This window comes from Alkalihalophilus marmarensis DSM 21297, assembly GCF_000474275.2.
Taxonomy (GTDB): Bacteria; Bacillota; Bacilli; order Bacillales; family Bacillaceae_D; genus Alkalihalophilus; species Alkalihalophilus marmarensis.
The window spans coordinates 1-57671 of record NZ_ATAE01000023.1 but is presented as its reverse complement, the minus strand read 5'-3'; the positions used below and the strand labels follow the sequence as shown (position 1 = coordinate 57671).

General features: G+C 40.9%; 58 protein-coding genes, 2 tRNA genes, 1 other RNA gene and 2 other annotated features (1 of these 63 running past the window's edge). Of the genes, 6 read left to right on the top strand and 55 right to left on the bottom strand.

Features of this window, described 5'->3' with window-relative positions; all coding sequences use genetic code 11:
- The 31 genes from A33I_RS08075 to A33I_RS07925 form a co-directional block, all read right to left on the bottom strand.
- On the bottom strand, positions 1 to 651 hold the 5' portion of the coding sequence (locus tag A33I_RS08075) for a vWA domain-containing protein (protein WP_012957086.1). Its footprint begins 90 nt before the window's first position; only the first 651 of its 741 coding nucleotides appear in the window; it begins with the start codon at positions 649 to 651; its stop codon lies beyond the left edge, outside the window.
- A gap of 107 nt (positions 652 to 758) precedes the next feature.
- On the bottom strand, positions 759 to 3251 hold the full coding sequence (spoIIE, locus tag A33I_RS08070) for a stage II sporulation protein E (protein ID WP_022627970.1): 2493 nt from the start codon (positions 3249 to 3251) through the stop codon (positions 759 to 761).
- Between the two features lie 301 nt (positions 3252 to 3552).
- Positions 3553 to 3629, bottom strand: a tRNA-Met gene (locus tag A33I_RS08065).
- 186 nt (positions 3630 to 3815) lie between these two features.
- Positions 3816 to 4295: a S1 domain-containing RNA-binding protein gene (locus tag A33I_RS08060; protein WP_012957084.1), complete on the bottom strand. Its 480-nt coding sequence runs from the start codon at positions 4293 to 4295 to the stop codon at positions 3816 to 3818.
- Positions 4296 to 4368: 73 nt separating this feature from the next.
- The gene (locus A33I_RS08055) at positions 4369 to 4749 is read right to left on the bottom strand and encodes an FtsB family cell division protein (protein ID WP_012957083.1); all 381 of its coding nucleotides are present in this window, start codon (positions 4747 to 4749) and stop codon (positions 4369 to 4371) included.
- A gap of 13 nt (positions 4750 to 4762) precedes the next feature.
- Positions 4763 to 5344, bottom strand: coding sequence for a spore cortex biosynthesis protein YabQ (gene yabQ / locus A33I_RS08050; protein ID WP_022627969.1), 582 nt, complete (start codon positions 5342 to 5344; stop codon positions 4763 to 4765).
- Positions 5341 to 5652 (bottom strand): sporulation protein YabP, encoded by a 312-nt coding sequence (gene yabP / locus A33I_RS08045; protein WP_012957081.1) that lies wholly within the window; start codon positions 5650 to 5652, stop codon positions 5341 to 5343. Before yabP ends, yabQ begins: the two co-directional genes overlap by 4 nt.
- Positions 5653 to 5751: 99 nt before the next feature.
- The gene (locus tag A33I_RS08040; RefSeq protein ID WP_022627968.1) at positions 5752 to 6018 is read right to left on the bottom strand and encodes an RNA-binding S4 domain-containing protein; all 267 of its coding nucleotides are present in this window, start codon (positions 6016 to 6018) and stop codon (positions 5752 to 5754) included.
- A gap of 13 nt (positions 6019 to 6031) precedes the next feature.
- The gene (gene yabN / locus A33I_RS08035) at positions 6032 to 7489 is read right to left on the bottom strand and encodes a bifunctional methyltransferase/pyrophosphohydrolase YabN (RefSeq protein WP_022627967.1); all 1458 of its coding nucleotides are present in this window, start codon (positions 7487 to 7489) and stop codon (positions 6032 to 6034) included.
- A 12-nt stretch (positions 7490 to 7501) separates the two neighbouring features.
- Positions 7502 to 9097 carry a putative polysaccharide biosynthesis protein gene (locus A33I_RS08030; protein ID WP_022627966.1) on the bottom strand — a complete coding sequence of 532 codons (1596 nt, stop codon included), beginning with the start codon at positions 9095 to 9097 and terminating at the stop codon, positions 7502 to 7504.
- Positions 9098 to 9276: 179 nt separating this feature from the next.
- Positions 9277 to 9816: a stage V sporulation protein T gene (gene spoVT, locus A33I_RS08025; protein WP_012957077.1), complete on the bottom strand. Its 540-nt coding sequence runs from the start codon at positions 9814 to 9816 to the stop codon at positions 9277 to 9279.
- 177 nt (positions 9817 to 9993) lie between these two features.
- Complete coding sequence (gene mfd / locus A33I_RS08020) at positions 9994 to 13536, bottom strand: transcription-repair coupling factor (protein WP_022627965.1); 3543 nt, start codon at positions 13534 to 13536, stop codon at positions 9994 to 9996.
- A 283-nt stretch (positions 13537 to 13819) separates the two neighbouring features.
- Positions 13820 to 14047, bottom strand: coding sequence for an anti-sigma-F factor Fin (locus A33I_RS08015; RefSeq protein ID WP_012957075.1), 228 nt, complete (start codon positions 14045 to 14047; stop codon positions 13820 to 13822).
- Positions 14048 to 14140: 93 nt separating this feature from the next.
- Positions 14141 to 14698 carry an aminoacyl-tRNA hydrolase gene (pth, locus tag A33I_RS08010; RefSeq protein WP_031311514.1) on the bottom strand — a complete coding sequence of 186 codons (558 nt, stop codon included), beginning with the start codon at positions 14696 to 14698 and terminating at the stop codon, positions 14141 to 14143.
- A gap of 89 nt (positions 14699 to 14787) precedes the next feature.
- Entirely contained in the window at positions 14788 to 15423 is a 636-nt protein-coding gene (locus A33I_RS08005) for a 50S ribosomal protein L25/general stress protein Ctc (protein WP_022627963.1), read from the bottom strand.
- A gap of 139 nt (positions 15424 to 15562) precedes the next feature.
- Entirely contained in the window at positions 15563 to 16513 is a 951-nt protein-coding gene (locus tag A33I_RS08000; RefSeq protein WP_012957072.1) for a ribose-phosphate diphosphokinase, read from the bottom strand.
- 70 nt (positions 16514 to 16583) lie between these two features.
- Positions 16584 to 17942: a bifunctional UDP-N-acetylglucosamine diphosphorylase/glucosamine-1-phosphate N-acetyltransferase GlmU gene (gene glmU / locus A33I_RS07995; protein WP_022627962.1), complete on the bottom strand. Its 1359-nt coding sequence runs from the start codon at positions 17940 to 17942 to the stop codon at positions 16584 to 16586.
- 241 nt (positions 17943 to 18183) lie between these two features.
- The gene (gene spoVG, locus A33I_RS07990; protein ID WP_012957070.1) at positions 18184 to 18477 is read right to left on the bottom strand and encodes a septation regulator SpoVG; all 294 of its coding nucleotides are present in this window, start codon (positions 18475 to 18477) and stop codon (positions 18184 to 18186) included.
- A 176-nt stretch (positions 18478 to 18653) separates the two neighbouring features.
- A complete protein-coding gene (locus tag A33I_RS07985; RefSeq protein ID WP_022627961.1) occupies positions 18654 to 19028 on the bottom strand; it encodes a RidA family protein in 375 nt (124 codons plus the stop codon).
- A complete protein-coding gene (gene purR, locus A33I_RS07980) occupies positions 19025 to 19876 on the bottom strand; it encodes a pur operon repressor (protein WP_022627960.1) in 852 nt (283 codons plus the stop codon). Before purR ends, A33I_RS07985 begins: the two co-directional genes overlap by 4 nt.
- A gap of 67 nt (positions 19877 to 19943) precedes the next feature.
- Positions 19944 to 20798, bottom strand: coding sequence for a 4-(cytidine 5'-diphospho)-2-C-methyl-D-erythritol kinase (gene ispE, locus A33I_RS07975; RefSeq protein ID WP_031311513.1), 855 nt, complete (start codon positions 20796 to 20798; stop codon positions 19944 to 19946).
- A gap of 148 nt (positions 20799 to 20946) precedes the next feature.
- Positions 20947 to 21132, bottom strand: a complete 186-nt coding sequence (locus tag A33I_RS07970) for a small, acid-soluble spore protein, alpha/beta type (protein WP_022627958.1) — start codon at positions 21130 to 21132, stop codon at positions 20947 to 20949.
- 171 nt (positions 21133 to 21303) lie between these two features.
- Positions 21304 to 21567, bottom strand: coding sequence for a biofilm formation stimulator Veg (veg, locus tag A33I_RS07965; protein WP_012957064.1), 264 nt, complete (start codon positions 21565 to 21567; stop codon positions 21304 to 21306).
- Positions 21568 to 21773: 206 nt separating this feature from the next.
- A complete protein-coding gene (gene yabG, locus A33I_RS07960) occupies positions 21774 to 22649 on the bottom strand; it encodes a sporulation peptidase YabG (protein ID WP_022627957.1) in 876 nt (291 codons plus the stop codon).
- A gap of 49 nt (positions 22650 to 22698) precedes the next feature.
- Positions 22699 to 23607: a 16S rRNA (adenine(1518)-N(6)/adenine(1519)-N(6))-dimethyltransferase RsmA gene (rsmA, locus tag A33I_RS07955; RefSeq protein WP_022627956.1), complete on the bottom strand. Its 909-nt coding sequence runs from the start codon at positions 23605 to 23607 to the stop codon at positions 22699 to 22701.
- Positions 23600 to 24160 (bottom strand): ribonuclease M5, encoded by a 561-nt coding sequence (gene rnmV / locus A33I_RS07950; RefSeq protein WP_022627955.1) that lies wholly within the window; start codon positions 24158 to 24160, stop codon positions 23600 to 23602. Before rnmV ends, rsmA begins: the two co-directional genes overlap by 8 nt.
- A 116-nt stretch (positions 24161 to 24276) precedes the next feature.
- On the bottom strand, positions 24277 to 25521 hold the full coding sequence (locus A33I_RS07945; protein ID WP_022627954.1) for a G5 and 3D domain-containing protein: 1245 nt from the start codon (positions 25519 to 25521) through the stop codon (positions 24277 to 24279).
- Positions 25522 to 25749: 228 nt separating this feature from the next.
- Positions 25750 to 26520 (bottom strand): TatD family hydrolase, encoded by a 771-nt coding sequence (locus A33I_RS07940; protein WP_022627953.1) that lies wholly within the window; start codon positions 26518 to 26520, stop codon positions 25750 to 25752.
- An 85-nt stretch (positions 26521 to 26605) separates the two neighbouring features.
- Positions 26606 to 28606: a methionine--tRNA ligase gene (metG, locus tag A33I_RS07935; RefSeq protein WP_022627952.1), complete on the bottom strand. Its 2001-nt coding sequence runs from the start codon at positions 28604 to 28606 to the stop codon at positions 26606 to 26608.
- A gap of 66 nt (positions 28607 to 28672) precedes the next feature.
- Positions 28673 to 28914, bottom strand: a binding site (T-box leader).
- A gap of 70 nt (positions 28915 to 28984) precedes the next feature.
- Positions 28985 to 30817 (bottom strand): ATP-binding protein, encoded by a 1833-nt coding sequence (locus A33I_RS07930; RefSeq protein ID WP_022627951.1) that lies wholly within the window; start codon positions 30815 to 30817, stop codon positions 28985 to 28987.
- A gap of 12 nt (positions 30818 to 30829) precedes the next feature.
- Positions 30830 to 31792 (bottom strand): DNA double-strand break repair nuclease NurA, encoded by a 963-nt coding sequence (locus tag A33I_RS07925; protein WP_022627950.1) that lies wholly within the window; start codon positions 31790 to 31792, stop codon positions 30830 to 30832.
- A gap of 202 nt (positions 31793 to 31994) precedes the next feature.
- Here A33I_RS07925 and A33I_RS07920 point away from each other — a divergent pair, with 202 nt between their 5' ends.
- Complete coding sequence (locus tag A33I_RS07920; protein ID WP_012957055.1) at positions 31995 to 32285, top strand: AbrB/MazE/SpoVT family DNA-binding domain-containing protein; 291 nt, start codon at positions 31995 to 31997, stop codon at positions 32283 to 32285.
- 48 nt (positions 32286 to 32333) lie between these two features.
- Here A33I_RS07920 and rsmI read toward each other — a convergent pair whose 3' ends face one another.
- The 19 genes from rsmI to A33I_RS07830 form a co-directional block, all read right to left on the bottom strand.
- Positions 32334 to 33197: a 16S rRNA (cytidine(1402)-2'-O)-methyltransferase gene (gene rsmI, locus A33I_RS07915; protein WP_022627949.1), complete on the bottom strand. Its 864-nt coding sequence runs from the start codon at positions 33195 to 33197 to the stop codon at positions 32334 to 32336.
- Positions 33181 to 33450 (bottom strand): GIY-YIG nuclease family protein, encoded by a 270-nt coding sequence (locus A33I_RS07910; RefSeq protein WP_022627948.1) that lies wholly within the window; start codon positions 33448 to 33450, stop codon positions 33181 to 33183. Before A33I_RS07910 ends, rsmI begins: the two co-directional genes overlap by 17 nt.
- On the bottom strand, positions 33447 to 34187 hold the full coding sequence (locus tag A33I_RS07905; RefSeq protein WP_022627947.1) for a tRNA1(Val) (adenine(37)-N6)-methyltransferase: 741 nt from the start codon (positions 34185 to 34187) through the stop codon (positions 33447 to 33449). The genes A33I_RS07910 and A33I_RS07905 overlap by 4 nt, the downstream gene beginning before the upstream one ends.
- 109 nt (positions 34188 to 34296) lie before the next feature.
- On the bottom strand, positions 34297 to 34647 hold the full coding sequence (gene yabA / locus A33I_RS07900) for a DNA replication initiation control protein YabA (protein WP_012957051.1): 351 nt from the start codon (positions 34645 to 34647) through the stop codon (positions 34297 to 34299).
- Between the two features lie 15 nt (positions 34648 to 34662).
- Positions 34663 to 35493, bottom strand: coding sequence for a PSP1 domain-containing protein (locus A33I_RS07895; protein WP_012957050.1), 831 nt, complete (start codon positions 35491 to 35493; stop codon positions 34663 to 34665).
- Positions 35494 to 35497: 4 nt separating this feature from the next.
- Entirely contained in the window at positions 35498 to 36487 is a 990-nt protein-coding gene (gene holB, locus A33I_RS07890) for a DNA polymerase III subunit delta' (protein WP_022627946.1), read from the bottom strand.
- Positions 36488 to 36502: 15 nt separating this feature from the next.
- Positions 36503 to 36832: a cyclic-di-AMP receptor gene (locus A33I_RS07885; RefSeq protein WP_012957048.1), complete on the bottom strand. Its 330-nt coding sequence runs from the start codon at positions 36830 to 36832 to the stop codon at positions 36503 to 36505.
- A gap of 34 nt (positions 36833 to 36866) precedes the next feature.
- Positions 36867 to 37508, bottom strand: coding sequence for a dTMP kinase (gene tmk / locus A33I_RS07880; RefSeq protein ID WP_022627945.1), 642 nt, complete (start codon positions 37506 to 37508; stop codon positions 36867 to 36869).
- On the bottom strand, positions 37505 to 38956 hold the full coding sequence (locus tag A33I_RS07875; RefSeq protein WP_022627944.1) for an aminotransferase class I/II-fold pyridoxal phosphate-dependent enzyme: 1452 nt from the start codon (positions 38954 to 38956) through the stop codon (positions 37505 to 37507). Before A33I_RS07875 ends, tmk begins: the two co-directional genes overlap by 4 nt.
- A 138-nt stretch (positions 38957 to 39094) precedes the next feature.
- The gene (locus tag A33I_RS07870) at positions 39095 to 39301 is read right to left on the bottom strand and encodes a sigma factor G inhibitor Gin (RefSeq protein ID WP_022627943.1); all 207 of its coding nucleotides are present in this window, start codon (positions 39299 to 39301) and stop codon (positions 39095 to 39097) included.
- Positions 39302 to 39849: 548 nt separating this feature from the next.
- Positions 39850 to 40113, bottom strand: coding sequence for a pro-sigmaK processing inhibitor BofA family protein (locus A33I_RS07865; RefSeq protein ID WP_012957042.1), 264 nt, complete (start codon positions 40111 to 40113; stop codon positions 39850 to 39852).
- Between the two features lie 64 nt (positions 40114 to 40177).
- The gene (locus A33I_RS07860; protein ID WP_022627942.1) at positions 40178 to 40405 is read right to left on the bottom strand and encodes a YaaL family protein; all 228 of its coding nucleotides are present in this window, start codon (positions 40403 to 40405) and stop codon (positions 40178 to 40180) included.
- A gap of 16 nt (positions 40406 to 40421) precedes the next feature.
- A complete protein-coding gene (gene recR, locus A33I_RS07855; RefSeq protein WP_012957040.1) occupies positions 40422 to 41018 on the bottom strand; it encodes a recombination mediator RecR in 597 nt (198 codons plus the stop codon).
- Between the two features lie 11 nt (positions 41019 to 41029).
- Positions 41030 to 41341, bottom strand: a complete 312-nt coding sequence (locus A33I_RS07850; RefSeq protein WP_012957039.1) for a YbaB/EbfC family nucleoid-associated protein — start codon at positions 41339 to 41341, stop codon at positions 41030 to 41032.
- An 18-nt stretch (positions 41342 to 41359) separates the two neighbouring features.
- On the bottom strand, positions 41360 to 43045 hold the full coding sequence (gene dnaX, locus A33I_RS07845) for a DNA polymerase III subunit gamma/tau (RefSeq protein WP_022627941.1): 1686 nt from the start codon (positions 43043 to 43045) through the stop codon (positions 41360 to 41362).
- A gap of 141 nt (positions 43046 to 43186) precedes the next feature.
- Positions 43187 to 43452: signal recognition particle sRNA large type (ffs, locus tag A33I_RS20240), an RNA gene on the bottom strand.
- A gap of 81 nt (positions 43453 to 43533) precedes the next feature.
- Positions 43534 to 44022 (bottom strand): tRNA adenosine(34) deaminase TadA, encoded by a 489-nt coding sequence (tadA, locus tag A33I_RS07840; protein WP_022627940.1) that lies wholly within the window; start codon positions 44020 to 44022, stop codon positions 43534 to 43536.
- A 75-nt stretch (positions 44023 to 44097) separates the two neighbouring features.
- Positions 44098 to 44208: transfer RNA gene (locus A33I_RS07835), tRNA-Ser, on the bottom strand.
- 115 nt (positions 44209 to 44323) lie between these two features.
- Entirely contained in the window at positions 44324 to 45940 is a 1617-nt protein-coding gene (locus A33I_RS07830) for a glutathione ABC transporter substrate-binding protein (protein WP_022627939.1), read from the bottom strand.
- A gap of 324 nt (positions 45941 to 46264) precedes the next feature.
- Between A33I_RS07830 and opp1C the strand changes: the two genes are divergently transcribed.
- Genes opp1C through A33I_RS07810 form a run of 4 tightly spaced genes read left to right on the top strand, consistent with a single transcriptional unit; the run spans position 46265 to position 50154 of the window.
- Positions 46265 to 47161, top strand: coding sequence for a nickel/cobalt ABC transporter permease (opp1C, locus tag A33I_RS07825; protein WP_012957035.1), 897 nt, complete (start codon positions 46265 to 46267; stop codon positions 47159 to 47161).
- Positions 47162 to 47178: 17 nt separating this feature from the next.
- Positions 47179 to 48099 carry a nickel ABC transporter permease gene (gene nikB, locus A33I_RS07820; RefSeq protein WP_012957034.1) on the top strand — a complete coding sequence of 307 codons (921 nt, stop codon included), beginning with the start codon at positions 47179 to 47181 and terminating at the stop codon, positions 48097 to 48099.
- A gap of 32 nt (positions 48100 to 48131) precedes the next feature.
- Entirely contained in the window at positions 48132 to 49160 is a 1029-nt protein-coding gene (locus tag A33I_RS07815; protein WP_012957033.1) for an ABC transporter ATP-binding protein, read from the top strand.
- Positions 49141 to 50154 (top strand): ABC transporter ATP-binding protein, encoded by a 1014-nt coding sequence (locus A33I_RS07810; RefSeq protein WP_022627938.1) that lies wholly within the window; start codon positions 49141 to 49143, stop codon positions 50152 to 50154. The genes A33I_RS07815 and A33I_RS07810 overlap by 20 nt, the downstream gene beginning before the upstream one ends.
- A gap of 45 nt (positions 50155 to 50199) precedes the next feature.
- Here A33I_RS07810 and serS read toward each other — a convergent pair whose 3' ends face one another.
- From serS to guaB, 5 genes are all read right to left on the bottom strand, one after another.
- Entirely contained in the window at positions 50200 to 51474 is a 1275-nt protein-coding gene (gene serS, locus A33I_RS07805; RefSeq protein ID WP_022627937.1) for a serine--tRNA ligase, read from the bottom strand.
- 80 nt (positions 51475 to 51554) lie between these two features.
- Positions 51555 to 51768, bottom strand: a binding site (T-box leader).
- A gap of 2 nt (positions 51769 to 51770) precedes the next feature.
- Positions 51771 to 52367 (bottom strand): pyridoxal 5'-phosphate synthase glutaminase subunit PdxT, encoded by a 597-nt coding sequence (pdxT, locus tag A33I_RS07800; RefSeq protein WP_022627936.1) that lies wholly within the window; start codon positions 52365 to 52367, stop codon positions 51771 to 51773.
- Positions 52368 to 52403: 36 nt separating this feature from the next.
- The gene (pdxS, locus tag A33I_RS07795) at positions 52404 to 53288 is read right to left on the bottom strand and encodes a pyridoxal 5'-phosphate synthase lyase subunit PdxS (RefSeq protein WP_012957029.1); all 885 of its coding nucleotides are present in this window, start codon (positions 53286 to 53288) and stop codon (positions 52404 to 52406) included.
- A 165-nt stretch (positions 53289 to 53453) separates the two neighbouring features.
- Positions 53454 to 54749 carry a D-alanyl-D-alanine carboxypeptidase family protein gene (locus A33I_RS07790; protein WP_139314765.1) on the bottom strand — a complete coding sequence of 432 codons (1296 nt, stop codon included), beginning with the start codon at positions 54747 to 54749 and terminating at the stop codon, positions 53454 to 53456.
- A gap of 163 nt (positions 54750 to 54912) precedes the next feature.
- Positions 54913 to 56370, bottom strand: coding sequence for an IMP dehydrogenase (guaB, locus tag A33I_RS07785; protein WP_022627935.1), 1458 nt, complete (start codon positions 56368 to 56370; stop codon positions 54913 to 54915).
- A 159-nt stretch (positions 56371 to 56529) separates the two neighbouring features.
- Between guaB and A33I_RS07780 the strand changes: the two genes are divergently transcribed.
- Positions 56530 to 57492 (top strand): YaaC family protein, encoded by a 963-nt coding sequence (locus tag A33I_RS07780; RefSeq protein ID WP_022627934.1) that lies wholly within the window; start codon positions 56530 to 56532, stop codon positions 57490 to 57492.
- Positions 57493 to 57671: the final 179 nt, after the last annotated feature.

Here is a 57671-nt window from a genome sequence, read left to right as displayed (position 1 = left end):
TTGCAATGCTGGACCTGTAGGCGTAATACCGCCTGATGACAGCTTATGGAATACACCAGTAAGAGACTGAAGCTGAGGTGTCCAATCTAGTAAACGGTCAACCTCACGTCTTTTCCCGGGAAATGCATAAAGTGCAAATCGATTTTCACCCATACGTGATGTGAGGCTGATAGAAAGATCTGTTAAAGCCTCTTGAACCATTGGCAGTTTATTATTCATACTTGCACTCGTATCTACTAAAATAAGAACATCCAGATGAATGGTTTCTCCTAATTCATCTACCACTTCCATTACTTGACCTCTTTTTTCAGGAGAGAGATCTTCCATTTCTTGGTCTTTACCTAAAATCTGCTGCAGCTCTTTATTTACTACCCCGTGTAAGGTTTGAGTCATCGCTTTTCTAGTCACCATCTGAACGGTTTTTGCTAGCTGCTTTGCATAGACAATTTGGCTGACCCCGCCACCCGCCAGGGCAATTGCTTCAATTTCATCAATTCCTTGTTTATTTAAATGATTCTCATCTACTACCCCAATTACATTCACCGTAATACCTTGCTCTTTAGCAAGCGCCGCAATAGCAACTGGATCTTCTCCTTGATTTGAGTGACCATCTGTTAACAATAAAATTTGCTTTAACGTACCTCTACTCAAAACTGATCCCCTCCAAGTAAACTGAATGTTACCATCATTCACCACCTGAAGAGGATTTATACGTTTAGTATTTATTAAATTGGGGAATATTACCTCTACCTGAGATGTTATGCTCTCTTTCTTAATAATTTAGGAGACTTATAGAGCGGAATGGCTGCCCACTTCGGTGTATTGCGCTTCACCTCCGCTACAATAATAGTCATATCATCTTCAATCATCCCTCGGCCAGATCGTATGACTTTTTCTAACATGACATCAGCTACTTGCTGAGGATCCGATGTATCAAGCTCATTGATCATGCGTCGAACCCACATTTCTTTGTTTTCTACATGCTTTGGCGCTTCAAATATTCCATCACTCATCATAATTAATAGATCTCCTGGCTTTAACTGCTCACTTACGACATCCACATCAAATTCTTGAATAATACCCATCGGCAGATTGCTTGCCTCAATTTTAATAACTTTATCTCCTCTCTTAATAAAGCTTGGAATGGATCCTATTTTCAAGAACCGTGCGGTAGCATCTTGTAAGTCAATCATAGCTAAGTCGAGGGTGGAAAAGATCTCATCTGTTGTTCGCAGTGATAAAACTGAGTTCACTGACTTTATCGCAACGGTCTCTTCAATCCCTGATTGCAGGACCTTCTGCAGCAACTGAAGCGTTTCATTACTCTCTAGGTGAGCACGCTCTCCATTTCCCATTCCGTCACTAATAGCTATCGCGTATTTTCCGGCTCCAAGCTCAATTGTAGAATAACTGTCTCCAGAGACGTATGCCCCCCCTTTAGCTACATTTGCAATTCCTGTTTCTATGACAAATTTTTTCGCTGAACTAAATGAAATATGACTATAACCATTCGGGTAATAGGACGCCTGCTCTGCTTTTACGACAATCGTTTCTTTTAATAAATCAGAAAGCATTGGGGCAATAATCTTTTCTGCTTGTCCATGTCCCTGATCAAAAGAAATACTCATTTCAATCTCAATATTCCCTTTCTCTAGATTATAGATATCAATATGGCCAACTTCGAGGCCGACCCCTCTTAGTGCTTCTAGCATTTGCTCTTCTTGATGATGATGGGCCTGCTTCTCTTTTTGAATTTCTTTTGCAAAATCACCCATGACTCTCGAGACGCCTAACAATTGGTCCGCTACTAGCTTACGGCTCTCAAGCACTTGTCTTTTTAACTTTTGATTCGCTTGGAAGTGACCATGTTCATGTTCAATGGCTTGAATGACCTTCTCTGGTTTAATGCACTGCTTTTTCCATTCTGATAAAAGCAGCTGACTTGTCACTTCACCACGCTCCTCGGTTTCTTTCATAAGCTTTTGCATAGACTCATAAGTGGAAGAGAAGTTCTGCACCCAGCACTTTTCTTTTTTGAAGCATGTTTGACATGTTTTTTCTGTTACATTACTTAAGAAATAGTCAACCTCCCTCTCTGCATCTTCTGGAATATCGGTATCAGGTGAAGCTTGGAAGCTTTGTGATAGCGTTTGAAAAAGCGTAGAGAACTGTTCCACTCTGCCTGCTGTTACATCTCTAATTTTTCGCAAATATTGCTGCTGCTCTTTCGAATACTCAGTTGTACCTGGAATATATCTCGCTAGCTTCCCGATAAGATCTCTAGGTGTCAGCATAAATATTGCAATTGCGGCAAGAGATTCGAGCAAAGTGACTCCTAGATTCGTACCCCCTTCTCCGTATAATCCAATTAATAAGGTACCAACTAATAAACCTATACCGACTCCAATCTTTTTGCCGTCTTTTAATAACCCGCCAAGCAAACCAGAAAATGCGAGTAAGCTCATTTGATACAAGCTTGCCACACTAGCGAGGCTTAATATTAAACCTGTTACGACACCAACAGTCGACCCAATTGCTGCACCACCTACAAAAGCAAAAATTAATACAAGATAGCGAGCTAATACATGTTCCACTGTTACATCATAAATGACCCAGCCAACCGTCCCTGTCATAACAGATGCTAATAAGATAATTAAACAGACAATCTCTTCATTTCGAAGCGGCTGCTTCACTTTTCTTGATGTGACTAGAGGTACACTTTGCAAAAAAATCATAGTAAGAATAAAACTGAGCCCAGCTTCTACGGTTGCCATCATAAGAGCATAGTTAGTAATCGTTCCTTCTAAGATAAACACTAAACCCAGCCTCGCTGTCATACTTGCTGCAAACACCGTATACGGCAAAGCTTTTGTCGATTTATCTACATACTTTCCAACCACTTTTTGCATCAGAACATATAAGAAGATCGCTACGACGACAAAGGCAATGCTGCCATGGTAGCTCGTTAGCGCCCCAGCCATTAATGCTAATGCAGCGATTCCCGCCTTCTCTCGTTTCAACATATATACAGCAGCTAAAAACGGAAGAACAAACGGTGTCAGTTCAGATAATATCATGGCTCGTCCAAGTAAAAAACCTACAACCGCAACGAGCAGGCCCCATTGGTAAAAAATCGCTTGCGTCGTTTTGCCGGCTTTTGTGAGCATTCCACTCGTAAAACTGATTAATCTTTCGTGAACCATTACACTGCGAGCAGGTTCAATCATTTCTTTAGCCGCCTTCCTTATCATCATACCCACCACCCATATTAGAATCGTGGTTTCATTATAAACAGAATAGTCTTTCAATTTTTGTCATATTAAGGTTTGGCAAGAAAAGAATCGTTCGACTTAATTCGGCTAAAAGAGGATTAAATACAACAGGTTTAAGCAAAATGAACAGGATAAATCACTCATTTGCTAGGAGATGGGGGGATATGCTGAAGAAAGATGAGGAAAAGTTCTTGTTTAAAATGGTTCTATCGGCAAACTGCCCACTTACAAGAGCACAAAAAAACTTGAATCTGAATAGATCCAAGTTTGAATATGTATATGGTAGCGGCGGAGGGAGTCGAACCCACGACCTCACGGGTATGAACCGTACGCTCTAGCCAGCTGAGCTACACCGCCATATATTGTGTGTCATCAACGTGTCATTAACGACAAGTATTACTATACACCCTTCTTTTAAAAGAGTCAACCCATTTAAATCATTTTTTTATATTCTTTTTAGACCAATCTATACAAAGTTCTATGAAAAGTAAAAGACAAGCATTTCTGCTTGTCTTTTATTTGTATAAAGAAGCTGACAGCAAGTTAACCACGGCGAGCGCCACGACCGCCACGCTTAGACTCCGTTTGACGCTTAATAGTTGAAAGACGCTCCTCACTATCTTTTAAGAAACGACTCATTTTATCTTCAAATGATGGTGCTGGTCTGCTGTTTGTCCGAGGACCGCGATTTCCACCTTGTGGACCTCTCCCGCCGCCTTGCGGACGCGGCGGACGTCCTGATGGACTTGGACGACTAGGACGTGCAGGTCTTTCGGAACCTTCCGGACGGTCTTTTGCTTTACGAATGGATAAACCGATCTTTCCATCCTTCTCCACATTTACAACCTTAACTGTAACTTCTTCTCCAACCTTTAAAAACTCATTAATATCCTTAACGTAATTATCAGCAACTTCACTGATGTGTACAAGGCCGGTAGAACCACCCGGTAACTCAACAAACGCTCCAAAATTTGTAATTCCAGTAACCTTACCCTGCAACTTGCTGCCTACTTCAATTGACATGAAAAAATAGATCCTCCTTAAGAAATCTGTAAATATTCGTTTCCTACATTATACCCGAATGAAAAAAAAGGTGTCAATCAGCTGAAGAATCTGGAAGTTTAAACAATGTTTCCCCAGGCTTGGACAAATAATAATCCCTTCTCGCAATCTCTGCTATATAGTCCAGATCATTATAGTTAATGATTTCTTGTTCAAGTCTCTTTTCCTCTGCTTTCAATAACTCAAGCTCTTGTTCAAGAGCCTGCTTTTCTTCTTGTTTTTCATTTATGGTTGATGCTTGGGCATAAAATGTCACAGATGCAATTCCAGCGAGTATAAATCCGAAAATACCCAGCACACTTAATCTACGAATCAACCCTCTGCGTTTCTTTGCTTGAAACTCAAGTTCCTGCTCCCGCTTTTCAATGTACTGTGAATCCATTTCTCGCACGGTTGACGAACGCTTTGTGACCATTTTTATCCCCTCCTTACTCTTTCTTTTTCCGCATCGCCTTTATATATTCCTTTATTTTCAAAAAATAAGGCGAAAGTTTTTTATAAGCTCTATCTATTCGTGTGGCTTTTCCGATTAAACGCAAGGCCCATCTTAACGGCCTCCAGATGATTCTGAAGATAAATAAAAAGATAGCCACAATAGCAGTTACTACCATCATACCTAACGTATAAAGCAGTTTCAATACGTACTTTACAGGAACAATAAGTAGGATATTGAACAAATTTGTGACAAAGCGGTAAAAAGCAATAGATAATCGAATAATTCCTTCTAATGAGCGCTGATAAGTGTTCTGAAGCAGCGCTTTATAGCAGGCGTAGCCGCATAAGATAGCTAAAAATACATAAAACCTGACTTCACCATGATTTGATTCAAGGAGTACATAAAAAACGATCAGCCCTTGAATCAACCAAAATAATACATCTTTTAAGGCCGTCAACCAGTGGAAGGAGCGTCGTTTTCGAAGGAAGCGTCCATACGTATCAATCGCTGCACCGAGCCAAATGCCCATCGCAGCCATTGATACCATTGTGTAAAATTGAACCGTCAGACTCACTTGAATAGTTTCCCAAAGAACCCTTTGGATTTATCTTGCTGGCTCTGATCAAGATAGACAAAGTCATCAATTTTCCCTTCGATGGACACAAGACCGAGTTCAACATTAAGGTTTTTCATATGAAGATTACGCCCTCTGACTGATAAAAAACCCATTACTGTTTCCAACAGAAACTCTTCATTATCAAAGCTCTCTACTTGTTTTACACCAGTAATATCTAATTGTTTTCTCCCACGCAGGGTAATATCATGATCATTATTCTTTCTTTCCCGCCCCATTGGAGTTCCAAACTCATATTGATCCGTCATTTTTATCTTCCCCTCTCTGTTCTTTACCACATGTGTATGAACAGAGCAAAAAAAATAGAACAAGCTCCCATTATGAAGCTTGTTCCTACTTTCTTACAGTCAGTGATTATCTTTTAAAGATTCTTCTTTTACTATCGTATACATGGAGCCGGCCTCTTCTTTACGGCTCGTTTCTTTCACTTCATTAATTTCTACCGTTACAAGCTTCTGACCGAACCTAACTACCAGTTCATCTCCAGCTTTGACATTTGACCCTGCTTTCGCTTTCTGGCCATTTATGCTGATTCGGCCTTGGTCACATACTTCTTTAGCAAGTGTGCGTCGTTTAATTAAACGAGATACTTTCAAAAATTTATCTAGTCTCATATGTGTCTCTCCCCTATTTATAAGTAGATTTAGATTCGTCCCACAGCTGATCAAGCTCTTCTAACGTGCAATCTGTCATTTCTTTGTTCGTATTCTTCACCTGCTGTTCAATGTAAGTAAAACGATTTTTAAATTTTTGATTCGTTAAGCGCAGTGCTTCTTCTGAATTTATTTTATAAAAGCGCGCGATATTAACAATCACAAACAAAATATCACCAAGCTCTTTTTCCATATTTTCTTTATGGCCGACACCCACTTCTTCACGGAATTCGGCAAGCTCTTCAGTAAGCTTATCCCACATCGGCTGGACATCATCCCAATCAAAACCTACGCGGGCTGCTTTTTTCTGAAGCTGATCTGCTGTCATCAGGGAAGGCAGACCTTTTGGAATTCCATCTAGCATGCTCTCTTCTTTGTTCCCTTTTTCAGCCTTCTTAATCTCTTCCCAATTTGCAAGCACTGCTTCTGCATCTTCTGCACACTCATTTCCAAATACATGCGGATGGCGGCGAATCATTTTCTCCGTTGTTGATTCGATGATATCACCGATAGAGAACCAGCCTTCATCTTCTCCAATTTGAGCATGAAGCATGACTTGCAAAAGGATATCCCCAAGCTCTTCAATGACATGATCATCATCCTCTTCATCAATCGCTTCTAGCACCTCGTACGCTTCTTCAATGAGGTATTTCTTTAATGATTGATGCGTCTGTTTTTTATCCCACGGGCACCCATCCGGTCCTCTGAGTGCCGCTATGACTTCACGTAATCTTGTAAACTCCGCAGCTAGTAAGGCTTCATCTTTAACAGGGGGCACGTAGACCGCAGTTAAATTATTTAATGTGGTTGCATGATCTAGTTCATATAAAGGAACCTTAGTCAGTTGTTCTTTAGCTGATCCGACCGCTGTTGCAATAACGACTTCATAATCATCAGGCAGTCGCTCCATTAATGTTAGTTTCACATCAGATGCAATCATCGCATCATATACTTGGACAATAATGATGTGGTGAGTCAGTTCAAGCTCATCTCGATTTAGTGCCGTTCCGTCAACGATCTGACACCCTTCAATCGGATCAATCTTAAGAGCATTATACATCGGGTCAAGAAAGCTTTGCCCGCCTAAAAATTCAAGATGGATCTCTTTATCCTTCGTTTCATCGAGTAATAGTTGGATCGTCCTCTCAGCGACAAAGGGATGCCCCGGCACCGCATAAGTAATAGCTCCTTCTGATGCGGCCTCTATAAGCTGTGCAGTAATGCTTCGGTATACATCTTCAAATTGATCAAATTGCTCATATACGTGATCAAACGACTGAAACGTAACACCTTCATGACGCAGCTCGTCTAAAACAGGATGGTCTTCTGTGCGGACATACAGCACTTCTGCTTGCTTCAAGTGCCGATACACCCCAAGCGGCATCTGCTCTATATCTCCCGCTCCGAGCCCTATAATATTAATTGTACTCATGTCTTATCCCTCTTATCTTCTGCGCACCTTTAAGCGCAGCTTATTTAATTTCGGTACAGCCTGCCATTCTTCCTCCTTAAGAATCGGTAAAAAGAAGAAGTACCACCCGATCACTGCACCTCCAGCCATCACGGTTGATAAGGCGACTGCAGCTGCTTGGATTCTGCTTCCTTCCATATCAAACAGGTAAGATACCAATCCACCCCATGTAAACGTTATGACAATAAGCAAAATCATTGCGCCAAAAAGCAGCCAGTAGTACTGATTCGATCTTATGACAAAGCCTTCAAGCTTTCTAATTATTACTAAATGAACAAGCGCCATGCATGCAATAGCTGCAACCGTTGACACGGCACTTCCTAGCGTCCCTATAACAGGGACTAATAGAACATTAAGCCCAAGCTTCACGAGAATACCAAGACCCATAACCCAAGCTGGTATATGAACATAACCATATCCTTGCAAGATGGCAGCCGTTGTTAAATAAATCGAGCTAAAGAATATAGCGAAGGCTAAAACAGCCAAAACCTCAGAACCACGGGAATTACCATATAACATAATATTAGCCGGTTCAATAATCATAAAAAGTCCGATAGAAGCCGCTCCGCCGATAAATAACGTTAACCGCATAGCTAAATCACGATAAAGACCTGCTTTTTCTCTTTCCTTTGCGGCGATTGCTTGTGCGATCAGCGGTACGAGAGCCAATGAGAATGTGGTTGTTACAATGGTCCCAAGCTGTAATAACGGCTGCCCTCGATCATACACTCCTTTAGCGGCATAGGTATGCTCACCTATTAATCCATAGTTTTGAAGGAGTGGAATCATCGTAAATGCATCAATAAATTGAATAAAAATAAATAATAGCGCACTGATACAAATGAAAATACCTTGTTTAAAAAGCAAGGAGTGGATGGATAACACTTCCTTGAGTGATGCCCCACTCACCTTCAGCCACTCCGTCCAAGCGATAGATTTTGATAAGGAAATAATTACAATCACACCAACAACTCCCCCGATTAAGGACCCATATACTGCCCCCATGCCTGCCTCATACGGGTTAGCCGTTTGACTCATAATCACGACAACAAAAATAATAATCATCGCAACTCGCACAAACTGTTCGCTGATGTGAGAGATCGCTGTCGGAAGCAGTTCACGCCTTGCTTGGTGAAGGCCTCTTCCTACACTTAAAAAGGGAATAAACCAAAATGTTAAACTCACTGCACGCAGCGGTGCAGTTAATTGCGTATCTCCCATAACTTGCGCTAACAGTGGTGCACTAAAGTACATAGCAGCCCACGCTGCTGCAGCTAGAACGAGTAAGCCATAAAAGGAAACCGCCACTGTCAGCCTCGCCCTCTGTACTTGTCCTGCCGCTTCTAGTTCAGCAACTCTTTTTGAGATGACCACCGGAAATCCATACATAGACAAAAGCATGACCAAACCATAAAAAGGATAAAGCTGCTGATACACATAAAATCCAATATCTCCCGCTATATTTTGATAGGGGATTCTATATCCTGCGCTCAATATTTTCGCAAACAAAGCAGCAGCAGATAACGCCATCGCACCTTTAATCAGCTGATGGCTTTGTTCTTGTTGCAAATGGTGTCCTCCTCCACTTATATACCTTTCCTTATCATAATAAAATTGAGGAATGAAACCAAGTATTACCCTGCATATTTTACGGTTAGTGAATTAAGGTTAATGGTTTAGGTTAATGCATTTAAGATTAATAAAAAGGAAAAAGCTTGTCCTCCCAGACAGGAGACAAGCTTTGACTTTTAATGTTCCATTTGACGAGCTAAAAAGCTAGCTGCAGTCTCTGCAAGCTTTTGTTCTAACGATCCATTCAAGCTTTGTTCTTTATTGAAAATAACAACAGCCCCAATAGGATCTCCATTTGCAATAATCGGAGCCACGACAAACCCTTTAAGACTGTCAGTATGATCTCCAACTAAGTTGTACTCACCAGAGTTAGCTTCAAGCTTAGACTTTCGGTCATCCATTGCCATCTCGACAATTTCTCCGATTGCTTTATTAGAGAACTCTTTTTTCGATGCGCCTGCCACCGCGATATATGTATCACGATCAGCAATCAACACATGGTGATTTAGGCTGTCATACAACGCCTCTGCGTACTCTTTTGCAAAATCGCCAAGCTCTGAGATCGGAGAATACTTTTTCAAGATGACTTCTCCGTCACGATCAACAAAGATCTCAAGAGGGTCTCCTTCACGGATGCGAAGGGTTCTGCGGATTTCTTTCGGGATTACGACACGACCTAAATCATCAATACGTCGTACTATGCCAGTTGCTTTCATGCTGCTGTGCCCCACTTTCTGAAGATGTAATAGTCTTGATGTGTCTACGTTTAAAAGTGTGAAATCATCGCTTCATACTACTATTATCCGTTTAATAAAAAGAACTATTCACCAATTCAAGAATTTGTTTACCTCTATTGCTTACATCTTCATCGAAAGTAAGGGCACATCCATTTTTTAAACCGTATGACTTGTTGTTTGCTTTCTGCTCTTTGGAATACTTTGCAGGATTGATTCAACTTTACTGATTAGCTCTTCATCGTCGATATTTTTTGTTTTAATGACAAATTTAATTTTTTCACCAGACGTACCAAGAGTCACCTCTCTGCCTAATGAATGAGCCATTTCAAATAACATCGCCCCATCCATCTCTTTTGATGTTTCGGGCGAGAATAAAATATCGATTTGATTTTTCGCTTCTACAATCGATTCGACTCGCTCCTTATTGGCACGCAGCTTGATTTCTGTGAGACGCAGAAGATACTCAACCTGCTTTGGATATTCGCCGAAACGATCAAACATTTCATCTTTTAAATCAGCGAGATCTTCTATTGTCTCACAGCCTTTAAATCGTTTATACATTTCAATTTTCTGCTTAGCATCTTGAATATAACTCTCTGGTATATAGGCATCCACTTTAATGTCCATCTCAACTTGGAATGGAGGCTCTTTCGGTTTATCACCTTTACGCTCTTCAATCGCCTCTTTAAGCATTTGAGAGTACAAATCAAACCCGACCGATTCAATAAAGCCATGCTGCTGTGCACCAAGCAGGTTACCAGCTCCTCGGATCGTCAAATCGCGCATGGCAATTTTAAATCCTGACCCAAGTTCTGTGAACTCTTTAATGGCTTGGAGTCTTTTTTCAGCGACCTCAGTCAGCACTTTGTCACGCTGATACGTAAAGTACGCATAAGCAACTCGGTTAGAACGTCCAACCCGGCCTCTAATTTGATAAAGCTGTGAAAGCCCCATTTTATCTGCATCATTGATGATCAGTGTATTTACATTAGGGATATCTACTCCCGTTTCAATAATTGTGGTTGTGACAAGAACATCGCTGTTTCCTTCCAAGAAATCAAGCATAATAGACTCAAGTTCCCTTTCATTCATCTGACCGTGGGCAAATGACACTTTTGCATCAGGAACAAGCATCGAGATCTGTTCTGTCATCCGCTCAATATCTTCAACTCTGTTGTAGAGGAAATACACTTGACCGCCTCGCGTTAATTCACGCTCAATGGCTTCCCTGATAAGTGAGGCATTATATTCGACCACATACGTTTGAACCGGAAAGCGGTTCTCAGGCGGCGTCTCAATAACGGATAAATCACGAACTCCAAGCATGGACATATGAAGCGTTCGCGGTATAGGTGTCGCTGTTAATGTAAGAACATCAATATTCGCCTTCAATTGTTTAATCTTCTCTTTATGAGTGACCCCAAAGCGCTGTTCTTCATCAACAATTAGAAGACCGAGATCTTTAAACACAATATCTTTTGAAAGCAGACGGTGTGTACCAACGATTAAATCAACAGAACCTGCTTTCAAGCCTTTTAGCGTCTCTGTTTGTTCTTTTCTTGAGCGGAAACGGCTAAGGACTCCAATATTAATCGGAAAATCAGCAAATCGTTCTTTAATCGTTTCGTAATGCTGCTGAGCTAAAATGGTGGTAGGAACTAATATAGCTACCTGTTTGCCGTCCATAATAGCTTTAAAAGCAGCTCGTATAGCAACTTCAGTCTTCCCATACCCTACATCCCCGCACAGCAGGCGGTCCATCGGTCTTTCTTTTTCCATATCTTCTTTAATTTCTTCAACTGCCCTGATTTGATCTTCCGTTTCTTGATATGGAAAGGTCCCTTCAAAATCAGCTTGTTCAGCCCCGTCTTTTGAGTAGGCATGGCCCTTGCTTGCTTCACGTTCGGCATACAATTTAATTAAATCATCCGCTATGTCTTCAACTGAAGATTGAACGCGCTTCTTCACTTTCTTCCAGTCATTTCCGCCCAGTGCATAAATTTTAGGATCTTTTTCTTCTGACCCTACATACTTTTGCACTTGATCAATTTGTTCAACAGGTACGTAAAGTTTATCATCACCAGCGTAACGTAAGTGCAGATAGTCTTTGTGCAGTCCGTTGATTTCAAGGGTTTCAACACCCAAATATTTACCGATCCCGTGGTTCGTATGAACGACTAAATCTCCGACCTTTAATTCGGAGTAGCTTTTAATACGCTCTGCATTTGATAACTTTTGCTTATTACGCTGTACACGCTTTTGCTGCTTGGCGTATACTTCTTCCTCAGTAATGACGACAAGCTTATGAGACGGCAGCTCAAAACCACTGTTTAACTGACCAACCATCAAGTGAACCGTATTTTCAGTAAGCTCCGTCGCCCTCTCTACTAAATGAGCGTCTATGCCTTCTTCATCTAAGTTCAATGCTAGTCGTTGCGCACGCTCTTTAGAACCCGCTAAAAATACAATCGCATAGCCGGATTTTTGCCAGCGCTTTACTTCTGATTGCAGAAGCTGCATTTGCCCGTGGAAGTTTTGCATCGATTTACACGTAAAGTTCACCACATTTTCTGGGCTCGTTGATGGAATGTGCTTTAAGAATAACGATAAATAAATAATCGAATGAGAAGACTTTTTCATACCCTCGAGTGCATCTAGTGACATCGTTGCCTCATGTACCGTCTCTCCCTGCGCTAGGAGGGCCGTGCTCCATTCTGCTTCTTCTTTCTCTAAGTTGTCTGCCATCTCTTTAACCCGGCTCATCTCATCTATAATAATCAATGCATCATCTGGAAGATAAGAGAGCAACGTACTCTTTACTTCATAGTAAAAAGACATGTATTTATACATACCTTGGAAGCTCGAACGCTGTTTGAGCTGTCCTATTTCATAAGAAATATTTTGAGACAGCTTTTCTTTTGTTTGTTTAGCTTTCACTTTTTTTAATGTAGCTGACAGCTGTTCTTGTAGCTTGTTAGCGGCGTGTTGATAATGTTGGTCTTGTAAAATAACCTCTTCGGCTGGTCCAATGGTAATTTCCTTTAGTTCTTTTTCAGAGCGCTGTGTCTCAATGAGAAACGTTCTGATTGAATCGATTTCAGTATCAAATAATTCGACACGTATAGGGTTTGATTCCGTTAAAGGATAAATATCAATAATGCCTCCTCGCACACTGAACTCTCCTGGAGATGACACCATATCCACACGCTCAAAGCCCATCATAACCAATTTTGTTATCACATTATGGATCTCGCCGATATCCCGGCCAACAGAGATATTTAATTGACTGTCCTTCCATAAGTAAGTTGGAGGCAGTAATCTTCTTATCCCTGCTAAAGGAACAATGATAATCCCTTCAAAGCCAGCTATTAACTTATTTAATACGTCTATACGCTGTGACTTCATCTCAGGACTAGCAATGGCAATTTCCGAGGAAATAAGCTCATTAACTGGATAAAGATGAACGTCCTCTTCCCCTACTAAGTCAATTAAATCCTCATACACCTTCTGTGCTTGAAAAAGATTATGAGTAATGACTACTTGCATCTTTTTCGTTTCCTTGTATAAAGCAGCCATTAACAGCGTCCGGCTAGAACCTGTTAAGCCTGAGAGCAGCTGCTCTTTCATTCCAGCTTCAACACTAGATGAAACCGCTTTAACCTCATCATTTACTAGAAAATACTTTTGCAATCCTAACATGTTGTTCCCCCTGTTATTCAACACCTATTCTACTTTGTTTATTGCTACTCTGCCTTTTTAAGTAGTATGACAAAACAAGTTAACTTTTTGTCTTAAGCAGACGTTCATTTTTCATTTAAGCATACCAATTCATATAATCGTTTTATTTATAACTATGTTCGACTTATAATAGCACTTACCTGCCACTTATTAAAATTTCAAAACAGAAAAACGCTTTGGCATATTGCCAAAGCACTTCCTGAAGCTTATAACAGTCCTTATTAACTGCTATTATGAATTGCTATTATTGAATAAATGTATCTAATTCATAAAAATCAGGATTTCTCGTTAATGCTTCTTCGCAATCATCACACACTACGTTCACATAGAGATCTCCATTTGTTTGATATGATAACATATCTTGTCTTTCATTAGACGTTAAATGGTCAAAACCAAGTGATCTAGCATCTGTGTGGCTTTCTAGCTGACCAATATTCGTTTTGCAATGTCTGCAATAATAATGAATAGCCATAGAATGCCCCTCCTCACTTCACATACTCTTATACCTTCAGTATGATCATGTCATAAGGAGCCTATGCACCAACATTCATGCATAATGGGACAATTAATTAAATTGGTTCATTACTTCTAGAAAAGGTTTCTCAGTCCAAGCTTCTACAGCTTTAGCTGCTTGTACGATCGATTCATTCACTGCTTCTCGTTCATCAGGATGATACGTTCCTAAAACGTAATTAACAATAGGTTCGCCGTTTTTAGGTCGATCGATCCCAACTCGAATTCGTTTAAATTTATCGGTTCCTAGATGTTGGATAAGCGATTTAATACCGTTATGACCACCAGCGCTGCCTTTTTGACGCAGACGGATCTTTCCAGCCGGCAAATCCAAATCATCGTAAATGACGACTAAATCCTCAATATCGATATTAAAATAATCAAGGAGAGGCCTTACCGACTCTCCAGATAAGTTCATGTAAGTAAGGGGTTTTAAGAAGAATACTTTTTCCCCATTGATTACCTTTGTGCCATATACTCCCTTGAACTTAGCTTGATCTAGTTCTATCCCAAGCTCTTTTGCACAGTAATCAATAATATCAAAACCAATATTATGACGAGTCCCTGCATACTTTGTGCCAGGGTTACCAAGCCCCACGACTACTTTCACCTTGTCACAACCTTTCAGTTGCAACGCCCTAAAAAGGTATAACCTCGCGGCTATACCTTTTTAAACGTAAACAACATCTTATTCGATTATTATTCTTCTTTCTCTGAATCAGAATCGTCTTGATTAATTACTTCTGGCTCTTCATCTGAATCAGCTTCTTCATCCGTCTCTTCTACTACTGTAGGAGGCTGAACTGTCACAACTGTTTCTTCGTCTTCATTTGTAATATCAACAGAGACTTTATCACGTAAGTCTGTAATCTGAATTGAATCACCAATATTCAACCCAGATACATCAACTTCGATTTCCTCTGGAATATCATTAGGAAGACATTTCACTGAAATATCATAAAGCAAATGAGACAGCACGCCGCCTTCTTTTGTTCCCGGGGCTTCACCTTTTAAGCGTACAGGTACATCAGCATCAATCTCTGATTTCATATCGACTTCAAAGAAATCAACGTGTACATACTCATTTTTAAGCGGATCGATTTGTACATCGTGGATCATGACTTGATGTTTGCTTCCATCAACATTTAAAGAAAACAATCCATTCTTTCCTACCTCACGAACCGTCTTTAAAAATTCTACACTTTCTACATATACAGGCTTACTCTCAATCTTATTACCATATAATATAGCTGGAACATGTCCATCTTTTCGAATCTGTCTTGTTGCAGAACCTGTTAAGTCTGTACGTGGATTAGCTTGTAATGTTGTTGCCATTATTATCACCTCTAATTAGATTCCATTGCGTCTATATACTTTGTTCCCTAATTACATCGATTTAAAACGGCTTTTTATGAAATTAACTCATTTAAACAGCATTACACTTGCAAAAAAATTCCGCTGTACAATCTTACTATTAATCAAATAGCTTACTTACTGATGCGTGCTCATGAACACGGATAATTGCCTCACCCATTAATGCAGCAACTGAAAGCGGAGTAACCTTTTCAATCTTCTTATCTTCATCTAACGGAATCGTATTTGTAACTACTAATTCCTTAATCTTAGAGTTATCAATACGCTCCATAGCAGGGCCTGATAATACAGGGTGGGTACAACATGCATACACTTCTTTTGCACCGTGTTCTACTAAGGCATTAGCAGCTAATGTAATTGTGCCTGCTGTATCAATAATATCGTCAATAATAATCGCTGTTTTTCCTTCAATGTTACCGACAATATTCATCACTTCGGCTACATTCGGCTTAGGACGGCGTTTATCAATAATAGCAATTGGTGCTTTTAAGCGGTCAGCCATTTTACGTGCACGAACAACTCCGCCATGGTCTGGAGAAACGACAACAATATCATCAAGCTGCTTTTCTTGGAAATAGTCGGCTAAAATAGGTACACCCATTAACTGATCAACTGGAATATCGAAGAAGCCTTGAATTTGAGTAGCATGTAAATCAAGAGTTAATACTCGCGTAGCACCAGCTGTTTCAATAAGGTTCGCTACAAGCTTTGCAGTGATCGGCTCACGCGCACGTGCTTTACGGTCTTGACGTGCATAACCGTAGTATGGCATAACAACATTAATTGTTTTAGCTGATGCACGTTTCATTGCATCAATCATAATTAACAGTTCCATAATATGTTCATTTGCTGGAGCTGATGTAGATTGAATCAAATACACATCACAGCCGCGAATACTTTCTTCGATATTAATTTGAACTTCTCCATCACTAAAACGAGTTACAGAACTTTTCCCAAGAGGAACTCCGATATGCTCTGAGATTTCATGAGCTAAGTCCTTATTTGAGTTTAATGTAAAAACCTTTAAGCTTGGATCACCATATTTAGCCATTATAAATACCCTCCAGATAATAATGTATCAATACACTCACTTGTTTTGTGCATGGCACTTTTAACACGTATTATTTCTTTTGATAGCCTTCTTTATTTGTTTGACGAGCACGGGCGATCGATAACGCTTCGCCAGGTACATCATCTGTAATTGTCGAACCCGCTGCAACAAGGGCATTTTTACCGACTGTAACTGGTGCAATCAAATTGGCGTTACAACCTACAAAAGCACCGTCTTCAATCTTTGTTAAAAACTTATTTTTACCGTCATAATTTACCGTTACGGCACCACAGCTGAAATTCACATCTTCACCAATCTCAGCATCTCCAATATAACTTAAATGAGAGGCTTTGCTGCGATTGCCAAGTGTAGATTTCTTCACTTCAACAAAGTTTCCGACACGTACCTCGTTGCCGATTTCTGATTTTGGTCTGATATGAGCAAACGGTCCAATTGCCACATCGGTCCCTGCCTCACTGTCATGAACAACCGACTGACGGATCGTTGTACGATCTCCAATTTTACTGTCTTTAATCTCAGAATGAGGACCGATCACGCACTCAGATCCAATTGTCACATCACCTTTGATAACGGTTCCCGGATAAATCACTGTATCTTGACCAATCGTAGCATCTGTAGAAATATACGTGTGATCTGGATCAATCAGGGTTACCCCTTGGCGCATCCAATGTTCATTCGTACGTTGCTTCATGATTCGCTCTGCTTGTGCTAAAGCAACTCGATCATTCACTCCAAGCGTTTCCTCAAACTTAGGTGTTTGATAAGCCGAAATGACTTCGCCTTGCTGTTGCAAGATCTCAATTACATCAGGCAGATAATACTCGCCTTGCGCATTATCATTTCCGACATTTTTTAACGAAGCAAATAAAGCCTCATTGTCAAAGCAGTACGTTCCTGTATTAATCTCTTGAATATTCTTCTCTTCTTCTGTCGCATCTTTATGCTCAACAATTCGTTCAACAAGCCCTTCATTATTGCGAACGATACGTCCGTAACCCGTTGGATCATCTGCTAGAGCTGTTAGGATAGATGCTTTAGCCCCTTCTTGTTCATGATGAGCTAAAAGCTTCTCAATCGTTTCAGAAGTTAAAAGTGGTGTATCTCCACACAAAACAACCGTAACCCCTTTTTTATCTGCAAGAATATCTTCTGCTTGCATAACTGCATGACCGGTTCCAAGTTGTTCTGTTTGGACAGCATACTTCACTTGATCACCAAGCTGCTCTTGTACGACTTCTGCTCCGTGACCTACGATTGTGACTGTTTCATCAAAGCCGAGCGCTAAGACTTGATCAACGACATGTTGAACCATTGGCTTTCCATTTACAGGATGAAGCACTTTATAGAGTTTTGATTTCATTCTCGTTCCTTGACCTGCTGCTAAAATAACCGCAAACCGATTACTCATGGTTTCCCCCCAAGTGTTCCTTTTTCCATTACGAATATATCCTAAAACCGCTGTCTTTTCAAGGACTGTTCATCAGTTGTATCAAACTGGATATGTCAGCTTCTTGAACTTTTCACTTTAACAGCATGGCAGAGGGAACGAGACCACGACAAAGTAAAAAATTATGGTAGGATGATCACCTTGTTATAATAAAGCTAATCAAAAATAAAAAGCCTATCAAAAATGATAGGCTCAGAAGGTTCTACGAAGCACCAGCTTCCTCATATTCAACTTCTTCTAATTCTCCAGCTCGTTCGTACTCGCTTAGAACAGCCGTTTGAATTTTATCACGTGTACGAGAAGAGATAGGGTGAGCAATATCTCTAAACTCTCCATCAGGTGTGCGTTTACTTGGCATTGCTACAAATAAACCATTGTTTCCATCAATTACACGGATATCATGAACGACAAATTCATGATCAATCGTAATGGATGCAATCGCGCGCATCCGGCCTTCTGTATTCACTCGACGTAATCTCACATCTGTTACCTGCATGTTGTCACCACCTATAAAAGTAGATTATTCATGCTATAACAATTCTCTGTAAAATGACTATTTCCTTCTTTTATAGAAAGAAAATTTATAATCTTTTAATTTTAGTTGTTACACCTATTTATTTCACTGCACAAAAAAGACCATGCGCAGAGCATAGCCTCAAAAATATCTTACACTTATTTAACTAGAGCAATCACTTCAATTTCAACAAGAACGTCTTTCGGAAGACGCGCAACCTCTACGCATGATCGAGCAGGTTTGTGATTGCTGAAATATTCGCCGTACACCTCGTTAATGCGAGGGAAATCATTCATATCTTTAATAAATACAGTTGCTTTTACTACGGACTCAAGTGAAGCACCAGCTTCTTCTAGAACCGCTTTAAGATTTTTGAATACTTGATGCGTTTGTTCTTCCACTGTGCCGTTAATCAAGTCTCCATCTGCAGTCAATGGGATCTGGCCTGAGCTGTAAAACATATTGTTTACAATGATTCCTTGTGAGTATGGGCCAATAGCATCTGGTGCGTTGTTTGTGTGAACTACTTTCATGATAATTCCTCCTCTGCAATCGGTACAAGTTTTTCAAGTACATTGCCCGCTTCCACTTCAATCGTCTTTTCTTTGACATTTACATCGGATAAACGGGTAATCGACATATATTCATCGACAAGGCGCTCTTCTACTTCTTCTGATTCAACTAAAACTCCGATACCAACCAGTTCAGCTTGGAACTCCTCTAATAAATCCATCATACCACGAATTGTTCCGCCAGCTTTCATAAAATCATCGACAATGAAGACTCTTGAACCTGGAGCCAAGCTTCTTCTAGCAAGTGTCATCGTCTGAATACGCTTTGAAGACCCTGAAACATAATTGATACTTACCATGGATCCTTCCGTCACACGGTGATCCCGCCTTACGATACTGACAGGTACATCTAAATATTCGGCTACCGCATATGCAAGCGGAATCCCTTTTGTTGCGACAGTCATAACCGCATCAATTTTTTTGTGAGCGAGGACTGAGGCAAATAGTCTCCCGACATCACGAATGAAACGAGGACTGCCTAATAAATCCATCAAATATAAATAACCGCCAGGCAAAATACGGTCTGCCACGGCTAATTGCTCGATGACTTCATCGACAATCTGACTCGCTTCTTCTTTTCCTACCTTTGGCATAAACTTCACACCGCCGCTTGCACCTGGAATAGTCAGAAGCGTGCCATAGCCTTCTTGCTCAAATATTTCTTTGACAATGACTAAATCCTCACTTATCGATGATTTAGCCGATTGATATCTTTCTGCAAAATACGTAAGTGATATTACTTCATGCGGATGTTGCAGCATGTAGTAAGTCATATCGACCAGCCGTCCGCTTCGTTTTAATTTTTTCATAATACCCCCACTAAAACCGAATGATTACTTATAAGATACCACTTTTGTACGGTTTTTAGCAAGTAGACTAGGAACGAATTAATCGAACTGCATGCACATCACTACAGAAACCACGTAAGCCGTTATAGACTCTATGCAGCCTAGACTCTTTTTCAACTAAGCCAAATACCGTCGGACCGCTCCCGCTCATTAATACGCCGTCTGCACCAAAACGTTGCATCTGTTCTTTAATATGGCGGACTTCCGGATGCATCTCGAGAGTGACCGTCTCAAGAACATTATGTAGATGATCACAAATTCCATTAAAATCTCGATTCTTAATCGCTTTAATCATCTCTTCTGTTTTAGCATGTTCTACTTCTTCTACCTTTAACCTTTTGTAAACATCTGCTGTAGATACTCCGATTGGCGGTTTGGCAAGAATGACCCAGCAAGGCGGCGGTGATTCAATATGTGTAATGATCTCTCCACGGCCGGTTGCTAATGCTGTTCCTCCGTATACACAAAATGAAACGTCCGAACCAATTTCTGCACCGATACGAGCCAGTTCATCCAGACTTAATCCAAGTGCCCAAAGGTCATTTAACCCCTTTAATGTTGCCGCAGCGTCACTGCTGCCCCCAGCAAGTCCAGCAGCAACCGGTATTCGCTTCGTAATATAAATGGATACACCTTGCTTCACTTTGTAACGTTCTTGAAGCAGTGAAGCCGCTTGATAAGCTAAATTACGATGATCACTAGGTACAAAGCCTTCTGACACATCCACCTTAATTTTCCCGTCTTCAGTCAAGGTCAAATCAATACGGTCAGCAAGGTCTACTGTGGTCATAATCATTTCAACTTCGTGATAGCCATCTTCTCTTTTTCTTATTGCATCTAATGATAAATTAATCTTCGCAGGAGCTTTAACTGAACATTTCACCATTGTCACCTTCTATACTATCCATTTGCTTACGTTATTTTATCACTTGTTCCACCAACATACCACAGCAACGACATTTTTATACTAGAAATGGGGCCCAGTATAGGTGTATAAAAGGCCGAGACAAATGCCCCGGCCTTCTTTTCCATTATTTTGAGCCATTTTGTTCCGTTAACTTCCTCTCAGCTATTTCAACTGCTCGTTTGACCATGTTTCCAGCATCTCTTGAGCGGATACCGCCCCAGCCTTCTTTTTGAACCGTATCATAAAAGCCAAGCTCACGCGCCAGCTCCTCTTTGAATTGCTCAGACATCACACCACGTCTTCTGCTCACGATAACCAGCTCCTTATAAGAAATCGCTAACGGCACATGCCAATAAAATGATCAAGCCGTCAATCTTTTGTGACGACATTTATAGCTTGTGCTGCATATAAAAAAAGATGACTCCCTAATGCTGGCATTAGGGAGTCACTGTATGTCATCTATGATGATTCTATGTTGGACTTACTTAAGGGCTTGGGCACTTTCACCCTCATCACATAACATAAGTTCCACAGTTTCAGTTAAGATATCTGCGTAACTATACGATACACGTTCAAATGCATTCTGTTGTTCATCTAATTTCACGATGAAAACTGAAGGGTATGTTTCTTCTAAAAGCCCAGAACGTTCCATCGTTTTACGACGGCCGCCATTGGCTTTAATTGTGATCCGTTTACCAACATTGGCATCTAGTGCACGCTTAATGTCTATCAACGTTTTTCCCATTATTACACCCCACCTCACTCTTATATGTAGTATAGCACGCTTATCTAATTTTGTCAAATAAATTTTAAATTATATCAATTGGACATATCTATTGTCAATGCTTTCAACAAAATCCGTGCAACTATTTTTTTATGCTTCTTTATTTTGTCTAAGTTTGTCTTATTTTATGTACATATTCTATATTTTCCTTATAAAAAACAAGAGTATCAGCCCTCTTCTGGCTGATACTCTTGTTTGGTCGGCATTCCTCGTCTCATGACCCCTCGGGTTTCGATGCCTCCGAGCCCCTTCTCCCCAGTGATTGTATTTCGCAGTACATCCCACAAACCAATCCGGTCCATAAAAGAGGTTAAACTTACTCTAGCGGCTATATACACAGGATCAAGGGCGTGGATATTCACCCGTTCAGGGGAGCTTGCAAAATTAGCCCCTGCCCTGATCAATGTTTCAAAATGAGATTGGCATGCTCCTGCGAAAATAACTAATTCATCGCGATGAGCAACATGCTTCCTAGCAATCCTCACGCATTCGGCAAACTGCTTTGTATGCCGGTAAGAACGCAGATCATTCTCGTCGCCTTTTCCTTTCAGAAAAGCATCGTGCCCTGTCACGACTAAAATATCTGGCTGTACCATTTCAAGAAGAGAGCCTATCTGCGCGGGCATTTCCTTTTCAGGCACATGCACCCCGTAAACTGGTACGCCAAGTCTCTCATAAAGCTCTGTACATTTACGTAAATAGAGCGGATCACCGTCTAGATGCAGCACTCTTCCCCGCATCTCAAAAAAGGTCGCTTCCGCTTCATAACCAGATGTAGACTCATATTCATTACGTTCTTTCATCAGCTTGGCATCCTGCCTGAAAAGCCGGTAAGAGTTTAATTCTTTTTCTAAAGCCTTCTCTCTCCGCTTCGTACGTTCCTCTTCTGAAATAAGCACTAGGTCATTTAAGGGGGCATCTGCCCACAGGCGCATTTCTTCACCTACAAGCTCTACTGTATCCCCGCTGATCTTTTGTACTCTAAATAGTAAATCGCAATTGTAGGAAAGCCGAGCCACAATATCTCCAACTTTAAATTTCACGGCACTTCCCCCTCTCAACTCAGACTATGTCAAAAGCGGGGAAACGGTGCTAAGGTTGGAGGATTTTATACAATCTGTCACTAAGTTTTGCAAATTCTTCAATAGACAGTGTTTCACCACGTCTTTTAGGATCAATGTCCGCTTCAGCTAATGCTTGCTCAATTTCTGCTTTTTGACTTTTAGAAGCTAGGTTGTGAACTAAGTTATTTAAGATCGTTTTACGGCGGTTTGCAAAGCTCGCATGGAACACTTTAAAGAAGTATTGCTCATCTATAACTTCCACCGCAGGCTTCTCTCTTATTGTCAAACGAAGAACAGCAGAATCAACTCTTGGCTGTGGTACAAAGACAGAGGCAGGCACAGTTAAGACCTTTTCAGCTTCTGCATAGTACTGGGCAGCAATTGATAAAGAACCATAATCTTTCGTACCTGGCTTTGCTGCGATTCTTTCGGCCACTTCTGCTTGAATCATGACAACGATCCCTCGAATAGGAAGCTTTAATTCTAACAGCTTCATCAAAATCGGCGTCGTTACATAATAAGGCAGGTTGGCAACCACCATTAAATCTTGACCGTCTCTAAAGTGAGTTTCGATCGCTTCGTTAATATCAGCTTTTAAGACATCAGAATGAATGATTTGCACGTTATCGTAGGGGGATAAAGTATCTTTTAAAACAGGTAATAAACGCTGGTCAATCTCAAATGCTACGACTTGATCTGCTCTTTTAGCCAGCTGTTCAGTAAGAGCTCCGATCCCAGGTCCAATTTCAATCGCACCTGAAGTTTCATCAAGATTCGCTGCATCAACAATATTACGTAAGACGTTCGTATCAATTAAAAAGTTTTGGCCTAAACTCTTCTTAAAGTTAAACCCGTATTTTTTAAGTATTTCTTTTGTTCGGTTTGGTGTTGCTATATCTTTATGGACTGTCTCTTTATTTGTTAGATCCTTATTCATTTGTTTCCTCCTCATACACTCTTATCAATGCCACTTTAAATTCCTGCTCCGTTATATGAAAGGCATGAAGCCTCTTTAGTAGTTGTTTACCATTAGCATACCCTATTTTTAAATGCACCCCGAGAAGCTCTCTGCGCTGTTTGCTAAGAGGTCCTCCTATCAGGCCTGCTGCATGTAAATCATCCCAGGTGATGGTCTCAAGCGGTTCTTCGTAGGTTTCATGCACATTTTTTAATGCTTCCTTTATCGCTTCAATGGAAGCATTCTCTACTCCTAAATCATCACCATTTTTCGATATGGCCTCGGCTTTTGGAAGGAACGCATGCTTTACACCAGGTACAGCTTGGCTTACAATTTTCCTGATTCTCTCGCCAGGATAATCTGGGTCGGTTAAAATAATGACGCCTCTGCGTTCTTTGGCCAGTGCGATCCGCTCTAGACAAGACTTATTAACAGCAGATCCATTTGTTTCAATGGTATCTGCATCTACTGCACGCTTGACTGCCACTGTATCGTCACGCCCTTCTACGACGATCACCTCTTTTATTTTCATCCAAGAACTCCTTTACGTACTCATTCTCTATGATCTTTATATTGTAGACCGTTTTACCATAAAAAAAAAGCACAGAACGATAACGCTCTGTGCATCCACGGAACTATAGACGAATGTTAATCTAAAATCGTGATTTTAACTGACTTACGTCCCCAACGTCTTGCATCTTCTTTCGTCGGAACATGGACGTCAATCTTATTACCCTTAATTGCACCGCCTGTATCACCCGCTACAGCGGTCCCGTATCCTTCAACATGAACACGAGATCCAAGAGGGATTACACTTGGGTCAACAGCAATCACTTTCATATTACGATTATTATTCAAATTAATTCCAGTTGCTGTCACTCCGCTGCATCCGCTGCACGAAGCTGTATAAGCTGTTGCCGTCACAGTCATTGTGCGTCCGCTGCTTGCTTCAGATGACCCGCCTGATGAGTTATTCGTATTTGTACTAGGGCTAGGGCTTGCACTACGCGAAACACTAGGTGCAGCCGGACGTGTACCTACTGCAACGACACGGTCTTGGCTTTCCTTTACGGTTTCCGTTTTAACTAGTTCACGAGAAATTTCTTCCCCATCTTCTAGCACTACTTCATAATGCTTATTAACCTGGCCTTCTTCACCATCATTCACTACTTTTTCTTTTCCATTTTCAAGGTCTTCATCTCGTTTGGTAACCGTCCCAAATGCAACGGTTTCTTCCACAACATCGGTGACTTTTTCTACACGAATCACTCGGATGTCTATTGCTTCGTCTATGCGTTCTTCTAACGCAGGTTCGACTCGGTCAAGCTCTCCTAATGTAACATTCTCTCTTTCTAAAAAGTCAGCGACAGTCGTCGAAGTTGTCCAAAACTCTTGTTGTTCACCGTCACTAGTAAGCTCAACTTGAAAGGCAGATTCATAGTTTACAGCTAATTCCTCTGAGATTTCTGTAGTAACTGCTGGTTCAATATTATCATGGTCTGTATAGGCAATATCTAGTTCGTGTAAAAGCTCCTCAATTGTATCAGCAGTCGTCCACACGTCTTGCTCTTGGCCATCAATTGTTATAGCTACTTGCTTTGCAGGCTGCCACGTTACAAGCATATTTCCATCAATTTCTGTATCAAGTGATGGTTCGATATGATCATATTCGTTAACATCCCATTCCTGCTCCATCATCAATTCAGCAACAGTTGATGCATGTGTTTGAACGGTTACTTCTTCTTCATCAACCATAACCGTTACTGTTGCCTTCGTCGTCTCGTATACAGCGTAAATTACCACGCCAACGAAGAGAATGAGACTTATGACGGAGATGACTAGTTTCATCAGAGAACCATTCCCTGGAAGAAACCTGCGTATATTCGCTTCCATGTCATCCATTCCTCCTTCTCAACGTCCGAATTATAAACACTGTACCTCCTTTTTGTCAACTGACTAAATTTGGGCATCTTGCCGCATCGACTTTATTATCTATGAAAAATGCGGCTAAGAAAACCCCAACTTCTCGACACGTCCACTCTATGCGAGTCCTTAGTCGTGTAGAACAAAAACGAATAAAAAAGTTTATAGACAAGCCCCGTCACATAGCGACAAAACCTGCTATCGATTTATGCCAAAAAGTCTTTTTGCATTCTCACGAGTTGTATTCGCCACCTCATCTACATTTACCTCTTTTAGCCCGGCAATTTCTTCTGCAACAAGCTTCACATACGCCGGCTCATTACGTTTTCCTCTGTATGGATGCGGGGCAAGATACGGACAATCCGTTTCGATTAATAAACGGTCCATTGGAATATGCTTCGCTACCTCTTTGGGCCTTTTTGCATTTTTAAAAGTGACGGGTCCCCCAAGTGAAATATAGAAATTCATCTTTAAGCACCTTTCGGCAATTTCCACACTTCCACCAAAACAATGCATAATACCGCCGACTTCTTCTGCCTTTTCTTCCTCAAGAATATCGACAATATCCTGATCTGCTTCACGATTATGAATGACAATCGGCAGCTTAACCTTCTTAGCCAGCTGAATTTGTTTTCTAAATACCTCTTTTTGAACTTCTTTTGGAGATTTGTCCCAATGATAATCTAGTCCCATCTCACCTAATGCGACGACTTTCGGATTTGCAGCAAGCTCTTCTAGCCAAACTAAGTGTTCATCTTTCATATCAATTGCATCTACAGGGTGCCAGCCAACAGCAGCATATAACATATCGTATTTTTCTATTAACTCGAGCGCGCGATTAATTGTTTTTTCGTCAAATCCGACAACAACCATTTCACTTACCCCGGCTTCTTTAGCCCGGTTGATTACCTCTTCTACATCATCTTCAAACTGATCAGCATTTAAGTGTACATGTGTATCAAATAACATTTTTACACTGCCTCCTAGCAAATTATATTAGTAAAATAAATAACAAAAGGAGAAGCATGTCTCTTCTCCTTTTGACTTTATTCGATTACTTCACTTGTGCCCCATTCGGCAGACTGCCATCAATCGTAGCTAATTGTAGTTTCTTCCCTTTTGAACCCGCTAAAATCATACCTTGTGAAAGTTCTCCGCGAAGTTTAACAGGCTTCAAGTTGGTTACACAGATCACTTTTTTCCCTACTAATTCGTCTGGAGAATAATATTTCGCTATACCTGATACCACTTGACGCTTCTCGTATCCGAGATCAAGCTGAATTTTAAGCAGTCGGTCTGCACCTTTAACTTGTTCTGCTTCTAAAACTTCTGCCACACGAAGCTCAACCTTTGTAAAGTCGTCGATTGTAATTTCATCGACTTCAGGTACCTCTTCTTTTTTTTCTTGTTTCTTATCTTCTTGTGGTTCCTCACTAGCTTTCGCACCGCCCATTTTTTCTACAATATAGGCTACTTCTTCAGCTACCTCTAAGCGCGGGAAGATAGGCTTTCCTTTTTGAACGGTAACGCCAGCTGGAATTTGTGCAAACTCACTTAGAGACTCCCATGTTGTCACTTCTTCTCCTAAACCAAGCTGCTCCCAAACCTTCTTCGGTGTCTCTGTTAAGAATGGCTGAATGAGGACAGATATATAGCGAAGCGATTCTGCTAAATGATACATGACAGATCCTAATTCCTCTTTTTTAGAATCGTCCTTAGCAAGCATCCAAGGCTGTGTTTCATCAATATATTTATTTGTACGGCTTACTAACTGCCAAATCGCTGTAAGCGCAACGGAAAATTCCATTTCTTCCATCGCATTTTCTACTTTTATAACCGTTGCGTTAACTAGATCTAGAAGATCCGCATCAAATGGTGTCGCGTCTTTCACATATGTTGGAATCGAACCATCAAAATATTTATTAATCATCGCTACAGTACGATTTAGCAAGTTACCAAGGTCATTCGCTAAGTCGTAATTCACTCGCTCAACAAACCCTTCTGGTGTGAATACTCCATCAGAACCAAAAGGTACTTCACGTAATAAGTAGTAACGCAGAGCATCTAAGCCGTAGCGGTCAATTAATGTTTCTGGATCAACGACATTTCCTTTTGATTTTGACATCTTGCCGTCCTTCATTAGAAGCCAGCCATGAGCAAATACTTTCTTTGGCAGCGGCAGGTCGAGAGCCATTAACATAATCGGCCAATAAATCGTATGGAAACGCACAATTTCCTTCCCAACTAGATGGACGTTTGCCGGCCAATATTTTTGATAAACTTCATCATTATCTTGTCCATAACCAAGAGCAGTAATGTAGTTAGAAAGAGCGTCAATCCATACGTATACCACATGCTCAGGGTTGCTTGGCACTTGTACGCCCCATTTAAATGATGTACGTGAAACCGCTAAGTCTTCAAGACCGGGCTTGATAAAGTTATTAATCATTTCGTTACGGCGTGATTCCGGCTGAATAAAGGTCGGGTTTTCTTCGTAAAACTTCAATAGACGATCAGCATACTTGCTCATTTTGAAGAAATAAGACTGTTCACGGACTTTCTCTACGGGATGTCCGCTGTCAGGGCTTTTTCCGCCAATGATTTTACCATCTTCATCACGAATAGGGTCTACAAGCTGAAGCTCTGTGTAGAACGTTTCATCAGGAATAGAGTACCAGCCCTCATATTCATCTAAATAAATATCCCCTTGTTCAAGCAAGCGTTCAAAGATCGTTTGAACGACTTTTTTGTGACGGTCTTCTGTTGTACGAATAAAATCATCATAGGAAATATCGAGCTTTTTCCACAATGACTGAATATCAGCGACAATTTCATCAACAAACTGCTGCGGTGTCAGACCCTTTTCAGCTGCTTTTTGTTCAATTTTTTGACCATGCTCATCTGTTCCTGTTAAATAACGAACATCATATCCACGTAATCGCTTATAACGAGCCATCGCATCCCCTGCAACGGTCGTATAGGCATGTCCGATATGTAATTTTGCACTAGGGTAATAAATTGGGGTTGTTAAATAAAATGTTTTGTTCTCGCTCATAAAGAAAATCCTCCCACTTAATAGTAAACAATAGGTTTTTAACCAATACAAAAAGCCCTCATCCTAAATCGGGACGAGAGCATATCTCACGTGGTACCACCCAACATTCCCTTTCTCTTCACAGCAGAAAGGCTCATGAAGTCATTGACTTCTCTGTTAACGCCAGCTACGTCATCCCCTCACATAACTTCATTGCTCAAGGATGATTCCTCAAGGACCATTTTCGATGCAGCCTACTACCGGCTCTCAGCTCTACCGGCTCTCTGTCAAATAGGTCATACATGTACTTATCCCGTCATTGGATCACAAATATACATTGTATTTATTTCAATTATCCCAAGAATCTATCCAAAATATACCGAACTAAAGAGCCAACTGTCAAGAGCGATCATAAAGCGTAGCAAAAGGGGTCTTTTGTTTTGTTAATTTTCCTTGCTGACACAGGCGTTCAAGCTCTTGTTTCCACGATTGAACGTCCCAGCTTTTTTGTGCTTCTTTATTTAATGTGTCAAGTTCCTTCATTATACTCATCTCAGCGATCGGAAGATGTGGTTTTAGAGCGGTAAGCACCGCTTCATCTCCAGCTTCGGTCATTTGTCTTAATTCATCAAATGGGTTTAGCGTATGCGGGCTGGCAGAATGAGCTAATCTTATCCGCACAGCCATTGTCCTTCCAATGATAGCGGAGGATACGAATACATCACCACTTCGCAAATACGGCAGGCGTTTTCCTTCATCATGAGTTAAGTCTGTTTCTTCTTTTATCGTCTGTATATCTGTCCCCCTGACCGTTCTGAATACGAATTTCGAGTTCAACTGCGCTGTAATGGTTTCATCAAGCAGCGTTGGTCTTTGAGTAGCAAAAATTAAAAATACCCCATACTTCCTGCCTTCTTGAGCAATTTCTTTTAAGACTGATTTTGCCGGGGCATCGTAGCCTTTTGGAGCGAAGTTATGTGCCTCATCCGTTACAACGACAAATGGCGGGAAAAACTCTCCTTGCTGCTGCTGAAGCTTCGCATCTTTATAAGCGCGCCGCTTTCCGTATAGCGAGCCAATCACATAGCTTGAGAAAACTTGCAGAAGCCATACAGCACCTTGGACTACAACAAGCTGTCCTGCATGAATGCCTTGTTCAATCGCCCGAATATTTTGCTGGAATAAACCTGCTTGATTTAAGCGATTCACCCGCCACTGAATCCCTTTAACTGATGCTAGCGGCAGGCTGCCAAATTGATCTAACAACTTTTTGAATGTCGTGTATTTCGAAATCTCCTCGCGTGACATCCCCCCATCATGAAGGAAGCCCTCTACCTTCTGTTTTCCAAGCTCAAGTGCTTCTGCCAAATTGGCGACACGATCACTGAAAGACTGATAGCTGTCTTTACGCTTGTGAATCGTTTGAATGACATTGACCATAGATTCACTAAGAGATCCCGCTGCTTGAAGAAGCCTCTCTACATCTCTCGTTGATAAAGCTGAAAAGTCAACCCCGACATCACGGCCAATCTGTACCACCGTATAGCGATCATGATAAGACGGGGCATCATCTATTCCGCTCGCTGCAGCAGCGAAATTCATTTCAAAATGGGGGTCAAATACGATCGTTGGAATTTGAAGTTTCATCAATTCCTCAAGCATTACACGCAGGCCAAATGACTTACCTGAACCAGAACCGCCAAAAACCCCGATATGAGGGTATTGCTGCATTGCACGAATATCAAAGATAAACGGAACACCGTTTTGAGGACGAGGATTATCTTCTTCTTGAATATGTAACAGCCCGTTTAAGGAATCTGGCAGACTGGGTGCAATAAAATCCGTTGATTTCACTTCCCCAAGCACCATCCCATCTGTCGGGTTAGAATGTACAAGCAGCGATTCAATTTCATGAAACTCTGGATGCCTGATTCTGGCCCCAGTCTGAATAGGCTGCGGTGCCTCTTCAAAAAGACGTACCTTTGCTAGATGAATATCATCAGCTCCAATATCATATCCAATATGCTCTAACGTTTTCAGTACTTGATCATCGACAATTCCCTTATCAAATCCCATTGGAATATAACGGTTATAGGAGAAAGTTTCGACTACTTCTCCTTTAGGATTTTTTAATGACTGATCTTCTATCACAACCATTTCATTCATCCGGAACTTATGCTCTTTGGATGCAACATATACTTCATGCTGAGTCGTAACCCCTACAATTTGCATTCGTATTCCTCCTTAATAAGGTCTGTCTTGACGTTTTTGTATAAACAAACGTTGTTTAATTTCCGGGTCAATGTATTGCTCAACTAACGCTTCTACTAGGCGGTCTGTCACTCGAACATCCCGATCGACATGATCCAGCCAAAAAGGGATGCCTCTCCCATCCTTTGGTGTAAGGGTATAGAGGAGATCAGAGACCAGATCTCGTTTCTCAACCTGCTCAATTAAGAGGTCAAATCCTGTAATACTAGGTGCTGAGCTAGGTCGCATCCATGATGATGACAAGCCTGCCTTTTGTTGAATGTCTTCTAAATGAATCATCTCGCCTCGATTAAGTTTACCAAACAACAAATCACGGTCATACGTATGAGGTTTTCTAGCATGATCTTTGAAAGCTGGCAGTTTAATCAAATTTTCTGTCGTAATTTCCTCTGATACCCCAACAAGGAGCACGTCTTTCTCTAAAGCAAGAAGTCGTAAACTTTCCCATTCTTCCGGAGCATCAATCCTATAATGATATAAAGCCCCGTCCATCATAAGGAATCCTATATCCTTTTCTTCTATTAATTTCTTAGCTACCTCAAGTTCAATTTTAGCTAATAAATGAGACCGCCATTTCATCGGCTGTTTCTCCTGTTCAATCTCTTCTTTTGTATCAAGCAAAGGAGTGTAGACATCTGACTCTCTGCATTCATGTCCTGAGATGGTTTTGGCTAATGCTTGGAATAAATAAAGAAGATGCGGCGGTTGTCCTTTTGTTTGATTCACAGACCCATCCACTCCTGCTATCTCACGACCATTTAACCAATTCGACAAAGTTCTTGTCGAAAGCGACTCCATTTGTCGAAAGTAAGTGCCAGAGTCACGCAACTTTTGTCGAATAAACTCTTTTTCATTTGTCGAATCAGCGTAGATCGTTTTTAATTCGTTTCCTATACCTTCTAACTTTCTTGCAAGATCTGGGGATAGGTTCAACATACTTTATTTACCTCCTTTTAAAAAAGCTGATATACCAAGGTTTATAGAGATGGAATAAATTACATGTGTTTTTATATAAAAATATTTATAAATTAATTGACTTGTTTTGGAAACACTGGTATTCTAAAAACAGAGAGAAAAATGTCGAATAATGACACATAAACTTATAAATATTTTTTAGTCTGAGAGGAGACGATTTATAATGAAATCTACAGGTATTGTACGTAAAGTTGATGAATTAGGTCGTGTAGTTATTCCAATTGAACTACGCCGCACACTTGATATTGCAGAGAAGGATGCTCTTGAGATCTACGTTGATAACGATCGCATCATTCTAAAGAAATATAAGCCAAACATGACTTGCCAAATTACTGGTGAAGTTTCTGATGATAACCTTTCTATTGCAGGCGGTAAAATCATCCTTAGCCCACAAGGTGCTCAAGATATCATTAAAGAATTACAAGATTACGTTTCTCGTTCAACACAATCTTAATAAACCCTTTATGATAAAAGACTCTGTTATCCAGAGTCTTTTTTTGTATTACGTATGATATGCCTGATATACTTCTCGCTTAGGCAGATTCCGATCAGCTGCAGCTTGTTTTATCGCTGTTTTTGAAGGCATTCCTAGAGCAATATAATGTTCTACATGCTGATTAAGATCTAGCTCGTCCCACCACTTGTCCTCTTTAATTTCTTCTGTTAAACCTTCTACAATCAGGCAAAATTCTCCTTTCACTGTACCAGTTTTACACCATTCAATAGCTTCTTCTAACGTGCCACGCTGATACTCTTCAAACTTCTTTGTTAACTCCCGGCAAATGGTTATTTTTCTGTTTCCCAAGGTTTGATGCATGGCTTCTAAAGTCTCTTTTAAGCGATGAGGAGCCTCATAAAACATAAGTGTTGCTTTGATCACTTTCAGCTCCTCAAGGGTTTCGGTCCTGTTTTTCTTCTGACGCGGCAAAAAGCCCGCAAAGAAGAAGGATTCTGTATTAAGGCCTGAGGCGATCAGGCTTGTGAGAGCTGCATTCGGGCCCGGAAGTGATATGACAGAAATGTCTTCTGCAATGGCTAGCTTGACAAGGTCATGTCCTGGATCTGAAATGGCTGGCATACCCGCATCACTTACAAGTGCAATTGTTTTTCCTTCTTTTACTTTTTCAATCAGCGTATTTCCTGCTTTTTCTTTATTATGCTCATCATATCTCAACAAAGGTGTTGTAATCTCAAAATGATTACAAAGCTTCTTAGATTGTCTCGTATCTTCAGCAGCAATATAGTCTGCTTCTTTTAATGTACGGATGGCACGGAAGGTCATGTCTTCTAGGTTACCAATTGGTGTTGGCACCAAATAAATGACGCCAAAATCCGTATCACCTCTAAAACTAGCTTGTTCTTTCATTGTTTTCACCACTCTCTAAAACGTAACGTTCCTTCTGCTTTCTACTCAACTTCTTAATAGCATACTCTTCTTGAAGTGCTTCTTTTTTCGTTTCGAATTCTTGTACATACTTAAGCGTGAACGGACCTCGTCCTTTTGTATACTTCGCACCTTTGCCTGAGCTATGCATATCTAGTCTTCTACCTACATCTGTCGTATAACCTGTATACCAGCTGTGGTCGCTGCATTCAAGAATATAGACATAATGGCTCATGATCCGATATACACCTCTTCAAATTCCTTTGTATATTCCCCGTCAAGTCCATAAACAGTTAAAGGGGGCAAGCACTTAAGACCAGAGCTTCCATCTTTAATACCCTCTATTAACACAATGTTTGCCTCCTTGCCCTTTTTCGGGTGAACGAGCTGCATTCGTTTTGGTTCAATTCTGTAGTTCTTCATTAAGTAAATGATATCACTTAAACGCTCCGGACGATGGACAAGCGTCACTTTCCCCTTTTGTTTAACATATTGGCTGCATACGCGAATCACATCTTCTAATGAGCAGTGAATTTCATGTCTTGCAATGGCTAAATGAAGATTTTTATTCTTCTCTTCTTCAGATACGGTTTCAAAATAAGGCGGATTACATGTCACCACATCAAAGCTGCCTTTTTTTATCGATGGCGGCAGTTGATTAAGATCCGCTAACTCAAAATGAAGCTGCTGGTTCAATTTATTTAATTCCTCATTTCGCCGAGCCATGTCCCATAGTCTTTCTTGGATTTCAACACCTGTAATCGTTGCTTTTGTGCGGGTGCTTAATACAAGAGGAATGACTCCATTGCCAGAACATAAATCGAGAATGTTTCCTTTTTGTATGGGAAGATAAGTAAAGCGGGCGAGTAAGATGGCATCTATTGAAAATGAGAATACCGATGGACTTTGAATGACTTTTAGATCTGTCCCGGCAATATAATCAATTCGCTCATCCTGGTATAGATTATCCAAACTGTCCAACTACCTTTCTATTGTCTTAAACACTGCTTAAACGTTTTCTATGTAAACAAAAGGCCTTCCTTTTAAAATGGAAGGCCTTTTTAAGAGGCATACATCAACTTTATTTTTGATGCAAGAATGATAAGCAAAAGAGGCAATCATCACCATCAGAACGCAAGCTTCCATAATGAGTATTACACACATGAAACCCTTCTTGATAAAGGCGTGCTAAATTATCATAGCCTTCACCCACCACCGGCTTCTTCTGTGCTTTATCTTCAAGAGGCTTATCATTTGTTCGTTCCTCTTCTGAGTCGAGCCGCTTCCTTAAGTTATCATTTTCTATTTGCATATAATGATTTTCTTCAATTAAGTGGGCGAGCTGCTCTTTTAAGCCACGTAGCTCATGATGAAGCTCTCCGATCCGTTCTTCAATTTGACTCACCTTTTGAAAGATTGCCTTTTTCTCCACGTAGCTCCCACCTCTTTATTCTCTGGCTTCAGCTGCTGCGACTTTGTGTTCTGTCAGCTCATCGAGTGTAAACTCAAGAACTCCTTCGTCACTTTCAAGTATATCTACTTGAACGAGCCGCTCAAGCATATTCAGCCCTACTACTTTACCTTTTCCATGTGGAGTTTTAATATGTTTTCCTACATCAGGCAATTCTTTTTTAGCTGACTCATACATATCATTTTCATACTTTAAGCAACACATTAAACGCCCGCATAAGCCAGATATCTTAGCTGGATTTAATGATAAGTTCTGATCCTTTGCCATCTTTATTGACACCGGTTCAAAATCACCTAAAAATGATGAACAACATAAAACTCTCCCACATGGGCCAATCCCGCCGAGCATTTTCGCTTCATCTCGGACTCCAATTTGACGCAATTCAATACGTGTTCTAAAAACAGCGGCAAGGTCTTTAACTAACTCTCTAAAGTCAATACGACCATCTGCTGTAAAATAAAACAATACTTTATTGCGGTCAAATGTATATTCAACATCAACTAGCTTCATATCAAGCTGATGTTCATTAATTTTATCTGTACAAACATCAAATGCCTTTTGAGCCTGTTCACGGTTCTCTTGAACAGTCAGCCGGTCCTTTTCTGTAGCAATGCGGATCACTTGTTTTAAAGGTAATACGACATCTTGTTCCTCTACAGATTTGACACCAATGACCACACGGCCATACTCGACACCTCTTGATGTTTCGACGATGACAGCTTCTCCTTTTTCAAGCTCTAAATCACCTGGGGAGAAGTAATAGATTTTGCCCGCTTTTTTAAAACGGACGCCTACGACTTGATGCAACCGTCTATCCCTCCTGTATGCTAAAGAACAACTTCTCCATCACCAGCTGCGGATTTACATTGGCGCTTAAATGGCGCTTTGCTTCGAGTACAAAAGACATGCTTTGACTCGTCTTCTCCTGCGAGCTAGAGAGGGCCTGCTGCTCTAGCAACGTCTGCTGGTCAGCAAATACTAATTGGTCCGTTTTGCCGACCTGTGTATATAAAAGGTCTCGCAACCATAAGAGAATCATATCAAGACCGAGTTCAAGTTCACGTCGTTCTTTAAATGTAGGAATCCATTTATCCTGAATTGTTAAGAACACTTGATGCGGTCTTTCATAAAGCTCTTCGTTTAATTGTATCACTACGCTTCGTGCTTGTGCAATCCAATCTGACTCCATTAGCGCAATTGCCTCTTCATAGCTTTGAGTCAGACCTGCTATTAACGTACTTAGCGTGCGTGATATACCTTCTTTTTCCAAACGTTCAATAAATTTTTCTCTTGGGAGAGGCGAAAAACTTAATTGCTGACTCCGTGATTGAATTGTAGGCAGCACACTGCTCGCTCGCTCTGTCATCAGCACAGCTAAAGTCGGGGCAGTTGGTTCTTCTAGAAATTTAAGCAGACTGTTTTCAGCACTCGCCGTCATTTTATCTGCTTGGTCAACAATATAGACTTTCTTGCCTGATTCTACCCCGCGGTACGTAAATTCTTTTTGCAAGTGTTCAACCTGTTGCTTTTTAATTGAAAGCCCTTCTGGTTCAATAATGTGAACATCCGGGTGATTGCGATGCTCAATACGTTTACAATCAACGCAAACTAAGCAAGGTTCTGCACCTTCACTCTTCTTACATAAAAAGCTTTTTGCCAGCTGAAATGCAATTTGCTTCTTCCCTGTCCCCTTGCTTCCTTCAAATAAATAAGCGTGAGCTAGACGGTCTTTTTCTAAACTTCTCTGTAATAATTGAACAACTTTCGGCTGACTGTCTTTTAATTCGTTCCATGTTTCCATTTTAATGCATCATCCTTAAAACTGTTCAAATTGCTCTACTGGTAATACAAATACAGTCGCGCCGCCTACTTGTACTTCTACCGGATAAGGAACATAAGAATCTGCATTGCCGCCCATTGGTGAAATTGGAGCAACAAGCTGATCACGGCTTTGACAGTTTTTCTTGATAATTTCTTTTACCTGCTCAATATGCGCATCTTCTGTTCCAATTAAGAACGTAGTATTACCAGCCTTTAAAAAGCCTCCTGTACTAGCAAGCTTTGTCGCTCTAAAGTTTGCCTTAACTAACGCCTCTGATAGTCGGTTACTGTCTTTATCTTGAACTACCGCAATGATTAATTTCATCATAACCACTCCTTCAAAATGAATAATGGTAAAACTACTTAGAAGATTTCTTTAGAAAGTCGTTAATAACCGCCATCGCATCCAAAAATACAGCATCTACATCTTGATCGGCATTTATCACAGCCATTCGTTCAGGATACTGTGCGATCACTTTCTCGTAGCCTTCTTTTACCTTCTCATGAAAATCAAATACTTCTTGATCCAGCCGATTGACCTCGCGAGTCCCGCTTCTCTTAATTCGTGCGAGTCCGACTTCCGGTTCAATATTAAAAAACAACGTTAGATCAGGGTAGCTGCCTTCAATGGCAAATTCATTAATCGCCAGCACATCGTTAAAACCAATTCCGCGTGCATGACCTTGATAGGCGAGGCTGCTGTCAATAAAACGATCACATATAACTACGTTTCCTTCTTCTAGTGCCGGGAGTACTTTTTCTACAAGGTGCTGCCTTCTAGCCGCAGCATATAAAAGAGCTTCCGTTCTTGCATCCATTTCTGTATGCCCAACATCGAGAATGACTTCTCTAATCCGTTCTGCTATGCGTATACCGCCAGGCTCTCGTGTTCTTACTACACTAATATCTCTTGCCCGCAGATCTTGCTCTATTTTATCAACGATCGTTGTCTTACCGGCTCCTTCTCCACCTTCAACAGTGATAAACAAACCTGTCTTCATTTTATTTCCTCCAAATCTACTACCTTCAATCCGTCTATTAATGGGTTGTTTCCTTGAAACACCGCTCCACTTTCATGTAATCTCACTATATCTTTCATAACACTTTCCTTGAGTACTTCTCCTTTAAATACAAGGGGAATGCCTGGCGGATATGGAACAATCTCTTCAGCTGCTATATGACCGACAGCCTTATCTATTGAACAAACTTTATAAGAATATTTTTTAACCTGATGGGATGGAATGCTTAATTGAGTGATCTTATCCGTGCTGCTTACTATATTTACCTCTTCATTTATTACGTTATATTCAGAGAGCAGTCCCCTAAGTTTTAAAGCAAGATAAGACGTATCCGTATAATCTCCTAATCCGAAAACAAACAAAACATGTTTATCATCAGCTAACTCAATATCAATTCCTTCTTTAAACAATAAGTCTTGCAACTCGTATCCAGACAGCTTTGTACATGACTTTATTGTAACCTTTAATGGGTCTTGTGAATAGGAGGAGCAGCTTCTCTTTATGACCTCTAGTTGAGGGATAGTAGCTATTTCGTCTATAAAGGATTGAACTCCTGCTATCACTTCATTTATATTTTCCTCATTTAATTGTTCAATATATGCCCGAGCTCCGTCTAATGCTGCCATAATTAAATAAGATGGACTGCTAGATTGCAGCATCGCGAGTGAGTGCTTCACCAATTCTACTTTTTCTTTTGCTAAAGAGCGGTGAAAATGTAAATAAGATCCCATCGTCAAAGCAGGCAGCATTTTATGAGCAGACTGCACAACGATATCGGCCCCTAACTGTAAAGCAGAGGGGGGAAAAGGATCTCCTAGAGCAAAATGCGCTCCATGTGCCTCATCTACACAAACGATAAGCCCTGCTTCATGGGCCTTATCAATCAATGTTTTCATTTCAAAGGCTGCACCGTAATAGTTTGGGTAGGTTAGAAACAAAACCTTCGCTTCCGGAAAGCAATCAATCGCCTCTTCAATTGTCGTAAGCGAAGGGCCTAGCGGATGTCCTGTCTCCTTTTCTAATTCTGGTTTTAAGAAGATAGGCTCTACTTGAAATAATTCTATTGCATGAAAGAGTGATTTGTGACTATTGCGCTGTATTAATATTTGACCGCCTGCTTCTGTTAAACCATGGACCATTGCTAAGTTTCCTGCAGTCGAGCCTCCTACGAGAAAGACACTTTCTTGGGCCTGATAAAACGCTGCACAAAGCTCCTGTGCCTTTAATATCGCTCCGGTTGGATGGTGCAGATCATCAAGCCCCTCAAGTTCTGTTACATCATACTTATGTATATCTTTAAAATCTTCCATTAAAGATGAATGAAAAAGCTTCCCATTTTTATGTCCAGGTACATGAAAAGAGACCGGTTCCCTTTTAAAATGCTGCTGAATGGCACTAATTAATGGTGTGTTTGAGTCTTCTCTATTCAATGCCCTTCACTCCTTTCTCTCTATTATAAATCAAACTAATGGTTCATGCTTTTATCTGTCCCCTAAAAAAAACTGATTCTAACATAGATGCATCTAGGGTTAGATGAGAATGTGTTAGAATCAGTTTAAAATCGCTATTTAGTTTTCGTTCACAGAAGGGCTAATGCCTCTTAACGCAGTTATAAAATGTCCATAAGGCTCTTCATTACTTTCCACATCAACAATTCCTTCTTCACATTTTAAGCATATGAATGAATCAAATATACGTATCCCTTCCGTCCTAGCACCCTGACAACAAATACATTTCTCCCCAAGCCGTACATGAATGACTCTGGTTTGTTTCATCCTCATCACCTCTAGTCTCATTGTCGGCACTGTTATCTTTCTTTATACACATGAATGAGCTCACATATCGTCGAAAGATCTTTTCTTTAGTGTATTCATTCTGAAGCAGGTTGGTGCCTATCCATTGAAGAGTATTTAATTGGATAGGCTCTCGTGAAGGTTGGAAGCTTGCGCGGGTTCAGCAAGTGAATTGCGTTGGTCTAGTGTATAATTGCGCCTGGGTTTCGTGTAATTGCTCGGTTCAGAGGCTCGATGCGTCAAAGATTGTTTATTGCGCCTGATGAGCAGCTATTTGCGCTTGGCTTTTGTTCAGTTTTCAAAGAACTTTTTGTCTGCCGCTCTCGTTGGCGACTTAACTAATATACCATCTCAGCAACGTTTCGTCAACACCTTTTTTTGAAGTTGTTTTTGTTCGTTGTTGTGGTGTGTCTCAGCGACAAGTAATAATATAACACAGCTTCAAAAATAAATGCAACCCTTTTTTTAAAAAGATTTATTAAAAAGAAAAAAGCCCGCGATCTTCTTATTAGAAGAATCGCAGCTTCTACTTAAAGAATAAATTGTTTTGTTACAATTAATAGAAGAAGACCAGGTATTCCGAGGACACCAGAGACTAATGCAGTCACTCCATTGATCGGAATGTGAAAGGCAAAGAACGAACCAAAAGCATTTACAAAGAACAACATCAAAGCTCCGATTACAAGTTTAACGGCTAGCTGCCCGACGAACCGAATGGGCTTCAGCGGCGCTCCAACGGTTAATAACAAGATAACCAGCCCTGCCAAAATTGCTATAACTAAGATCGGATCCATCTCATCACCTCTTAATGCTTGTCTTTAGTCCATTTTATGTGTGCCGACGCAAAAAAAGAACAAGCTATCTAACAAGCTTGTTCTGTCGCATTTTTTGAGTTCTAGCTTCTCTTAGCAAGAAAGTATAGGCAGATTCGGTCGCCTTCATTCTCGCAAGCACGTCATCTGATGGATCAACACTGTGTGATACGTAATGCTTTTCATTATCCAATCGTTCTTTCATCGATTCAATCGATCGTAATAGACGGTCGCTTTCTTCTTTCCGCAGCTTTCCTCTTTTTCGAAAAAACATAACGGCCCCCTCGACGCTACAATTCTCTTCTACCTTCAATTGCTCTAGATAATGTCACTTCATCAGCATATTCTAGATCTCCACCAACTGGCAGTCCGTGCGCAATTCTCGTCACTTTAATACCGGTAGGCTTAACCAGACGAGATATATACATCGCCGTTGCTTCCCCTTCAATAGTCGGGTTGGTAGCAATGATTACCTCTTGAATGGTATCGTCTTGCAGTCGCTTTAATAGTTCTGGGATTTTGACATCCTCAGGTCCTATGCCGTCCATTGGAGAGATCGCACCATGTAAGACATGGTAATGACCACGATACTCCTTCATCTTTTCCATAGCGATCACATCTTTCGCTTCTTGAACCACACAAACCATAGAATCATCTCGATGTTTATCCTCACATATACGGCAAGGGTCCGTATCAGTAATATTATGACAAACCGAGCAATACGTTAGATTCCGCTTAGCATTTACAAGAGCTTTTGCGAAATCTAAGACATCATCTTCCTTCATATCTAAAACAAAGAAAGCCAGGCGGCTCGCCGTTTTAGGTCCGATACCTGGCAGTTTCATAAATCCTTCAATTAACTTTGCGATTGGTTCTGGATATTGCAAAGCAAAACCTCCTAGAACATTCCTGGGATGTTCATTCCTTTTGTGAATTTACCCATATCTTGCTCAACAAGCTCATCTACTTTTTTCAATGCTTCATTTGTAGCTGCTAGAATTAGATCTTGAAGCATATCAATATCATCTGGATCTACAACATCTTCAGAGATTTGCACATCTACAATACGCTTATCTCCACTAGCAATGACTGTCACCATACCGCCGCCAGCCGTTGCTTCAACTGTCTTTTCTTTTAATTCTTCCTGTGCCTTCATCATTTGCTTTTGCATTTTTTGCATTTGCTTCATCATACTACCCATGTTTTTCATAATAAGATCCTCCTTGTTTTAACCGTCTATTATTTCGACTAGATCTGCACCTACTAATTTCAGTGCTTCATCAACAACAGGGTCACTCTCACTCTCTCCCCCGCGCTGTTCCTTCATATACTCTTCCTTCAACCTATCCCACTGAGTTTGAAGCAGTGTCATAAAGGTCACTTGAGTGGAGAATATCTGCTGAAACACCTCTTCTAAAAATGGACGGAACTTTGTATCCATCATATCACGATGCATTTCATTTTGAAACGCTAGAAGGATGAAGCCTTCAGCAGCTGCAACCGGACGGCTGTCACTCAACCAGGCATGTGCAGGAATATTTTGAGCTTTCACTTGTTCCATTATAGAACCCCATTGCCCGGTAACCTTTTGAAGCTCCTGCTTACTCGCTCCCTTAAGAAACTCTTTTACTTTAGATGTATTTACTCTCGTTTGAGGAATTTGCTTTTTCGGCCGTCTTACCGACTGCTGCGGTGCGCTTTCTCCCATAGCTGAAGAGGCACCGCCCCCTGCTTGAAGCTGCTTCACTACTTTTTCAAGGGAAATAATTTTTGCCTCTAGGTGCTTAACTGTTTCTGATTTAACTTCACTACCGGCAGAAGATTCACTTGGACGCTGATTCACTAACCTTATTAAGGCCATTTCGAGAATCACTTTCGGATGGGTAGACCACTTCATCTCTTGCACCGAGCCATTCAGAATCTCAATCGCTTGATACAGCCAAGGGAAGTCAAATTGTTCGCTTAGAGAAACAGCTTTATCTCCCGAATCTGCTCTTTCTAATAAATCTTTCGAATCAGGAGCCGTTTTACATAACAGCAAATCTCTCATGTAGTAGATAAGATCTTCTAAAATACGGCCAGGTTCTTTCCCATCTCTGACAAGCTGATCAAGTGATTCAAGAACGACCGCTGAATCTTTATTTGCCACTGCTTCCACCAAATTAACTAAAACTTGTTCTGAAACAGCGCCTGTGATCGCTAGAACATCTTCTAATGTTAACGGACCTTCAGCATAAGAGATCGCTTGGTCAAGCAAACTCAATGCATCACGCATTCCTCCATCAGCGGCTCGGGCGATCATATTTAGAGCCTCATCGTCTACTTCTATCCCATCATGCAAGAGTATTTCATTCATCCGTCCTACAATGGCCGTATTCGGGATTCGCTTGAAGTCAAAGCGCTGACATCTTGAAATGATCGTTAACGGAATTTTATGAGGTTCAGTTGTCGCTAAAATGAAGATAACATGCCCAGGAGGTTCTTCTAATGTTTTCAATAAGGCATTAAATGCACCAGTAGAAAGCATGTGAACCTCATCGATGATGTATACCTTGTAAGGCACTTCATTAGGCGCAAACTTAACCTTATCCCTAATATCACGAATTTCATCGACTCCGTTATTTGATGCTGCATCAATCTCCATCACATCTACAATTGCACCCGAGGTGATCCCATTACAGGCAGCACATTCATTACACGGCTCTGCCACAGGGGCCTTCTCGCAGTTGATTGCTTTAGCAATGATTTTTGCAGCACTTGTTTTACCTGTCCCGCGTGGTCCTGAAAACAAATAAGCGTGGGAAAACTTATTTTGCAATAAAGCATTTTGAAGCGTTTTCGTTATATGTTCCTGTCCAACAACATCTCTTAATTGCTGCGGACGCCATACGCGGTATAATGCTTGATAGCTCATTGATTCCCACTCCTTCTTCACTCACTACTCCATATTATACTGATTTAAAAGATGATAATAAAGTATCTTAAGAGGGATACCTATAAAAAAACCCAATAAAAAAACAACCGCAAAAGCAGTTGTTATCTTATGTATATAATACCGTGCACCTTTCTTCGATAGTGCCACCCTAAGCGTTACCTAAGCAGTTAGCTCGGCTCAGGCTGCTCCACGGCACACGGAAGGGGCCACTTACTGCTGCTTCCTTCCGGACCTGACAGGGTTCGTGGGTTTCCGTTGCGTGGAACCCAAGCGTCAACACCACTTACTTAGGTCAGACCTTACGATGACAAAACCTCGGAAAGGGATTCAGTCCCGCTACAGCGGATTGCGGGTACAGGGCACCGCTACCTCCCCACCTAGCACGGCAAATTGTATAACGTTGTTAGGCGTCTTACTGACGCATTTCCTAGTATAGTTTGTTTGAGGAGAAATTGCAAGTGTAAGAATTAGGAAGCTCCATTCCTTTTCGCTTCCTTTCTTTTTGCTCTAAGCTTTCGAAAAAAGGTGGTAAGCCTTTCTCCACACTCTGTTTCTAAACACCCGCTTATCACTTCTGCACGATGGTTGAAGCGCGGTTCGTCCAGCAGGTTCATTAACGTTCCTGCGCAGCCAGCCTTAGGGTCTGCTGCACCGTATACTACAAGATCTAACCGAGACTGTACAATGGCCCCTGCGCACATTGGGCATGGTTCAAGCGTTACATAAAGAGTGCAGCCAGACAACCGCCAGCTTCCTAACACATCGCACGCTTCTTTTATGGCAAGTAATTCTGCATGCGCGATTGCTTGATGGTCACACTCCCTGCGATTATGAGCAGCAGCAATCACTTCGCCGTCTTTCACAATCACTGCTCCGATCGGTACCTCTCCTATTCGTTCCGCCGCATCAGCTTCCCGCAGCGCAAGCTTCATCCAATCCTCGTGTGTCTCAGCCACCAGAGCAACCTCCTCGCAATGTATACAGATATAAAAAAACACCACCCAATAGGTGATGTGTGTCATTTTAAAATATGGCGGAGGAAGAGGGATTCGAACCCCCGCGCGGATTCGAACCCCCGCGCGGTTTAACCCGCCTGTCGGTTTTCAAGACCGATCCCTTCAGCCGGACTTGGGTATTCCTCCGTGTTGTTACTAACCTGCTGACAAGGAATATAATATCATTCTACATAAAGTAGTGCAAGCTTTTTTATAAAAAAAGATGATCTTTTTTTCAAAAGACCATCTTTCTTCTATTATATTAGTTGATCGTTACCTCATGAAGCATGTAAGTTCCGTTTGGATGCTTCCAGAAACCTTGTACTTCATCACGAAGACCTACAAGGTACTCTTGATGGTAAAGATAGATCATTGGTGCAGCTTCAACTAACATTTCTTGCGCTTGCTTGTAAAGTGCTAGACGATCTTCTTCGTCAGCTGTTTGACGAGCCTCTTCTAAAATCTCATCAAGCTCATCATCTTTCATAAATGTACGGTTACCGGCTTCACCTACATTAGATGAATGGAATAGTGGGTACATTCCGTAATCAGCATCACCTGTGACTACAGACCAACCAAGAATGAACATATCGTGTTCACCACTTGCAGTTTGCTCTAAGAAAGCACCAAATTCCATGACGTTAACACTTACATCAATATTGATCTTAGAAAGTTCAGCTTGGACATACTCCGCAATAGCCATACGCTCACGGTTATCATTTGTCCAGATTGTTGTAGAGAAGCCATCCTCTAAACCTGCTTCAGCAAGTAATTCTTGTGCAGCATCTACGTCATAACCTAAAGGCTCAACAGAATCATCAAAACCAAAAACATCTGGAGGAATTGGGCCAACTGCAGGAGTACCAGTATCATCTAAGATACCGCTGATAATACCTTCTTTATTAATTGCCATAGAAATCGCTTGACGAACACGCTCATCATCAAATGGCTCTTTGTCCATGTTGAATCCAATGTATGAAAGACTCACACTGTTTGTACGATCAAGACTTACTTCTGGAGTATTCTCAACACGTGTAACATCACTTGGGCTGACAGGGAAAATAATATGTGCTCCACCTGTTTCAAGTTCAGCAATACGAGTTAAATCTTCAGGTACTACAGAGAATGTTACAGAGTCAACCTTTGCAGGCTCGCCCCAGTAATCTTCATTTTTAACTAATTTCACAGCTGTACCAGGGTTCCACTCTTCAAATTTGAAGAAACCAGTTCCGACTGGGTTGGCACTGATTGACGCACCAGGAGTACCACCGTCAGCTACAGCTTCTTGGTCCGCTTCAATAGAAGGAAGTGAACTAATAGCAAGTCCGTTATGAGCTAAGTGAGCAGGAAGCGGAGAGAAAGGATACTCAGTTGTTAGTTGAAGAGTATACTCATCAGTTGCTTCAATGTCCGTCACCATACTAATTAAGAAAGAACGAGGAGATGCTAGCTCTGGATCAAGAATACGATCAAGGTTAGCTTTTACAACCTCAGCGTTTAATTCTGAACCATCATGGAAAGTTATTCCTTCACGGATTTTGAATTCCCATGTGTTATCATCGATTAATTCCCATTCTTCAGCTAAGCCAGGCTCTAACTCAAGCTCAGCATTTTGATTAATAAGTGTCTCAAAAATGTTTGCAGTCACGTTAGTTGACGGCACATCATTTGCACTTGCCGGATCTAAAGATGACGCATCTGATAATGTAGCAATAACTAAATCGCCGCCTTCTGCACCTTCTGCAGCTTCAGTATCTTCCCCATCTGTGTCACCAGCTGGTTCGCCTGAACTGTCCGGCTCACTTGCACATGCCGCCAGCACAAAAGCTAGTACCATCGCAAGCAAGAAAGCGAAAAGTGAATTTTTAGACATCTTCACTTTTAAAAACCCCCCTTATATTCCTTTTTGTGTGAACTTTTAAAATTCAATATTACTATAACTTAACTTTCACAATAAAACAAGAAATTTTATAAAATTATTAATAGTTCATTTACTTTCTCATTTTTATTGAAGAAAGGCAAAATGGAAAACGCTTACACAAGCTGTTTATTATTCAGAATGTTTAAAATAAACAAACAAACGACATTATCTTACAAAAGTATTTTAAACATTGTAAAAAATTATGTACGTGATATAATAATGCGGTGTAGTATAACAATAATTTTGTCAAAATTTAAAGCATTTTGAGAAAGGGTGTCTATTATGAGCGAACAGACGATAAATGATGCTATGACAAAAAGTCCTCCTCCGAGCCCTCGGGTTAAGAGTATGAAAAACTTCTATAGAAAGCTTCGTAAAAACAAAGCTGCTATGGTCGGAGGAATTCTGATCTTATTTTTTGTTATTGTAGCGATTATCGGTCCATTTTTTGCACCGTACGATCCAACGGTTCAAAATCATGTGAACAAACTTGCAACTCCTTCATCTGAACACTGGTTCGGAACAGACCATCATGGTCGTGATATCTTCAGCCGTATTATTCATGGAATGTCAATTACATTATATATTGGCCTCTTCTCTGTTATTATCGGTACTGTTTTTGGTGTTTTCCTAGGATTAATTTCTGGTTATTACGGCAAGCGTGTGGATGCATTTATTATGCGTTGCATGGATGTATTACTAGCATTCCCTGGTATTTTACTAGCTTTAGCGATTGTAAGTGTATTAGGCGGAAGCTTAACAAATGTAATCATAGCTGTCGGAATATTCTCGATTCCTGTATTTGCAAGGATTGTACGTGGATCTGTACTTTCTGTTAGAAAGTTAGAATACGTGGATGCTGTTCGTGCACTTGGTGCAAGCGACGGGCGTATTATTTTTAAACACATTTTACCGAATATTTTATCACCTATTATTGTCCAAGCTACTTTGCGTATGGCAACAGCGATTCTTACCGCTAGTGGTCTATCATTCTTAGGAATGGGCGCTCAGCCTCCAACTCCAGAGTGGGGCGCAATGTTAAGTGCCGGACGAAATTATATGTATGACGCACCACATGTAGCGTTATTCCCAGGTTTGGCGATTGTTATTGTTGTACTAGCATTTAATATTTTTGGTGACGGATTACGTGATGCACTTGATCCGAAGATGAAAAACTAGAAAAGAGGTGTAGATGATTGTTTACTTATATAGTTAGACGATTAATTCAAACGATCCCTGTTCTTTTTGGTGTTACAATTCTCGTTTTCTCAATGATGCACCTCATTCCTGGTGACCCGGCTCAAATCATCGCCGGTGAAAGTGCATCTGAAGCTCAAGTTGAGCAAATGCGTGAGCGACTTGGCTTAAATGATCCGCTCCCGCAGCAGTACTTTAATTATATTGGAAATGCAATTCAGGGTGATTTAGGAAACTCGATCCGTAGTGGCCGTGAAGTAACTCAAGAAATTTCAGGCCGGTTCTGGGTAACAATAGAACTTGCCATATACAGTACGATTTTATCTGTATTTATTGGTTTAATTGCCGGTATCATTTCAGCAACAAGACATTACACGTTCTTAGATACAATGATTATGATTGTGGCTCTATTTGGTCTTTCAATGCCTAACTTCTGGCTTGGATTAATGTTAATTCAATACTTTGCTATCGAATTCCGATGGTTCTTGCCTTCGGGATGGGGATCCTGGCAGCAAGCCGTCCTTCCGGTTATTACTCTCGGTACGGCAGGGGCAGCCATTGTTGCTCGTATGACTCGTTCAAGTATGTTAGAAGTTATCGGACAAGATTATATTCGAACTGCACGTGCTAAAGGGGTAAAAGAAAGAGTTGTTATTTACCGTCACGCTCTCAAGAATGCATTAATTCCTGTTGTAACAGTCGTTGGTTTACAATTTGGTGTGCTTCTTGGTGGAACAGTATTAACAGAAACGGTATTTGCTATTAACGGTATGGGGCGTTTAATTATTGATGCCATTCGTGCACGTGACTTCCCTATCGTACAAGGTACAGTACTTGTTATTTCATTACTATTTGTTCTCGTGAACTTACTCGTAGATATTTCTTACCGCTTCTTAAACAAGCGTATTGACCTTGATTAAGACTTACTTATTAATGAAGGGTGTGAAACATTTTGACTACAAATGAATCCATTATTCAAGTGCGGGACCTTCGTACATCATTCTTCACTGATCAAGGTGAAGTAAAAGCTGTTGATGGCGTTACATTCGATGTACCAAAAGGTAAAACACTTGGTATTGTTGGAGAATCTGGTTCAGGTAAAAGTATTACCTCACTATCAATTCTTCGTTTAATCCAAAATCCAGGAAAAGTCGTTGGGGGAGAAATGATCTTCAAAGGAGAAGATCTTCTCAAAAAATCTGAGGCTAAAATGCGTAAGATTCGTGGAAATGAAATTTCAATGATTTTCCAAGAGCCGATGACTTCTCTTAACCCTGTTTACACAGTAGGAGAGCAAATCGGAGAGGCCTTTAGAATTCATGAAGGCTTAGGAAAGAAAAAAGCAATCGAACGTTCGATTGAAATGCTAAAGCTAGTAGGCATCCCGTCACCAGAGCAGCGTGTTCATCAGTATCCGCATGAATTATCTGGTGGTATGCGTCAACGTGTGATGATTGCAATGGCTCTTGCTTGTAATCCAGAGCTTCTTATTGCCGATGAGCCTACAACAGCACTTGATGTAACGATTCAAGCCCAAATTCTTGAATTAATGAAAGATCTTCAAGACCGCTTAGGTATGTCGATCATTATGATTACGCATGACCTAGGTGTAGTTGCTGAAACATGTGATTATGTTGCGGTTATGTATTGCGGTAAAGTGGTTGAATACGCAAGCATTAGAGAGTTATTCAAAAATCCACGCCACCCGTATACAGTCGGTCTTCTGAACTCCCTTCCTCGTCATGATATTGATTTGGATGGTGAAGAGCTATCTGTTATTAAAGGGTCTGTACCAAGCCCTGCAGATATGCCTAAGGGCTGTCGTTTCGCTCCGCGTTGTCCGTTTGCGAGTGACATCTGCCGTGAGCGTCTGCCGGAGCTTGAAGAAGATGAAAATGGAAACCAAATTCGTTGCTGGATTTATTCAGATGAGTGGGACGGGGACCCGGAGGTGAACGTGTATGAAGAAAGAACTTCTTAAGGTTAATGACCTGAAGCAGTACTTCCCGATCAAAGGTGGTTTACTTGGTCGTACAGTAAATCACGTTAAAGCAGTAGACGGTGTATCATTTACGATTTATGAAGGAGAAACAGTAAGTATCGTAGGAGAATCTGGCTGTGGTAAGTCTACTACAGGACGTGCGATCTTGCGTTTAGATGAACCAACTGATGGTACAGTTGAATTTGACGGCGAAGACTTACTATCCTTAAATAAATCACAAATGCGTAAAAAGCGTAAGGATCTTCAGATCATTTTCCAAGATCCATACGCATCAATTAATCCTCGTCAAACAGTACGTCAAGTACTTGATGAGGCAATGGAAATTCAAAATGTCATTCCACGCGAAAAACGTGCAGACCGAATTAAAGAATTAATGGAAACAGTTGGTCTTGGTGCTCACCAAGCTGACCGCTTCCCGCATGAATTCAGTGGCGGTCAGCGTCAGCGTATCGGGATTGCACGGGCGTTATCTGTAGACCCTAAGCTGATTATTTGTGATGAGGCTGTATCAGCTCTTGATGTATCCATCCAAGCACAGGTTATTAACTTATTAAAACGTCTGCAGCGTGAATTCCAGCTGACTTACCTATTTATTTCACATGACTTGGGCGTTGTCCGTCATATTTCTGATCGAGTTATTGTGATGTATTTGGGACGCATCGTGGAAATCGGTGATAAGAAATCTTTATTTGATAACCCGCAGCACCCTTATACAAAAGCTTTATTATCAGCTATTCCTGTACCGGACCCTGAGCGCAAGAAAGAGCGTATCATCTTAAAAGGTGATGTTCCTTCTCCAATCAATCCTCCACAAGGATGCCGCTTCCATACTCGCTGCCCATTTGCAACAGAGAAATGTAAGACAGATACTCCTGAACTGCGTGCAGCCGATTATATGAAAGAAGGCCACCAAGCAGCATGTCACTACATGGAAGAGATTGAATCAGGAGAGCGCAAACCTAATTATGTTTAAACTAAAAATCCCTTACAGCATGCACGCTGTAAGGGATTTTTCATCTTATCCGATTCTCTCAACATTGCCCATGTATGGACGCAGTACTTTAGGAATCTCAATTGATCCATCTTCTTGCTGATAATTTTCAAGGATGGCAGCAACTGTACGGCCGACTGCAAGCCCTGAACCATTTAACGTATGAACAAATTCTGCCTTCGCTTTTGGGTCACGGCGGAACTTAATGTTCGCACGGCGCGCTTGAAAATCTTCAAAGTTACTGCATGAAGAAATCTCGCGGTAAGAGTCATAGCTTGGAATCCATACTTCAATATCGTATTTCTTAGCTGCAGTGAAGCCTAAATCTGCAGTACACATGCTCATTACACGATAAGGAAGCTCTAGTAATTGCAGGACTTTCTCTGCATGTCCTGTTAAATTCTCAAGCTCTTGATAAGAGTCCTCAGGCTTCACAAAACGAACAAGCTCTACTTTATTGAATTGATGCTGGCGAATTAAGCCTCTTGTATCACGGCCAGCTGATCCTGCTTCTGAACGGAAACAAGCACTGAATGCAGTATAGGCAATCGGCAGTTGATCAGCTTGCAAAATTTCATCACGGTGCATGTTTGTAACAGGGACTTCTGCTGTTGGAATTAAGAAGTAATCTTCCTCACGAATCTTAAATGCATCTTCTTCAAACTTTGGCAGCTGCCCGGTGCCTGTCATGCTTGTGCGGTTGACCATGTAAGGAGGAAGAACTTCCTCATAGCCATGTTCATCTTGATGAAGATCCATCATAAAGTTCATTAATGCACGCTCAAGACGCGCTCCGAGGCCTTTATAAAATACAAAACGGCTTCCAGTTACTTTTGATGCGCGTTCAAAATCAAGAATACCTAGGTCTGTTGCTAGATCCCAATGCGGCTTAGGTTCAAATTCAAATGAACGAACATCGCCCCATTTGCGTGCTTCTACATTATCATCTTCTGTTTCACCTACTGGCGTTGATTCATGCGGCACATTTGGAATCGTTAAAAGAAGGTGATCCAACTCTGCATCAAGCCCGCGCAGGTCTTCATCTAATTGTTTAACCTTCTCAGACACCTCTCTTGTTTCTTTAATGAGGTGGTCAGCATCTTTTTTCTCGCGCTTTAATTGAGCCACTTCTTGAGACACTTGGTTACGTCTGCTTTTTAATTCTTCCACCTCTACAATAATGGCACGGCGCTTTTCATCAAGGTCTCCAAACTTATCTAATCCAGAGATGTCCTCACCACGTGTTGAAAGCTTCTCTTTTATATCAGTGAAATCATTTCTTAATCGTTTTACATCTAACATGTTTATTCCTCCTTAAATCAAATCTTCTATTTGACAAGCCTAGACAAATAAAAAAGCTCTCATCCACTCTTCGGCTAAGAAGAAGGGACGAGAGCACCCGCGATACCACCCTTGTTGCCTATATAATATAGACCACTCAAAGATAGATAACGGCTATCTTTACCGGAATAGCTTAAGCTTAGTGCTTCACCACTCACTCAAGGGTGGATTCAATAAAGTGCTACACTGACTCACACCGGCCGTCAGCTCTCTGTAGAAGCAGCTTTATTTACTATTCCCTATCTACGCATTGTCTGTTATACAGATTTTACACCTTCTAGCTTAGCTTGTGCAACCATATCGACAAAATACTGATGAAAACGGTGATCGTCTGTTAATTCCGGATGGAAAGAGCAAGCAAGAAAACGTCCTTCTCTAGCTGCTACAATCTCATCATTAAACTTCGAAATTACTTCTACATCCTCACCGACCTCTTTTATCAGCGGCGCACGGATAAATACCGCACGAACATCCTCGCCCACATCAGTGACAATAAGATCAGCTTCAAAGCTCTCACGTTGACGTCCAAAAGCATTTCGCTCAACGGTCATATTCATTAAAGAAAGGTGACCCTCTGGCTGCCCTGCAATATCCTTTGCCATTAAAATGAGGCCTGCACATGTTCCAAAAACAGGCTTCCCTGTCTCTGCAAATGCTTTTAGAGGCTCTAGAAAGTTGTATTTATCAATTAAGCGACGCATGGTCGTGCTTTCTCCGCCAGGAAGAACAAGACCATCAAGCTCATCAAACTGTTCAACTTTTTTAACTGCTATGACTTCGACCTCAGGCCCTTGAAGACAAGCAACATGTTCACGCACAGCACCCTGAAGGGCCAATACACCTATTTTTAACATCTCGTTGTATCCTTTCTATATGAAAAACTAAGCCTCTTACCAGCCGCGCTCCTGCATACGTTCAGATGGCTGAAGAGTTGAAATTTCAATCCCTTTCATTGCCGTACCAAGACCTTTTGAAAGTTCAGCAATTAGAGCATAATCCTCATAGTGAGTCGTTGCTTCAACAATCGCACGTGCAAATTTTTCTGGATTATCCGACTTGAAGATACCAGAACCTACGAATACACCGTCAGCACCAAGCTGCATCATTAACGCTGCATCTGCTGGTGTTGCAATACCGCCTGCTGCAAAGTTAACTACAGGAAGCTTACCTGTTTCTTTAATTTCAAGAAGCAAGTCATAAGATGCACCAAGATTTTTTGCTTCAGTCATTAATTCATCTGTAGACATACCAGCAACTTTTTTCACTTGAGCTTGCATCATACGCATGTGGCGTACTGCCTCAACAATATTTCCTGTTCCCGGCTCACCCTTTGTACGAATCATAGAAGCCCCTTCACCAATACGACGTGCAGCTTCACCTAAGTCACGCGCTCCACATACGAAAGGTACTGTGAAATCGCGCTTATACAAGTGATACACTTCATCAGCTGGTGTTAATACTTCACTCTCATCAATATAATCAACTCCCATAGACTCAAGAATACGAGCCTCTACAATGTGGCCAATACGTGCCTTTGCCATAACTGGGATTGATACAGCATTTAAAACTTCTTCAACAATAGTAGGATCAGCCATACGTGCTACGCCGCCTGCTGCACGAATGTCAGCTGGTACACGCTCAAGGGCCATAACAGCCACCGCACCTGCTTCCTCAGCAATTTTAGCTTGCTCAGCATTGATAACGTCCATGATGACGCCACCTTTTTGCATTTCTGCCATACCACGTTTTACGCGATCAGTACCTGTTTGACTCATATGTATTTCCTCCTAGACCGTTCTTGTTAGTTGGACTTGCTTATCTTTAATAGTATACCGCAAAACTAAGATGTTCGCATAATTTTCTGTTATTATTTTTTAAAAAGAACGAGCCTATTTTTCCCAATAGACTCGCTCATTCTTTAAATGGCGATCAGCTTCAGTTTATGAGAACCATCCACTTACAGTATTAACAGCTGCATTCCAGATCCCAGAGAAAAATCCACCGATGCCACGCATCATCATCGTAAACCATCCAGCCTTCTCAACTGCTGTATCAGTTACCATCGGAACGCCTTCTTGCTGGCCGGAATATAAAAATTCCTCGCCTTCTCCTTCAAATGAAAGAGAAAGAGTCCCTACTGCTTCTCCTGCTTCTAGAGGAGCAACTAATTCACCATCTTCATTTAACTTTTCTTGATCAAGGCCAAGCTCTACACTGTATTGATCGTTTTGTCCATTTCTTACAACGGCAGAAAGCGCTTCTGCACTTGAAATAGCGACTTCTCGTTCTTTACCGGCAGCTACCGGCAAGGTCTCCTCACCTTCCACTACATGCCCTTCATCAAAAAGTTCAACCGTACTAAAGTTATTAAAACCAAAATCTAATAATTTTCTTGTCTCATTAAAGCGTGCATCACGTGATTCTGTACGCATGACAACCGAGATCAAACGCATTCCATCTCGCTCTGCTGTTCCAGTAAAGGTATTTCCAGCAGCAGATGTGAATCCGGTTTTAAGACCGTCAATCCCCTCATAATCGTGCTGAGGTCGGATAGTTGGAAGCATCCAGTTCCAGTTTTCCATCGGAATGACTTCTCCAGGGCCTGCTTGGAAATCCTTCATAGGAATACTTGCTGTTTCAAGCACTTCAGGATAATCACGTAATAGAGCATATGCTAGTTTAGCAGTTGCTCTAGCAGACATTTCATTTTCAGCTTCGGCACCCGTTCCCTCTGGATGATTCCCTTGTAAGTCACGGTTATTTAAACCAGATGAATTAACGAAATTAAAATCTTCTAATCCAAGCTCTTCCCCTTTTTCGTTCATCAGCTGAACAAATTGTGTTTCTGAGCCGGAGATTAATTCAGCTAAAGCAATCGTTGAAGCATTAGCAGAATAAATTGCTACAGATTCATATAGGTCACGAACTGTATACGTTTCATCTTGACGAAGAGGAACATTTGATAAAGCGGTTTGAAGTGAAAGCGTTCTAACCCAGTCACTAATCGGTACTTGCTGATCCCAGCTAATACGCCCCTCGCTGATCGCCTCTAAAATTAAATATTCACTCATCATTTTAGTCATACTTGCCAATGGTAAAACAGCATCTATATTCTTTTGATATAAGATTTTACCAGACTCTGCCTCTACTAAAATAGCTGATTCTGCATCTAAATCAAGCGCTGCATCAGCTGTCGTTGGTTGTACTATAAGCGTAGCCATTAAAACAAATGACATGAACGCGGCAACCCATTTTTTCTTACCTAACAATTTCACAATCGCACCTCCACATTTTTCTCACATAAGCGTTATTTTATCACAACAATCCATAAAAAAATAGATAGGGAAGGCCCTATCTATCTTAGTCTTTATACCTTTTTTGTGAACTCTTTAAAACAGATTATACTGAGTAGTTTGGTGCTTCTTTCGTAATTTGAACGTCATGAGGGTGGCTCTCACGTAAGCCTGCTCCAGTAATACGGATGAACTGCCCGTCATTACGTAAATCATCTAATGTAGCTGTTCCGCAGTACCCCATACCAGCACGTATACCGCCGATAAGCTGGTGGATCGTATCATTTAACGGCCCTTTATAAGGAATACGTCCTTCAATACCTTCTGGTACAAGCTTTTGTGCATTCTCTTGGAAATAGCGATCTTTACTTCCCTTTTCCATTGCACCAAGAGAACCCATGCCACGGTAAACTTTAAATTGACGACCTTGGTAAATTTCTCGCTCGCCAGGGCTTTCACTCACTCCAGCTAAAAGACTGCCTAACATAACAGCATGTCCACCGGCTGCCAATGCTTTTACGATGTCTCCAGAATACTTGATTCCGCCGTCCGCAATAATCGGTACACCATGCTTGCGGGCTTCTGTAGCACAGTCATAAACAGCAGTAATTTGCGGCACACCGATTCCTGCTACAATACGTGTTGTACAGATGGAACCAGGTCCAATTCCAACTTTCACTACATTTGCTCCCGCTTCAATTAGATCTCTTGTAGCTTCTGCTGTAGCCACGTTTCCTGCAATGATTGTTAAGTCAGGATATTGTTCGCGAACTGCACTAACTTTGTCTAGTACCCCTCTAGAATGACCATGAGCTGTATCAATAACAATCGCATCTACACCAGCTTCTACTAAAGCAGCAATACGAGTATCAGCATCTGCAGAAACACCGATGGCAGCACCTACAACCAATCTTCCTTGGGAGTCTTTCGCCGAGTTAGGGAATTCGATAACCTTCTCAATATCTTTAATTGTAATTAACCCTTTTAAGACTCCTTCATCATCAACAAGCGGAAGCTTTTCAATTTTGTACTTCTGTAGAATTGATTCAGCTTCCTGAAGTGTTGTCCCAACAGGAGCAGTGACTAGATCTTCTTTGGTCATGACTTCATCAATTTGAATTGAATAATCTTCGATAAAGCGCAAATCACGGTTTGTCAAAATTCCAACAAGCTTCTGTTCCTCATCAACAATTGGTACGCCTGAGATTCTGTATTTCCCCATTAAATGCTCGGCATCAAACACTTGGCGATCTGGAGTTAAGAAGAATGGATTTGTGATAACTCCGCTTTCTGAACGTTTAACACGATCAACTTGTTCAGCTTGCTCTTCAATTGACATGTTTTTATGAATGATTCCAAGACCACCTTCACGTGCCATAGCAATTGCCATTGCCGCTTCGGTTACCGTATCCATACCTGCACTAATTAACGGGATATTTAATTGAAGATTCTCCGATAACGTCGTTTTCACCGACACATCACGAGGTAATATTTCTGACCTGGCAGGAACTAGTAATACATCATCAAACGTTAAACCCTCTTTTTGAAATTTATTCTCCCACATTAGTACATTCATCCTCCCCAAAAGGTTTATTCATAAAATATGGTTTCCATAAATCATGCTTGAAAATATTATTAGTAGCTTATCAACTGGGCAAACTACTGTCAAGAAGTCATATAAAGTGCGATTTTTCCCAATAAACAGAAAAAGGTGGTGATCATATTGACTCACTATTATAAACAGCTCGATCCATTCTATTCAGCTGCCTTCACAAGATCTTATTTAACAAAATCATATGAAGAGACCAATATTGAGCAGCCAAAAACCAAGAGCTTCAATACTTGCTATACATTCATTTATCACTTGAAACATGGACAGCTTTACACAGAACAAGCTGGTATGGCTCCTATGGAGTTAAAACCTATGCTCTTATTTTATGGACTTGTTCAATTCTTAAAAGCAGCTATTCTCACAAAAGACCCCACATATCCTGCAAATTCTCAAGTCTTAGCTCATGGGGTAACAACGAGAAAACGTAAAAAATCAGGTTTTACGTTTTTAGATGATGAAGTGAAAATCCAACGAAATGGGCTGTTCTCTCATTTACTCTACAAAATGTTTCACATGAAACATTTGGATAATGAGAAAATAAAAATGACATCTTTATTGCAACAATTACCAGAAATGCAAACCCTTTTTAGACAGTTTAACTACCCTAAATACTTGGAAAAAGGCAAATATGAAACGTCTGGGATACGTTTCCCTTCCAACATTTTGGATACTTATCATATGACCGCAAATCGATTTACCCAGTTTATTCAATACCAGCAACAACCCTGGTATAAAAAAGGAGACTCTATTGTAGAAGAGAAAAGATATATTTCCATACCTTTTTCTAGGAAACCATCAACTCTTAATGGTTTTCCTTTTATATTCGATCAAGATAATATACCTCATCTTTTTAAAACGAAAGAAAGTCACTTACGTTTGCCAGAAGTATTAGTACATTATTTATTATTATACAACCTCAGCATGATCTGCCGGTATGAAACAGAGTGGTGGGGAGAGCTGCTGCATACATTTGATGGAAATGATCTCCCCTTCATCACTCAATATGTGAATTATGCTCAACATAGAGTGCCCGCTCTTATTGTAGAGTTACTTAAGTGTGATTCAGGGAAATGATAAGATGGCTTCGTAACTTGTTACCTGAAGCTTATAGGGTGTCTATCCCTATTGCGCGGATTGAGGAAGTTATTGCGTGAGTTAAGTGTGCAATTACGTCTGGGTTTCGTGTAATTGCTCGGTTCAGAGGCTCGATGCGTCAAAGATTGTTTATTGCGCCTGATGAGCAGCTATTTGCG

Excerpts from the sequence above, each read along its gene's own strand:
- spoIIE (WP_022627970.1), bottom strand. The coding sequence starts at position 3,251 with ATGATAAGGAAGGCGGCTAAAGAAATGATTGAACCTGCTCGCAGTGTA.
- A33I_RS08060 (WP_012957084.1), bottom strand. The coding sequence starts at position 4,295 with ATGTCAATTGAAGTAGGCAGCAAGTTGCAGGGTAAGGTTACTGGAATT.
- A33I_RS08055 (WP_012957083.1), bottom strand. The coding sequence starts at position 4,749 with ATGGTCACAAAGCGTTCGTCAACCGTGCGAGAAATGGATTCACAGTAC.
- yabP (WP_012957081.1), bottom strand. The coding sequence starts at position 5,652 with ATGACGGATCAATATGAGTTTGGAACTCCAATGGGGCGGGAAAGAAAG.
- A33I_RS08040 (WP_022627968.1), bottom strand. The coding sequence starts at position 6,018 with ATGAGACTAGATAAATTTTTGAAAGTATCTCGTTTAATTAAACGACGC.
- yabN (WP_022627967.1), bottom strand. The coding sequence starts at position 7,489 with ATGAGTACAATTAATATTATAGGGCTCGGAGCGGGAGATATAGAGCAG.
- spoVT (WP_012957077.1), bottom strand. The coding sequence starts at position 9,816 with ATGAAAGCAACTGGCATAGTACGACGTATTGATGATTTAGGTCGTGTC.
- mfd (WP_022627965.1), bottom strand. The coding sequence starts at position 13,536 with ATGTTAGGATTGCAAAAGTATTTTCTAGTAAATGATGAGGTTAAAGCG.
- A33I_RS08015 (WP_012957075.1), bottom strand. The coding sequence starts at position 14,047 with ATGGCTATTCATTATTATTGCAGACATTGCAAAACGAATATTGGTCAG.
- A33I_RS08005 (WP_022627963.1), bottom strand. The coding sequence starts at position 15,423 with ATGGCAACAACATTACAAGCTAATCCACGTACAGACTTAACAGGTTCT.
- A33I_RS08000 (WP_012957072.1), bottom strand. The coding sequence starts at position 16,513 with ATGGCTAAATATGGTGATCCAAGCTTAAAGGTTTTTACATTAAACTCA.
- glmU (WP_022627962.1), bottom strand. The coding sequence starts at position 17,942 with ATGAGTAATCGGTTTGCGGTTATTTTAGCAGCAGGTCAAGGAACGAGA.
- spoVG (WP_012957070.1), bottom strand. The coding sequence starts at position 18,477 with ATGCAGGTAACAGATGTGAGATTACGTCGAGTGAATACAGAAGGCCGG.
- A33I_RS07985 (WP_022627961.1), bottom strand. The coding sequence starts at position 19,028 with ATGAAAGTAGTTCACACAAACAACGCACCAGATGCTATTGGCCCATAC.
- purR (WP_022627960.1), bottom strand. The coding sequence starts at position 19,876 with ATGAAAAAATTAAAACGAAGCGGACGGCTGGTCGATATGACTTACTAC.
- veg (WP_012957064.1), bottom strand. The coding sequence starts at position 21,567 with ATGGGAAAAACGTTGATAGACATTAAGCGTGCACTAGATGCCAATGTT.
- rsmA (WP_022627956.1), bottom strand. The coding sequence starts at position 23,607 with ATGAATAAGGATCTAACAAATAAAGAGACAGTCCATAAAGATATAGCA.
- rnmV (WP_022627955.1), bottom strand. The coding sequence starts at position 24,160 with ATGAAAATAAAAGAGGTGATCGTCGTAGAAGGGCGTGACGATACAGTG.
- A33I_RS07945 (WP_022627954.1), bottom strand. The coding sequence starts at position 25,521 with ATGGAAGCGAATATACGCAGGTTTCTTCCAGGGAATGGTTCTCTGATG.
- A33I_RS07940 (WP_022627953.1), bottom strand. The coding sequence starts at position 26,520 with ATGTTATTTGATACACATGTACACTTAAATGCTGATCAGTTTGAAGAT.
- metG (WP_022627952.1), bottom strand. The coding sequence starts at position 28,606 with ATGAGCGAGAACAAAACATTTTATTTAACAACCCCAATTTATTACCCT.
- A33I_RS07930 (WP_022627951.1), bottom strand. The coding sequence starts at position 30,817 with ATGCAAATTGTAGGGGTTACGACTCAGCATGAAGTATATGTTGCATCC.
- A33I_RS07925 (WP_022627950.1), bottom strand. The coding sequence starts at position 31,792 with ATGTTGAACCTATCCCCAGATCTTGCAAGAAAGTTAGAAGGTATAGGA.
- A33I_RS07920 (WP_012957055.1), top strand. The coding sequence starts at position 31,995 with ATGAAATCTACAGGTATTGTACGTAAAGTTGATGAATTAGGTCGTGTA.
- rsmI (WP_022627949.1), bottom strand. The coding sequence starts at position 33,197 with ATGAAAGAACAAGCTAGTTTTAGAGGTGATACGGATTTTGGCGTCATT.
- A33I_RS07910 (WP_022627948.1), bottom strand. The coding sequence starts at position 33,450 with ATGAGCCATTATGTCTATATTCTTGAATGCAGCGACCACAGCTGGTAT.
- holB (WP_022627946.1), bottom strand. The coding sequence starts at position 36,487 with ATGGAAACATGGAACGAATTAAAAGACAGTCAGCCGAAAGTTGTTCAA.
- A33I_RS07885 (WP_012957048.1), bottom strand. The coding sequence starts at position 36,832 with ATGAAATTAATCATTGCGGTAGTTCAAGATAAAGACAGTAACCGACTA.
- tmk (WP_022627945.1), bottom strand. The coding sequence starts at position 37,508 with ATGAAGACAGGTTTGTTTATCACTGTTGAAGGTGGAGAAGGAGCCGGT.
- A33I_RS07870 (WP_022627943.1), bottom strand. The coding sequence starts at position 39,301 with ATGAAACAAACCAGAGTCATTCATGTACGGCTTGGGGAGAAATGTATT.
- A33I_RS07865 (WP_012957042.1), bottom strand. The coding sequence starts at position 40,113 with ATGGATCCGATCTTAGTTATAGCAATTTTGGCAGGGCTGGTTATCTTG.
- A33I_RS07860 (WP_022627942.1), bottom strand. The coding sequence starts at position 40,405 with ATGTTTTTTCGAAAAAGAGGAAAGCTGCGGAAAGAAGAAAGCGACCGT.
- A33I_RS07850 (WP_012957039.1), bottom strand. The coding sequence starts at position 41,341 with ATGAAAAACATGGGTAGTATGATGAAGCAAATGCAAAAAATGCAAAAG.
- dnaX (WP_022627941.1), bottom strand. The coding sequence starts at position 43,045 with ATGAGCTATCAAGCATTATACCGCGTATGGCGTCCGCAGCAATTAAGA.
- opp1C (WP_012957035.1), top strand. The coding sequence starts at position 46,265 with ATGAGCGAACAGACGATAAATGATGCTATGACAAAAAGTCCTCCTCCG.
- A33I_RS07810 (WP_022627938.1), top strand. The coding sequence starts at position 49,141 with ATGAAGAAAGAACTTCTTAAGGTTAATGACCTGAAGCAGTACTTCCCG.
- serS (WP_022627937.1), bottom strand. The coding sequence starts at position 51,474 with ATGTTAGATGTAAAACGATTAAGAAATGATTTCACTGATATAAAAGAG.
- pdxT (WP_022627936.1), bottom strand. The coding sequence starts at position 52,367 with ATGTTAAAAATAGGTGTATTGGCCCTTCAGGGTGCTGTGCGTGAACAT.
- pdxS (WP_012957029.1), bottom strand. The coding sequence starts at position 53,288 with ATGAGTCAAACAGGTACTGATCGCGTAAAACGTGGTATGGCAGAAATG.
- A33I_RS07790 (WP_139314765.1), bottom strand. The coding sequence starts at position 54,749 with ATGTCATTTGTTTTAATGGCTACGCTTATAGTACAACCAACGACAGCT.
- guaB (WP_022627935.1), bottom strand. The coding sequence starts at position 56,370 with ATGTGGGAGAATAAATTTCAAAAAGAGGGTTTAACGTTTGATGATGTA.